At 71.5% G+C, this 55,462-nt stretch carries 52 protein-coding genes (2 of these 52 running past the window's edge); 31 read left to right on the top strand and 21 right to left on the bottom strand.

The genetic code is table 11. The features are described from left to right. From yvcK to ACIGXJ_RS00765, 10 genes are all read left to right on the top strand, one after another. On the top strand, positions 1–989 hold the 3' portion of the coding sequence (gene yvcK / locus ACIGXJ_RS00810) for a uridine diphosphate-N-acetylglucosamine-binding protein YvcK (RefSeq protein WP_399639710.1). The gene continues 79 nt to the left of window position 1, outside the view; the window shows 989 of its 1,068 coding nt (coding positions 80–1,068); its start codon lies off the left edge, out of view; the stop codon is at positions 987–989. Next, positions 980–1,969 carry a DNA-binding protein WhiA gene (whiA, locus tag ACIGXJ_RS00805; RefSeq protein ID WP_388383635.1) on the top strand — a complete coding sequence of 330 codons (990 nt, stop codon included), beginning with the start codon at positions 980–982 and terminating at the stop codon, positions 1,967–1,969. Before yvcK ends, whiA begins: the two co-directional genes overlap by 10 nt. 387 nt (positions 1,970–2,356) lie before the next feature. Next, positions 2,357–3,364: a type I glyceraldehyde-3-phosphate dehydrogenase gene (gene gap, locus ACIGXJ_RS00800; RefSeq protein WP_399639707.1), complete on the top strand. Its 1,008-nt coding sequence runs from the start codon at positions 2,357–2,359 to the stop codon at positions 3,362–3,364. 173 nt (positions 3,365–3,537) lie between these two features. Then, positions 3,538–4,749: a phosphoglycerate kinase gene (locus ACIGXJ_RS00795; RefSeq protein ID WP_399639704.1), complete on the top strand. Its 1,212-nt coding sequence runs from the start codon at positions 3,538–3,540 to the stop codon at positions 4,747–4,749. Positions 4,750–4,754: 5 nt separating this feature from the next. Next, on the top strand, positions 4,755–5,531 hold the full coding sequence (gene tpiA, locus ACIGXJ_RS00790) for a triose-phosphate isomerase (protein WP_399639702.1): 777 nt from the start codon (positions 4,755–4,757) through the stop codon (positions 5,529–5,531). A 108-nt stretch (positions 5,532–5,639) separates the two neighbouring features. Further along, positions 5,640–5,876, top strand: a complete 237-nt coding sequence (gene secG, locus ACIGXJ_RS00785; protein ID WP_094052663.1) for a preprotein translocase subunit SecG — start codon at positions 5,640–5,642, stop codon at positions 5,874–5,876. Between the two features lie 258 nt (positions 5,877–6,134). After that, positions 6,135–6,422 carry an RNA polymerase-binding protein RbpA gene (locus ACIGXJ_RS00780; protein ID WP_019885342.1) on the top strand — a complete coding sequence of 96 codons (288 nt, stop codon included), beginning with the start codon at positions 6,135–6,137 and terminating at the stop codon, positions 6,420–6,422. A 102-nt stretch (positions 6,423–6,524) separates the two neighbouring features. Then, complete coding sequence (locus ACIGXJ_RS00775) at positions 6,525–7,511, top strand: hypothetical protein (protein ID WP_399639697.1); 987 nt, start codon at positions 6,525–6,527, stop codon at positions 7,509–7,511. 73 nt (positions 7,512–7,584) lie between these two features. Beyond that, positions 7,585–9,273: a LuxR C-terminal-related transcriptional regulator gene (locus tag ACIGXJ_RS00770; RefSeq protein WP_399639695.1), complete on the top strand. Its 1,689-nt coding sequence runs from the start codon at positions 7,585–7,587 to the stop codon at positions 9,271–9,273. A 132-nt stretch (positions 9,274–9,405) separates the two neighbouring features. Further along, a complete protein-coding gene (locus tag ACIGXJ_RS00765; protein WP_399639692.1) occupies positions 9,406–10,782 on the top strand; it encodes an FAD-binding oxidoreductase in 1,377 nt (458 codons plus the stop codon). Between the two features lie 419 nt (positions 10,783–11,201). Here the strand turns inward: ACIGXJ_RS00765 and pgl are convergent, their stop codons facing one another. Genes pgl through tkt form a run of 5 tightly spaced genes read right to left on the bottom strand, consistent with a single transcriptional unit; the run spans position 11,202 to position 17,933 of the window. Then, entirely contained in the window at positions 11,202–11,984 is a 783-nt protein-coding gene (gene pgl / locus ACIGXJ_RS00760) for a 6-phosphogluconolactonase (protein ID WP_399639690.1), read from the bottom strand. Then, positions 11,981–13,171 carry a glucose-6-phosphate dehydrogenase assembly protein OpcA gene (opcA, locus tag ACIGXJ_RS00755; RefSeq protein ID WP_399639687.1) on the bottom strand — a complete coding sequence of 397 codons (1,191 nt, stop codon included), beginning with the start codon at positions 13,169–13,171 and terminating at the stop codon, positions 11,981–11,983. The genes pgl and opcA overlap by 4 nt, the downstream gene beginning before the upstream one ends. After that, the gene (gene zwf / locus ACIGXJ_RS00750; protein ID WP_399639685.1) at positions 13,168–14,691 is read right to left on the bottom strand and encodes a glucose-6-phosphate dehydrogenase; all 1,524 of its coding nucleotides are present in this window, start codon (positions 14,689–14,691) and stop codon (positions 13,168–13,170) included. The genes opcA and zwf overlap by 4 nt, the downstream gene beginning before the upstream one ends. Position 14,692: 1 nt before the next feature. Next, positions 14,693–15,811: a transaldolase gene (gene tal, locus ACIGXJ_RS00745; protein WP_399639682.1), complete on the bottom strand. Its 1,119-nt coding sequence runs from the start codon at positions 15,809–15,811 to the stop codon at positions 14,693–14,695. Between the two features lie 34 nt (positions 15,812–15,845). Further along, on the bottom strand, positions 15,846–17,933 hold the full coding sequence (gene tkt, locus ACIGXJ_RS00740) for a transketolase (protein WP_399639680.1): 2,088 nt from the start codon (positions 17,931–17,933) through the stop codon (positions 15,846–15,848). 377 nt (positions 17,934–18,310) lie between these two features. Here tkt and ACIGXJ_RS00735 point away from each other — a divergent pair, with 377 nt between their 5' ends. The 4 genes from ACIGXJ_RS00735 to ACIGXJ_RS00720 all read left to right on the top strand — a co-directional run bounded on the left by ACIGXJ_RS00735 (position 18,311) and on the right by ACIGXJ_RS00720 (position 21,585). Beyond that, entirely contained in the window at positions 18,311–19,264 is a 954-nt protein-coding gene (locus ACIGXJ_RS00735) for a heme o synthase (RefSeq protein WP_399639677.1), read from the top strand. 56 nt (positions 19,265–19,320) lie between these two features. After that, positions 19,321–19,641 (top strand): hypothetical protein, encoded by a 321-nt coding sequence (locus ACIGXJ_RS00730; protein WP_399639674.1) that lies wholly within the window; start codon positions 19,321–19,323, stop codon positions 19,639–19,641. An 84-nt stretch (positions 19,642–19,725) separates the two neighbouring features. After that, on the top strand, positions 19,726–20,832 hold the full coding sequence (locus ACIGXJ_RS00725) for an amidohydrolase family protein (RefSeq protein WP_399639672.1): 1,107 nt from the start codon (positions 19,726–19,728) through the stop codon (positions 20,830–20,832). Positions 20,833–20,850: 18 nt separating this feature from the next. After that, complete coding sequence (locus tag ACIGXJ_RS00720) at positions 20,851–21,585, top strand: nucleotidyltransferase (RefSeq protein ID WP_399639669.1); 735 nt, start codon at positions 20,851–20,853, stop codon at positions 21,583–21,585. Here ACIGXJ_RS00720 and ACIGXJ_RS00715 read toward each other — a convergent pair. The 3 genes from ACIGXJ_RS00715 to ACIGXJ_RS00705 are packed head-to-tail and all read right to left on the bottom strand — an operon-like array spanning position 21,540 to position 24,313. Then, positions 21,540–22,562 carry a heme A synthase gene (locus ACIGXJ_RS00715; RefSeq protein WP_399639666.1) on the bottom strand — a complete coding sequence of 341 codons (1,023 nt, stop codon included), beginning with the start codon at positions 22,560–22,562 and terminating at the stop codon, positions 21,540–21,542. The two genes, ACIGXJ_RS00720 and ACIGXJ_RS00715, sit on opposite strands and share 46 nt — an antisense overlap. A gap of 60 nt (positions 22,563–22,622) precedes the next feature. Further along, on the bottom strand, positions 22,623–23,393 hold the full coding sequence (locus tag ACIGXJ_RS00710; RefSeq protein WP_399639664.1) for an ABC transporter permease: 771 nt from the start codon (positions 23,391–23,393) through the stop codon (positions 22,623–22,625). Then, positions 23,390–24,313 carry an ABC transporter ATP-binding protein gene (locus ACIGXJ_RS00705; RefSeq protein ID WP_399639661.1) on the bottom strand — a complete coding sequence of 308 codons (924 nt, stop codon included), beginning with the start codon at positions 24,311–24,313 and terminating at the stop codon, positions 23,390–23,392. Before ACIGXJ_RS00705 ends, ACIGXJ_RS00710 begins: the two co-directional genes overlap by 4 nt. Before the next feature lie 205 nt (positions 24,314–24,518). On the opposite strand from ACIGXJ_RS00705, the gene ACIGXJ_RS00700 reads away from it, so the two are divergent. The 9 genes from ACIGXJ_RS00700 (at position 24,519) to ACIGXJ_RS00660 (ending at position 33,381) form a co-directional block, all read left to right on the top strand. Further along, positions 24,519–25,262 (top strand): helix-turn-helix transcriptional regulator, encoded by a 744-nt coding sequence (locus tag ACIGXJ_RS00700; protein ID WP_399639659.1) that lies wholly within the window; start codon positions 24,519–24,521, stop codon positions 25,260–25,262. Next, complete coding sequence (gene sufB, locus ACIGXJ_RS00695) at positions 25,259–26,680, top strand: Fe-S cluster assembly protein SufB (protein ID WP_398863393.1); 1,422 nt, start codon at positions 25,259–25,261, stop codon at positions 26,678–26,680. The genes ACIGXJ_RS00700 and sufB overlap by 4 nt, the downstream gene beginning before the upstream one ends. A gap of 60 nt (positions 26,681–26,740) precedes the next feature. Next, positions 26,741–27,925: a Fe-S cluster assembly protein SufD gene (gene sufD / locus ACIGXJ_RS00690; RefSeq protein ID WP_399639655.1), complete on the top strand. Its 1,185-nt coding sequence runs from the start codon at positions 26,741–26,743 to the stop codon at positions 27,923–27,925. Next, on the top strand, positions 27,922–28,239 hold the full coding sequence (locus ACIGXJ_RS00685) for a bifunctional 3-phenylpropionate/cinnamic acid dioxygenase ferredoxin subunit (RefSeq protein WP_399639652.1): 318 nt from the start codon (positions 27,922–27,924) through the stop codon (positions 28,237–28,239). Before sufD ends, ACIGXJ_RS00685 begins: the two co-directional genes overlap by 4 nt. Positions 28,240–28,246: 7 nt before the next feature. Continuing rightward, positions 28,247–29,011 (top strand): Fe-S cluster assembly ATPase SufC, encoded by a 765-nt coding sequence (gene sufC / locus ACIGXJ_RS00680; RefSeq protein WP_399639649.1) that lies wholly within the window; start codon positions 28,247–28,249, stop codon positions 29,009–29,011. Next, the gene (locus tag ACIGXJ_RS00675; protein WP_399639646.1) at positions 29,008–30,279 is read left to right on the top strand and encodes a cysteine desulfurase; all 1,272 of its coding nucleotides are present in this window, start codon (positions 29,008–29,010) and stop codon (positions 30,277–30,279) included. The genes sufC and ACIGXJ_RS00675 overlap by 4 nt, the downstream gene beginning before the upstream one ends. A gap of 19 nt (positions 30,280–30,298) precedes the next feature. Further along, positions 30,299–30,766, top strand: a complete 468-nt coding sequence (gene sufU, locus ACIGXJ_RS00670; protein WP_399642114.1) for a Fe-S cluster assembly sulfur transfer protein SufU — start codon at positions 30,299–30,301, stop codon at positions 30,764–30,766. After that, on the top strand, positions 30,763–31,095 hold the full coding sequence (locus ACIGXJ_RS00665; protein ID WP_399639644.1) for a metal-sulfur cluster assembly factor: 333 nt from the start codon (positions 30,763–30,765) through the stop codon (positions 31,093–31,095). The genes sufU and ACIGXJ_RS00665 overlap by 4 nt, the downstream gene beginning before the upstream one ends. Positions 31,096–31,380: 285 nt before the next feature. After that, positions 31,381–33,381 carry a VWA domain-containing protein gene (locus ACIGXJ_RS00660; protein ID WP_399639642.1) on the top strand — a complete coding sequence of 667 codons (2,001 nt, stop codon included), beginning with the start codon at positions 31,381–31,383 and terminating at the stop codon, positions 33,379–33,381. A gap of 65 nt (positions 33,382–33,446) precedes the next feature. Here the strand turns inward: ACIGXJ_RS00660 and dapD are convergent, their stop codons facing one another. The 5 genes from dapD to ACIGXJ_RS00635 form a co-directional block, all read right to left on the bottom strand. Beyond that, complete coding sequence (dapD, locus tag ACIGXJ_RS00655) at positions 33,447–34,436, bottom strand: 2,3,4,5-tetrahydropyridine-2,6-dicarboxylate N-succinyltransferase (RefSeq protein ID WP_399639639.1); 990 nt, start codon at positions 34,434–34,436, stop codon at positions 33,447–33,449. 71 nt (positions 34,437–34,507) lie between these two features. After that, on the bottom strand, positions 34,508–35,413 hold the full coding sequence (locus tag ACIGXJ_RS00650; protein ID WP_399639636.1) for a CU044_5270 family protein: 906 nt from the start codon (positions 35,411–35,413) through the stop codon (positions 34,508–34,510). Between the two features lies 1 nt (position 35,414). Further along, positions 35,415–35,999, bottom strand: coding sequence for an RNA polymerase sigma factor (locus ACIGXJ_RS00645; RefSeq protein ID WP_399639634.1), 585 nt, complete (start codon positions 35,997–35,999; stop codon positions 35,415–35,417). Positions 36,000–36,124: 125 nt separating this feature from the next. Next, positions 36,125–37,018 (bottom strand): 4-hydroxy-tetrahydrodipicolinate synthase, encoded by an 894-nt coding sequence (dapA, locus tag ACIGXJ_RS00640; protein ID WP_399639630.1) that lies wholly within the window; start codon positions 37,016–37,018, stop codon positions 36,125–36,127. A gap of 103 nt (positions 37,019–37,121) precedes the next feature. Then, complete coding sequence (locus tag ACIGXJ_RS00635; protein WP_399639627.1) at positions 37,122–38,951, bottom strand: endonuclease/exonuclease/phosphatase family protein; 1,830 nt, start codon at positions 38,949–38,951, stop codon at positions 37,122–37,124. Between the two features lie 280 nt (positions 38,952–39,231). On the opposite strand from ACIGXJ_RS00635, the gene ACIGXJ_RS00630 reads away from it, so the two are divergent. Then, entirely contained in the window at positions 39,232–40,665 is a 1,434-nt protein-coding gene (locus ACIGXJ_RS00630; protein ID WP_399639624.1) for a hypothetical protein, read from the top strand. 168 nt (positions 40,666–40,833) lie between these two features. Then, a complete protein-coding gene (locus ACIGXJ_RS00625) occupies positions 40,834–40,962 on the top strand; it encodes a hypothetical protein (RefSeq protein WP_399639622.1) in 129 nt (42 codons plus the stop codon). 129 nt (positions 40,963–41,091) lie between these two features. On the opposite strand, the gene ACIGXJ_RS00620 is transcribed toward ACIGXJ_RS00625, so the two are convergent. From ACIGXJ_RS00620 to ACIGXJ_RS00590, 7 genes are all read right to left on the bottom strand, one after another. Continuing rightward, a complete protein-coding gene (locus tag ACIGXJ_RS00620) occupies positions 41,092–42,303 on the bottom strand; it encodes a TerD family protein (RefSeq protein ID WP_399642113.1) in 1,212 nt (403 codons plus the stop codon). Positions 42,304–42,532: 229 nt separating this feature from the next. After that, entirely contained in the window at positions 42,533–43,522 is a 990-nt protein-coding gene (locus ACIGXJ_RS00615; protein WP_399639620.1) for a zinc-dependent alcohol dehydrogenase family protein, read from the bottom strand. Next, complete coding sequence (locus tag ACIGXJ_RS00610) at positions 43,519–44,343, bottom strand: carbohydrate ABC transporter permease (protein WP_399639618.1); 825 nt, start codon at positions 44,341–44,343, stop codon at positions 43,519–43,521. The genes ACIGXJ_RS00615 and ACIGXJ_RS00610 overlap by 4 nt, the downstream gene beginning before the upstream one ends. After that, positions 44,340–45,278: a carbohydrate ABC transporter permease gene (locus ACIGXJ_RS00605; protein WP_399639615.1), complete on the bottom strand. Its 939-nt coding sequence runs from the start codon at positions 45,276–45,278 to the stop codon at positions 44,340–44,342. Before ACIGXJ_RS00605 ends, ACIGXJ_RS00610 begins: the two co-directional genes overlap by 4 nt. Continuing rightward, positions 45,275–46,648 (bottom strand): ABC transporter substrate-binding protein, encoded by a 1,374-nt coding sequence (locus tag ACIGXJ_RS00600; RefSeq protein ID WP_399639612.1) that lies wholly within the window; start codon positions 46,646–46,648, stop codon positions 45,275–45,277. The genes ACIGXJ_RS00605 and ACIGXJ_RS00600 overlap by 4 nt, the downstream gene beginning before the upstream one ends. Positions 46,649–46,747: 99 nt before the next feature. After that, positions 46,748–47,515: a DeoR/GlpR family DNA-binding transcription regulator gene (locus ACIGXJ_RS00595; RefSeq protein WP_399639608.1), complete on the bottom strand. Its 768-nt coding sequence runs from the start codon at positions 47,513–47,515 to the stop codon at positions 46,748–46,750. A gap of 257 nt (positions 47,516–47,772) precedes the next feature. Next, on the bottom strand, positions 47,773–48,597 hold the full coding sequence (locus tag ACIGXJ_RS00590; protein WP_399639605.1) for an NAD-dependent epimerase/dehydratase family protein: 825 nt from the start codon (positions 48,595–48,597) through the stop codon (positions 47,773–47,775). Between the two features lie 185 nt (positions 48,598–48,782). Between ACIGXJ_RS00590 and ACIGXJ_RS00585 the strand changes: the two genes are divergently transcribed. After that, entirely contained in the window at positions 48,783–49,727 is a 945-nt protein-coding gene (locus ACIGXJ_RS00585; protein WP_399639603.1) for a 5-dehydro-4-deoxyglucarate dehydratase, read from the top strand. Beyond that, the gene (locus ACIGXJ_RS00580; protein ID WP_399639600.1) at positions 49,724–50,887 is read left to right on the top strand and encodes a hypothetical protein; all 1,164 of its coding nucleotides are present in this window, start codon (positions 49,724–49,726) and stop codon (positions 50,885–50,887) included. Before ACIGXJ_RS00585 ends, ACIGXJ_RS00580 begins: the two co-directional genes overlap by 4 nt. On the opposite strand, the gene ACIGXJ_RS00575 is transcribed toward ACIGXJ_RS00580, so the two are convergent. Beyond that, positions 50,824–52,077, bottom strand: coding sequence for an MFS transporter (locus tag ACIGXJ_RS00575; RefSeq protein WP_399639597.1), 1,254 nt, complete (start codon positions 52,075–52,077; stop codon positions 50,824–50,826). The genes ACIGXJ_RS00580 and ACIGXJ_RS00575 overlap by 64 nt on opposite strands. A gap of 154 nt (positions 52,078–52,231) precedes the next feature. On the opposite strand from ACIGXJ_RS00575, the gene ACIGXJ_RS00570 reads away from it, so the two are divergent. The 4 genes from ACIGXJ_RS00570 to araD all read left to right on the top strand — a co-directional run. Continuing rightward, positions 52,232–52,822: a TIGR03086 family metal-binding protein gene (locus ACIGXJ_RS00570; protein WP_399642112.1), complete on the top strand. Its 591-nt coding sequence runs from the start codon at positions 52,232–52,234 to the stop codon at positions 52,820–52,822. Positions 52,823–53,284: 462 nt separating this feature from the next. Continuing rightward, positions 53,285–53,953: a GntR family transcriptional regulator gene (locus ACIGXJ_RS00565; RefSeq protein WP_399639594.1), complete on the top strand. Its 669-nt coding sequence runs from the start codon at positions 53,285–53,287 to the stop codon at positions 53,951–53,953. Further along, complete coding sequence (locus ACIGXJ_RS00560; protein WP_399639592.1) at positions 53,950–54,858, top strand: dihydrodipicolinate synthase family protein; 909 nt, start codon at positions 53,950–53,952, stop codon at positions 54,856–54,858. Before ACIGXJ_RS00565 ends, ACIGXJ_RS00560 begins: the two co-directional genes overlap by 4 nt. Beyond that, positions 54,855–55,462, top strand: partial view of an L-arabinonate dehydratase gene (gene araD / locus ACIGXJ_RS00555; RefSeq protein WP_399639588.1) — the beginning only. 1,114 nt of this gene lie beyond the right edge of the window; only the first 608 of its 1,722 coding nucleotides appear in the window; its start codon is at positions 54,855–54,857; its stop codon lies off the right edge, out of view. Before ACIGXJ_RS00560 ends, araD begins: the two co-directional genes overlap by 4 nt.

Below are 55,462 nucleotides of genomic sequence, written 5' to 3'. Positions count from 1 at the left end.
GCGGTGGCCGAGCGCGCCGCCGCGGCACCCAGCCCAAGGTGGTCGCCCTCGGCGGCGGCAGGGGCCTGTCCGCCTCGCTCGCCGCGCTGCGCCGGATCACCGGCGACCTCACGGCCGTGGTCACCGTCGCCGACGACGGCGGCTCCAGCGGGCGCCTGCGCGACGAGCTGGGCGTGCTGCCGCCCGGCGATCTGCGCAAGGCGCTGGCCGCGCTGTGCGGCGACGACGACTGGGGCCAGACCTGGGCCCGCGTCATCCAGCACCGCTTCCACTCCAAGGGCGACCTGCACGACCACGCGGTCGGCAATCTGCTGATCGTCGCCCTGTGGGAGCAGCTCGGCGACCACGTCCAGGCCCTCGACCTGGTCGGCAAGCTGCTCGGCGCGCACGGGCGTGTGCTGCCGATGTCGGCCGTGCCGCTGGAGCTCCAGGCGCTGGTCAAGGGGCACGACCCGGACCGCCCGGACGACGTGGACACCGTCCGCGGCCAGGCCACCGTCGCCCTCACCCCGGGCGAGGTCCAGTCCGTGCACCTCGTGCCGCACGACCCGCCCGCCGTCCCGGAGGCCGTCGCGGCCGTCCTGGACGCCGACTGGGTCGTCCTCGGCCCGGGCTCCTGGTTCTCCTCGGTCATCCCGCACCTGCTCGTGCCCGAGCTCCTCGACGCCCTCACCGAGACCAAGGCGCGCCGGGTACTCTCGCTGAACCTCGCCCCGCAGCCCGGGGAAACCGACGGCTTCTCCCCGCAGCGTCATTTGGAGGTTTTGGGACGACACGCCCCTAAACTCGCCCTGGACGTGGTGCTGGCCGACGTGGCCGCCGTGCCCGACCGCGACTCGCTGACCGACGCCGCCAAGCGGTTCGGGGCCGCGGTCGAGCTGGCGCCGGTGGCCCGGCCCGACGGGACCCCGCGGCACGACGCGGAGCTCCTGGCCGCCGCGTACGACCGTATTTTTCGGATGCATGGAAGGATCGGCCCATGGCGATGACGGCAGCGGTGAAGGACGAGATCTCCCGGCTCCCCGTCACCCGGACCTGCTGCAGGAAGGCGGAGGTCTCCGCCATTCTGCGGTTCGCCGGCGGCCTCCATCTGGTCAGCGGGCGCATCGTGATCGAGGCGGAGCTGGACACCGCGATGGCGGCCCGCCGGCTCAAGCGGGACATCCTGGAGATCTTCGGGCACAGCTCCGAGCTGATCGTGATGGCGCCGGGCGGTCTGCGCCGCGGTTCACGCTACGTCGTCAGAGTCGTCGCCGGCGGTGACCAACTGGCCCGCCAGACCGGCCTGGTCGACGGGCGCGGCCGTCCGATCCGCGGTCTGCCCCCGCAGGTCGTCTCCGGCGCCACCTGCGACGCCGAGGCCGCCTGGCGCGGTGCCTTCCTCGCGCACGGCTCGCTCACCGAACCCGGCCGCTCCTCCTCCCTGGAGGTGACCTGCCCCGGCCCGGAGGCCGCGCTCGCGCTGGTCGGCGCCGCGCGCCGGCTGTCGATCGCCGCCAAGGCCCGTGAGGTGCGGGGCGTGGACCGGGTCGTCGTCCGCGACGGCGACGCGATCGGAGCGCTGCTCACCCGGCTCGGCGCCCATGAGTCGGTGCTGGCCTGGGAGGAGCGCCGGATGCGCCGCGAGGTGCGGGCCACGGCGAACCGTCTCGCCAACTTCGACGACGCCAACCTGCGCCGCTCCGCCCGCGCGGCGGTCGCCGCCGGTGCCCGGGTGCAGCGCGCGCTGGAGATCCTCGGCGACGAGGTACCCGAGCACCTCGCAGCGGCCGGCCGGCTGCGCATGGAGCACAAGCAGGCCTCCCTGGAGGAGCTGGGCGCGCTCGCCGACCCGCCGCTGACCAAGGACGCCGTCGCCGGCCGCATCCGCCGGCTGCTCGCCATGGCCGACAAGCGCGCCTCCGACCTGGGCATCCCGGGCACGGAGGCCAACCTCTCCGAGGACCTGGCGGACAACCTCGTCGGCTGACCCAGGGCCTGTCGGACAGGCCCTGGCCCGGACGCCAACACGCCGGTGCCAAAGCCCCGTTGGGCCTCGGCACCGGCGTTCGTGTGTCCGGGAGGCGCTCTTGACGCACGCGATCACCGACACGAGCCTGACACTCGCCGCCGCCCCGCCAGGCCGTTCCGAGGAGTGATACGGGCCTTGACTTTCCATAGTCAATTCGAGGGACGAGGAGTTTCCTCTCGGGGCGGTCCGTACCCCTACTGGCGGGTAAGGATGGCAGTGCCGTGTATGGGCCGTCTCGATGTCACCTCCGGCGCTTCAGGGAGGTAGGGTCGTAGGCGGTCGGGGACATCCCAAATAGAGCTCGCCGGCACCGCATCGCCGGCGTACCAACGAGGAGATCGGTTCGTGACGATCCGCGTAGGCATCAACGGCTTCGGCCGCATCGGGCGTAACTACTTCCGCGCGCTCCTGGAGCAGGGTGCTGACATCGAGGTCGTGGCTGTCAACGACCTGGGTGACACCGCGACCACGGCTCACCTGCTGAAGTACGACACCATCCTGGGCCGCCTGAAGCAGGAGGTCACGCACACCGCCGACACCATCACCGTGGGCGGCCACACCATCAAGGTGCTCTCCGAGCGCAACCCGGCCGACATCCCGTGGGGCGAGCTGGGCGTCGACATCGTCATCGAGTCGACCGGCATCTTCACCAAGAAGGAAGACGCCGCCAAGCACATCGCCGGTGGCGCCAAGAAGGTCCTCATCTCGGCTCCGGCCAAGGACGAGGACATCACCATCGTCATGGGCGTCAACCAGGACAAGTACGACCCGGCGAACCACCACGTCATCTCCAACGCCTCCTGCACCACCAACTGTGTGGCGCCGATGGCGAAGGTCCTCGACGAGAACTTCGGCATCGTCAAGGGCCTGATGACGACGGTCCACGCGTACACCAACGACCAGCGCATCCTGGACTTCCCGCACAAGGACCTGCGCCGGGCGCGTGCCGCCGCCGAGAACATCATCCCGACCACCACCGGTGCCGCCAAGGCCACCGCGCTGGTCCTGCCGCAGCTCAAGGGCAAGCTGGACGGCATCGCCATGCGCGTCCCGGTCCCGACCGGCTCGGCCACCGACCTCGTGGTGGAGCTGTCGCGCGAGGTCACCAAGGACGAGGTCAACGCGGCCTTCAAGAAGGCCGCCGAGGGCGAGCTGCAGGGCTACCTGTCCTACACCGAGGACGAGATCGTCTCCTCGGACATCGTCAGCGACCCGTCGTCCTGCACCTTCGACTCCTCCCTGACCATGGTCCAGGAGGGCAGGTCGGTGAAGGTCCTCGGCTGGTACGACAACGAGTGGGGCTACTCCAACCGCCTCGTCGACCTCACGGTCTTCGTCGGCGACCAGCTCTGATCGGCTGAAGCAGGCAGCTTGAAGCGAGAGCAGGGCCCGGGCCAGGCGCAGGGACGCGCGGCCCGGGCCCTGACTCACGTCACGACCGGCCCTCCTCTCTAGGATCGGGCCTGGTCACCGGTCATGAGCCATCCGGTCACGAGCAGAACGAACCTCCTCGGGAGTCCCCTGACATGAAGACGATCGACGAACTCCTCGCCGAAGGGGTCACGGGCAAGCGGGTCTTCGTCCGCGCCGACCTCAACGTGCCGCTGGACGGCACCACCATCACCGACGACGGCCGCATCCGCGCCGTGCTGCCCACCGTGAAGGCCCTCGCCGACGCGGGCGCGCGGGTCGTCGTCGCCTCGCACCTGGGCCGCCCCAAGGGCGCCCCGGACCCGGCCTTCTCGCTCGCCCCCGCGGCCGCGCGCCTCGGTGAACTCCTCGGCGCTGACGTCGCCTTCGCCACCGACACGGTCGGCGAGTCGGCCGAGTCCACGGTGGCGGGCCTCGCCGACGGCCAGGTCGCCGTCATCGAGAACCTGCGCTTCAACGCGGGCGAGACCAGCAAGGACGACACCGAGCGCGCCGCCTTCGCGGACCGGCTCGCCGCCCTCGCCGACGTGTACGTCGGTGACGGCTTCGGCGCGGTCCACCGCAAGCACGCCTCGGTGTACGACCTGCCGAAGAAGCTCCCGCACTACGCGGGCCACCTCATCGCCACCGAGGTCGGCGTCCTGAAGAAGCTCACCGAGGACGTCCAGCGGCCCTACGTCGTCGTCCTCGGCGGCGCCAAGGTGTCCGACAAGCTGGCCGTCATCGACCAGCTCCTCGGCAAGGCCGACCGCCTCCTCATCGGCGGCGGCATGGCCTACACCTTCCTCAAGGCCCAGGGCCACGAGGTCGGTATCTCCCTCCTTCAGGAGGACCAGGTCCCGGTCGTCAAGGAGTACATGGAGCGCGCCGAGAAGAACGGCGTCGAACTCGTGCTGCCGGTGGACGTCCTGGTCTCCACGGAGTTCCCGGACCTCAAGGCCAAGGCGCCCACCCACCCCACCACCGTCGCCGCGGACGCCATCCCGGCCGACCAGGAGGGCCTGGACATCGGTCCGGAGACCCGCAAGCTGTACGCCTCGAAGCTCGCCGACGCGGCCACCGTCTTCTGGAACGGCCCCATGGGCGTCTTCGAGCACCCCGACTACGCCGAGGGCACCAAGGCGGTCGCCCAGGCCCTCGTCGACTCCAAGGGCTTCACCGTGGTGGGCGGCGGCGACTCCGCCGCCGCCGTCCGTACCCTGGGCTTCGACGAGAAGGCGTTCGGCCACATCTCGACCGGCGGCGGCGCCTCCCTCGAGTACCTCGAGGGCAAGACGCTCCCCGGCCTCGCCGCACTGGAGGACTGACCTCAATGAGCACGCGCACGCCGCTGATGGCGGGCAACTGGAAGATGAACCTCAACCACCTCGAGGCCATCGCCCACGTCCAGAAGCTCGCTTTCGCCCTCGCGGACAAGGACTACGACGCCGTTGAGGTCGCGGTCCTGCCGCCGTTCACCGACCTGCGCTCCGTGCAGACGCTGGTCGACGGCGACAAACTGAAGATCAAGTACGGCGCCCAGGACATCTCGGCGCACGACTCCGGCGCCTACACCGGCGAGATCTCCGGCCCGATGCTGGCCAAGCTGAAGTGCACCTACGTGGCGGTCGGCCACTCCGAGCGCCGCCAGTACCACGCCGAGACCGACGAGATCGTCAACGCCAAGGTCAAGGCCGCCTACAAGCACGGCCTGACCCCGATCCTGTGCGTCGGCGAGGAGCTGGAGGTCCGCGAGGCGGGCAACCACGTCTCCCACACCCTCGCCCAGGTCGAGGGCGGTCTGAAGGACCTCCCGGCCGAGCAGGCCGAGACCGTCGTGATCGCCTACGAGCCCGTGTGGGCCATCGGCACCGGCAAGGTCTGCGGCGCCGAGGACGCGCAGGAGGTCTGCGCGGCGATCCGCGGCAAGCTCGCCGAGCTGTACGGCCAGGAGCTGGCCGACAAGGTCCGCATCCAGTACGGCGGCTCGGTCAAGGCCGGCAACGTCGCCGAGATCATGGCGCAGGCCGACATCGACGGCGCCCTCGTCGGCGGCGCGTCCCTGGACGCCGACGAGTTCGTCAAGATCGTCCGCTTCCGCGACCAGTGACGCGACCGGTGAGTATGCCGTAGCGACGATCCGTCGTACCCTTGCGGGGTCCAGCACAGTCGCTGGGCCCCGCGTCGTCCATCCGTATCCGAGGAAGTTGGTCCAGCTGTGGTTCTGGGGTTCTCCATCGCCCTGATCGTCTTCAGCCTGCTGCTGATGCTGCTGGTGCTGATGCACAAGGGGAAGGGCGGCGGCCTCTCCGACATGTTCGGCGGCGGCATGCAGTCCTCCGTCGGCGGCTCCTCGGTCGCCGAGCGCAACCTCGACCGCATCACCGTGGTGATCGGTCTGCTGTGGTTCGCGTGCATTGTCGTGCTCGGCATCCTGATGAAGGTGAACAACTGACCTACGGCTCGCACGCCAGCACAATCCGGTACGTAAGGCCCCATGTTCGGTACGCGCTGAAGAGCGCGGCCTATCATGGGGCTTGCGTCTAGATGTGGGAGCTGTAACTCCAATCACTGGACGCGCGTTGGGCCTTACGTAGACTGAGGCGCTCGCAACGAAGCGACACGCCGACTCGCTTCGCGGCACCATCACGCAGGGAGTTACACCGTGGCAAGTGGCAACGCGATCCGAGGAAGCCGGGTCGGGGCGGGGCCGATGGGCGAGGCCGAGCGCGGCGAGTCCGCGCCGCGTCTGCGCATCTCCTTCTGGTGCTCCAACGGGCACGAGACGCAGCCCAGCTTCGCCAGCGACGCGCAGGTGCCCGACACCTGGGACTGCCCGCGCTGCGGGTTCCCGGCGGGACAGGACCGGGACAACCCACCGGCTCCGCCCCGTACCGAGCCGTACAAGACGCATCTGGCGTACGTGCGGGAGCGGCGCAGTGACGCCGACGGCGAGGCGATCCTGGCCGAGGCCCTCGCCAAGCTCCGCGGCGAGATCTAGCGTCCGGCCCATCTCGGCCCAGCCGCCCGTCAGTTGACCTGCCGACGTCCGGCTAGACTCCTCCGGCGATCATGAACACGATCACTCGGGGGAGTGTGCGACTTGACAACGCCTCAGCGGACCTGGACCGGCGGCGAACTCACCGCCAAGTCCTTCCTCAAACCGCACAAAGTGGCCTGGGTGATGTTCCACCCGGCCTGGATCCCCGACTCGGTGGATCCGTCGGTGGAACTGCTCAAGCGCCTGAGGGTCATCGCCGGAGCCGTCGCCGCCCTCGGCGTGTACACCTATGTGGAGGGCGGCTTCGCCTTCACCGAGGTGCTCGACAACGCGGCGACCGCGTCCCTGGTGCTGCTGCTCCTCACCCCGCTGACCGTCGGCGTCATGCTCTGGGTGTGGCGGCGCTCCGGCGGCGGCACGGTCGGGCAGCTCAAGGTGCCGCTGATGAACGCCCTCAAGCTGCTCCTGCTGTTCGTCGGCTCCGTGATCGGCACGGTCGCGCTGTTCTACTCGACGAACTCGTTCTCGCCGTTCGTCCGGCTGCCGTTCATGCTCGCGGCGCTGTGGGGAACCGTGTTCGCGATCGCCGGCGCCATCCGGATCACCGGCAACTTCTTCGGCACGGCCGTCGTGCACCGCTGTCTGCCGCCGCTGCTCGCCTCGGTCACGTCCTGGCTGATGGCCCTGTTCGACCTCGTCGGCGGCGACCTGCACGGCCTCGGCCTCGCGATGGGCATCGTGTTCATCCTCGGCGCGCCGGTGACCGTCACGGCCATCGCCTGGCTGGAGATGCGCCGGCTGAGGAGCCGCTACGGCATCCGCCTGGGCGCCCACCCGGCGACCCTCCCGCACATCCCGGGCCCGCCCCCGCCGATGCCGCCGACGGCCCCGCCGTACGCCCCGCAGCAGGGCAACCCCTACGGACACCCGCACGGGAACCCGTACGGCCCCCCGCAGGGGAACCCGTACATCCCGCCCCAGGGCAACCCCTACGCACACCCGCAGGGCACCCCGTACGGGCACCCGTACGCGCCGCCCCCGGGCGCCCCGTACGGGAACCCCTACGCACCGGGGCCCCACGGTTCCTGAGGCGGTCCCCCCCGGCCCCCTGCCGCCTATCCTGAAGAAGGGGCCGCTCGCGGGTGCGAGAAGGGAGCCGCGGGTGACTGACCGGATCGCGGACTCCGACGCCGCTGCCGCGCACACCCTCAGCCGGGCCCGGGACGCCGTGGCCAGGCAGGCGTGGGGCGAGGCCTACCGGCTGCTGAGCGGCACGCCCGCCCCGCTCACCCCGGACGACTTCGCCGCCTACGCGGACGCGGCCTGGTGGACCAGCCGCATCGACGAGTCGATCGTCGCGCGGATGAAGGCGTACGCCGGATATGCCGCGGCCGGTGACGAGCGACGGGCCGGGTACTGCGCGTGGATGCTGTTCTACGAGCATCAGCTCGCGGGGCGTACGGCGGTGGCGGCCGGCTGGCTGCGGCGGGCGCGGCGGCACCTGAGCGGGGAGCCGGAGTGCGCCGAGCAGTGCTACCTCGCCTGGATGGAGGCCGAGGCGGCCGCGGCCCGCGGGGCGTTCGACGAGGCCATGGCCGTCGCCCGGCGCATGACGGGGATCGCCCGGCGCTGCGGCAGCCCCGACCTGTACGCGATGGGCGTCCAGGCGCAGGCGGGCGTGCTGCTGGCCGAGGGGCGGGTCGGCGAGGGGCTCGACCTGCTCGACGACGCGATGTGCGCGGCCATGGCGGGCGAGCTCAGCCCCTTCTTCACCGGCTGGATCTACTGCCTGGGCCTCCAGCGCTGCATGGCCTGCGTCGATCTGGAGCGCGCCGCCGAATGGACCGAGGCGGCCATGCGGTGGTGCGCGGCGATGCCCGCGGAGAACAACTTCCGGGGGCTGTGCCGGGTGCACCGCGTGGAGGTGCTGGAGCTGCGCGGGCTGTGGCCGAGGGCGCTGGAGGAGGCCCGCCGGACCTGCGGGGAACTGCTGCCGTACGAGCGCTGGACGGCCGGCGGCGCGTACGTCCTGGTCGGGGACATCCAGCGCAGGCGCGGCGAGCCGGCCGCGGCCGAGGAGGCGTACGAGCGGGCGCACGAGCTGGGCCGGGACCCGCAGCCCGGGCTCGCCCTGCTGCGGCTGGCGCAGGGCCGGGCGGAGGCGTCGGCGACCGGACTGCGGCTCGCCCTCGCCGGTCAGCCCCCGGGCGAGGAGCGGCTCCGCCGCAGCCGGCTGCTCGCCGCCCAGGTCGAGGTCTCCCTCGCCCTCGACCGGCTCGACGCGGCCCGCACGGCGGCGGACGAGCTGGGCGGCCTGGCCCGGGAATGGCAGCGCCGCTGCGGCTCGCGGACGACCCTGCTGCATGCCGCCGCGGCGTCGGCGGGCGGCGCGGTGGCCTACGCCGCCCACGACGCGGAGCGCGCGCTGCCCCTGCTGCGGCACGCGCTGGCACTGTGGCTGGCCCTGCGCGTCCCCTACGAGGAGGCGCAGACCCGGATGACGCTCGCCGCGGCCTGCCGGAGCGCCGGGGACGACGAGGGCGCCCGTATGGAGCTGCGGACCGCGCGCGGCCTCTTCGAACGGCTCGGCGCCGCCCCGGACGCCCGGCGGGCGGCCGCGCTCCTCGGCGCGTTCGGCGGCCCGGGCGACCGAGGACCCGGTGGGCTCACCGAGCGGGAGCTGCAGGTGCTGCGGCTGATCGCCGCGGGCCGCACGAACCGGTCGGTCGCCGCCGAACTGGTGATCAGCGAGCACACCGTCGCCCGGCACCTGAACAACATCTTCGCCAAGCTCGACGTGTCCTCGCGGGCCGCGGCGACGGCGTACGCCTACCGGCACGGCCTGGCCTGACGGGTGTGTGGGCTGTTCTGCCCATGCCCCCGCGCGCGGGATGGGCGGTTTCGGCGATGTGGTGCCCCGCGGCCCGGACGTACACCGGAGGCGGACATCCTTCCCCGGCCCTTCGGAAAGCAGGTGGCGGTCATGACCACCTTCACGGACGCCCCGGACGTCCAGCGGCTGCGCGAGTCCCTGCGCGGTGACGTCGTCCTGCCCGGCGACCTCGGATACGACGAGGCACGCAGGGTCTACAACGCGATGGTCGACAGGCGGCCGGCGCTCGTCGTCCGGGCCGCCGACGCGGGCGACGTCATCGCGACCGTGAACCACGCCCGTGAACACGCCCTGCCGCTCGCCGTGCGCGGCGGCAGCCACAGCGTCGCCGGACACGGCACCTGCGACGACGGGGTCGTCCTCGACCTCGGGCGGATGCGCGGCGTCCGGGTCGATCCCGAGTCCCGTACGGCCCGGGCGGAGGGCGGCTGCACCTGGGCCGACTTCAACCACGCCACCCACGCCTTCGGCCTCGCCACCACCGGCGGGGTGGTCTCCTCGACCGGCATCGGCGGCCTCACCACCGGCGGCGGCATGGGCTACCTCGCCCGGCGCTGCGGACTCGCCTGCGACAACGTCGTCGCGGTCGATCTGGTGACGGCCGACGGGTCCTTCCTGACCTGCACCGAGAAGCAGAACGCCGACCTGCTGTGGGCGGTGCGCGGCGGAGGCGGCAACTTCGGCGTCGTCACCTCGTTCGCCTACCGGCTGCACCCCATCGCCGGCATCCTCGGCGGGCCGACCTTCTACCCCCTCGACGGCGAGGTGATCCGCCGCTACCGGGAGCTGATCGCCGACTCCGACGAACGGCTCGGCGCGCTGCTGGTCGTCGGGCTCGGCCCGCCCGTGCCGTTCCTGCCCGAACGCTGGCACGGCCGGCCGGTCTGCGGTGTGGCCGTCTGCTGGACCGGGCCCGAGGACGAGGACGACGGGATCCGCGCCCGCCTGGCCGGACTCGGCCCCGTCCTCGGACGGATGGTCGAGCGCATGCCCTACCCCGTGATCAACACCCTGTTCGACGAGCTGCTGCCCCCGGGCCTGTTCCACTACTGGAAGGCCGCCTTCAGCCGCGGCATGCCCGACGGTGCCGTCGACGCCTACGTCGAGTACGGCGCCTCCACGCCCTCCATCCAGAGCGCCACGGTCGTCTTCCCGCTCGACGGCGCGGTCCGGCGGGTCGGCCCCCGGGACACCGCCTTCGCCCACCGCGACATCGACTTCGCCACCGCCCTCGCCCCCACCCTCACCACCCGGGAGGACTGCGAGGCCAACAAGGACTGGGTCCGCGCCTTCCACGGGGCGCTGAAGCCGTACTCGGCCGAGGGCGCGTACGTCAACTTCATGGACCACGACGACCAGCACCTGGTCAGGGACAACTACCGGGCCAACTACGACCGTCTGACGCGGATCAAGCGGCAGTACGACCCGGGCAACCTGTTCCGGCTGAACCACAACATCGCGCCCTGAGCACCGGCCGTGCGCTCTCCCCGGACGCCGGACCGGCGCCGACCGAACGGGAGAAGGCCCCTGCGGCCTGCGGCAGTCTGGGTCGACGGTCCGCGCGGGCCCGCTTTGGACGAGGCTGTGAAGACGATGAAGTACCGCTCCTTCGTCACCGCCTCCGAGAGGGCCTACGAAGCGGCCGACGGGGGAGGCGACGCGATCGGGCCGGGCACGCCCACCGCCGTCGTCGACGGAGTCCGCGTCCCGACCAGTACAACCAGGTGCTGTACGACGCCGAGCTGTTCACCCGGCTCCCCGACGACGTCCGTGACCGGCCCTGGGCCTGGAACGGCCAGCTGTTCCAGTGAGTGCACACGACGACGCCGGGTCCCCTCCCGAAGAGGAAGGAACCCGGCGTCCGAGTGCCGTGCGGCCGACGCAGGTTACGGCGACGCCGGCGGGTACAGCGAGCGCGGCAGCTGGGAGGCCGCAGCCGAGTCCAGCAGCCACAGGGTGCGCCGGCGGCCGCGGGCACCCGCCGCCGGGGCCTGGATCTCGCCCGCGCCGGACAGGGCGATGGCCGCGGCCTGGGCCTTGTCCTCGCCGGCCGCGAGCAGCCACACCTCGCGGGCCGACCGGATCGCCGGGAGGGTGAGGGAGACCCGGGTGGGCGGCGGCTTGGGCGCGCCGTGGACGCCGACCACCGTGCGCTCGGTCTCCCGCACCGCGGGCAGCTCCGGGAACAGCGACGCCACATGCGTGTCCGGGCCGACGCCCAGCATCAGGACGTCGAAGGTGGGCACCGAGCCATGGTTCTCCGGGCCGGCCGCGCGGGCCAGCTCCTCGGCGTAGCCGGCCGCTGCCGCGTCCGCGTCGGCGCCGTACGGGCCGTCCGACGCGGGCATGGCGTGCACGCGCTTCGGGTCCAGCGGCACCGAGTCCAGCAGCGCCTCGCGGGCCTGGGTGACATTGCGCTCGGGGTCGCCCTCGGGCAGGAAGCGCTCGTCACCCCACCACAGGTCCAGGCGCGCCCAGTCGATCGCGTCCCGGGCCGGAGCCGCGGCCAGCGCCGCGAGGAGGCCGTTGCCGTTGCGGCCGCCGGTGAGCACGACCGAGGCGAAGCCGCGCGAGGTCTGCGCGTCCACGATCTTGGTGATCAGCCGGGCCGCGGCGGCCTGGGCCATCAGGTCCTTGTCGTGGTGGACGACGAGCTGAGGAGTGGTCACTTCGAGGCCGCCTTCCTCGTGGTCTTCGCCGGGGCCTTCTTGGCGGCCTTCTTCGCCGGGGCCTTCGCCGCGGACTCCTCCGGAGCGGGGACCGCGACGGGCTCGTCGGCGGCGACGGGCTCGTCGGCGGCGACGGGCTCGTCGGCGGCGACGGGCTCGTCGGCGGCGACGGGCTCCTCGGAGCCGGCCGGCCTCTCGGGCGCGACCGGGTCCTCCGTGGCGACCGGGTCGGCCGTCTCGGCGGTGGCCTGGGCCCCGACGCCCGTCGAGAGCCGCTCCACCCCGAACCGCAGCGCGGACGCGTACGTGTCGTCCGGGTCCAGCCGCCGCAGCTCCTCAGCGATCAGCTCGGCCGTCTCGCGGCGCTTGAGCGCCACCGCACGGTCGGGCTGCCCCTCGATGGACAGGGTCGCGAGGGTGCCGTCGGCGCGGTCCAGGACGATCGGGCCGCAGTCGGTGTCCATGCGGACCCCGGTCAGACCGGGGCCGGGGGACACCGAGCGCCGGACCGGGACACCCAGCCGGTCCGCGAGCCACATGGCGAGCAGCTCGCAGCTCGGGTTGAACTCCTCGCCCTCGACCTCCACGGCCTGCACCTGGCAGACGACCTGGTCCAGGGCCGCGGCCAGCATCGAACGCCAGGGCGTGATGCGGGTCCACGACAGGTCCGTGTCGCCGGGGGTGTAGGCGGAGGCGCGGGCGGTGAGCTCCTTGATCGGGTCCTCGGCGGCGTAGCTGTCGGTGACCCGGCGCTGGGCGAGCGCGCCCAGGGGGTCCTTCGCCGGGTCCAGCGGCGCGTTGACCGGCCACCACACGACCACGGGCGCGTCGGGCAGCAGCAGCGGCAGCACGACCGAGTCGGCGTTGTCGACCGCCTCGCCGTACAGCCGCAGCACGACCGTCTCACCGGTGCCCGCGTCGGCGCCGACCCGGACCTCGGCGTCGAGCCGGGACTGGGTGCGGTCGCGCGGGGTGCGCGAGACGCGCTTGACGACGACCAGGGTGCGCGAGGGGTGCTCGCGCGAGGCGTCGTTGGCGGCGCGCAGGGCGTCGTAGGCGTTCTCCTCGTCGGTGACGATGACGAGGGTGAGGACCATGCCGACCGCCGGGGTGCCGATCGCGCGCCGGCCCTGCACCAAAGCCTTGTTGATCTTGCTGGCGGTGGTGTCGGTGAGGTCTATCTTCATGGCCGGCGCCAGCTCCGTCCGTCTCGCTGAAGCATCTCGTCCGCCTCGACGGGCCCCCAGGTGCCGGCCGGGTACTGCGCGGGCTTGCCGTGCGTGTCCCAGTACACCTCGATCGGGTCGAGGATCTTCCAGGACAGCTCGACCTCCTCCGTGCGCGGGAAGAGGTTGGAGTCGCCGAGCAGCACGTCGAGGATGAGGCGCTCGTAGGCCTCCGGGCTCGACTCGGTGAAGGACTCGCCGTACGCGAAGTCCATCGACACGTCCCGGATCTCCATCGAGGTGCCCGGCACCTTGGAGCCGAAGCGGACGGTCACGCCCTCGTCGGGCTGGACGCGGATGACGATCGCGTTCTGGCCCAGCTCCTCCGTCGCCGTCGTGTCGAAGGGGGAGTGGGGTGCGCGCTGGAAGACGACCGCGATCTCCGTCACCCGGCGGCCGAGCCGCTTGCCGGTGCGCAGATAGAACGGCACACCCGCCCAGCGGCGGTTGTCGATGCCCAGCTTGATGGCGGCGTAGGTGTCGGTCTTGGAGCCGGGGTCGATGCCCTCCTCCTCCAGGTAGCCGACGGCCTTCGCGCCGCCCTGCCAGCCGGCCGAGTACTGGCCGCGCACGGTGTCGCGGCCCAGGTCCTTGGGCAGCCGGACCGCGCCGAGCACCTTGGTCTTCTCGGCGGCGAGCGCGTCCGCGTCGAAGGAGGCCGGCTCCTCCATCGCGGTCAGCGCGAGCAGCTGGAGCAGGTGGTTCTGGATGACGTCACGGGCGGCGCCGATGCCGTCGTAGTAGCCGGCGCGGCCGCCGATGCCGATGTCCTCGGCCATGGTGATCTGGACGTGGTCGACGTACGACCGGTTCCAGATCGGCTCGAACATGGTGTTGGCGAAGCGGAGCGCCAGGATGTTCTGGACGGTCTCCTTGCCCAGGTAGTGGTCGATACGGAAGACCTGGTCCGGGGCGAAGACCTCGTGCACGACCTTGTTGAGCTCCTCGGCCGACTTCAGGTCGTGGCCGAAGGGCTTCTCGATGACCGCGCGGCGCCAGGAGCCGCCGGTCTGGTCGGCCAGGCCGTGCTTCTTCAGCTGCTGGATGACCACCGGGAAGGAGCGCGGCGGCACCGACAGGTAGAAGGCGAAGTTGCCGCCCGTGCCCTGCGCCTTGTCCAGCTCCTCGATGGTGGCGCGCAGCCGCTCGAAGGCGTCGTCGTCGTCGAAGGTGCCCTGCACGAAGCGCATGCCCTGGATGAGCTGCTGCCAGACCTCCTCGCGGAAGGGCGTGCGGGCGTGTTCCTTGACCGCGTCGTGGACCTCCTGCGCGAAGTCCTCGTGCTGCCACTCGCGACGGGCGAAGCCCACCAGGGAGAAGCCCGGCGGCAGCAGACCCCGGTTGGCGAGGTCGTACACGGCGGGCATCAGCTTTTTGCGTGACAAATCGCCCGTGACGCCGAAGATCACCAGACCCGACGGCCCCGCGATACGCGGGAGCCGTCGGTCGGCGGGGTCACGCAGCGGGTTGCTGCTTGACAATTCAGCCCTCCGAGGGAGCGAGACGCTTCAGCTCGGCCTCGGTCGAGGTCAGCAGGTCGTTCCAGGACGCCTCGAACTTCTCGACGCCCTCGTCCTCCAGGAGCTGGACCACGTCGTCGTAGGAGATCCCGAGCTTCTCGACGGCGTCGAGGTCGGCGCGGGCCTGCTCGTACGTGCCGGCGACGGTGTCACCGGTGATCCGGCCGTGGTCCTCGGTGGCCAGCAGCGTGGCCTCCGGCATGGTGTTCACCGTGTTCGGCGCCACCAGGTCGTCGACGTACAGGGTGTCCTTGTACGCCGGGTCCTTCACACCGGTCGACGCCCACAGCGGACGCTGCTTGTTGGCGCCGGCGTTCTCCAGCTTGCTCCAGCGGTCGGAGGAGAAGACCTCCTCGTACGCCTGGTAGGCGAGCCGCGCGTTGGCGACGGCGGCCTTGCCGCGCAGCGCCTTGGCCTCGTCGGTGCCCAGCCCGTCGAGGCGCTTGTCGATCTCGGTGTCCACGCGGGACACGAAGAAGGACGCGACGGAGTGGATCAGGGAGAGGTCCAGGCCCTTCTCCTTCGCCTTCTCCAGGCCCGCCAGGTAGGCGTCCATCACCTCGCGGTAGCGCTCCAGCGAGAAGATCAGCGTGACGTTGACGCTGATGCCGTTGCCGATCACCTCGGTGATCGCCGGCAGACCCGCCTTGGTGGCCGGGATCTTGATCAGGGTGTTGGGCCGGTCCACCAGCCAGGCCAGCTGCTTCGCCTCGGCGACGGTCGCGGCCGTGTTGTGGGCCAGGCGCGGGTCGACCTCGATGGAGACCCGGCCGTCCTGGCCGTTCGTGCGGTCGTAGACCGGGCGCAGGATGTCGGCCGCGTCCCGGACGTCCGCCGTGGTGATCATGCGGACGGCCTCGTCGACGGTCACCTTGCGGGCGGCCAGATCGGTCAGCTGCTGCTCGTAGCCGTCACCCGACGAGATCGCCTTCTGGAAGATCGTCGGGTTGGTGGTGACGCCCACGACGTGGCTCTGGTCGATCAGCTCGGCCAGGTTGCCGGACGTGATCCGCTTGCGGGACAGGTCGTCCAGCCAGATCGCGACGCCCTCCTCGGAGAGGCGCTTCAGTGCGTCTGTCATGGAAAATGCATCTCCTACGTGTCGTATGTCAGCGTCAGCGCTGGGCTGCGGCGATCGATTCCCGTGCCTTGTCGGCCACGTTCTCCGCGGTGAAGCCGTACTCGCGGAAGAGGACCTTGCCGTCGGCGGACGCACCGAAGTGCTCCAGGGAGACGATCCGGCCGGCGTCACCCACGTACTTGTGCCAGGTCAGACCGATACCGGCCTCGACCGCGACACGCGCCTTCACGGAGGGCGGCAGAACGCTGTCCCGGTACCCCTGGTCCTGCTCCTCGAACCACTCCACGGACGGCATGGACACCACGCGCGTGGGAACCCCGGCCGCCTCCAGCTGCTCGCGCGCCTCGACGGCCACGTGCACCTCGGAACCGGTGCCGATGAGGATGACCTCCGGCGAGCCGTTCGACGCCTCGAACAGGACGTAGCCGCCGCGGGCCGCGTCCTCGTTCGGCTCGTACGTCGGCACGCCCTGGCGGGTCAGGATCAGACCGTGCGGCGCGCCCTTGCCGAAGACCTTCGTGTAGCGCTTGAGGATCTCGCGCCAGGCGATCGCGGTCTCGTTGGCGTCCGCCGGGCGTACGACGTTCAGGCCCGGGATGGCGCGCAGCGAGGCCAGGTGCTCGACCGGCTGGTGGGTCGGGCCGTCCTCGCCGAGGCCGATGGAGTCGTGCGTCCACACGTACGTCACCGGCAGGTGCATCAGGGCCGACAGCCGCACGGCGTTGCGCATGTAGTCGGAGAACACCAGGAAGGTGCCGCCGTAGATCCGGGTGTTGCCGTGCAGCGCGATGCCGTTCATCTCCGCGGCCATGGAGTGCTCGCGGATACCGAAGTGCACGGTGCGGCCGTAGGGGTCCGCCTCGGGCAGCGGGTTGCCGGCGGGCAGGAACGACGACGTCTTGTCGATCGTGGTGTTGTTGGAGCCGGCCAGGTCGGCCGAGCCGCCCCACAGCTCCGGGATGACCGCGCCGAGCGCCTGGAGCACCTTGCCGGACGCGGCACGGGTGGCGACACCCTTGCCGGGCTCGAAGACCGGGAGCTTGTCCTCCCAGCCCTTGGGCAGCTCACCGGCGGCGATGCGGTCGAACTCGGCCGCACGCTCCGGGTTGTTGTCGCGCCACTGCTGGAACGACTTCTCCCACACGGCACGCGCCGCCTGGCCCCGGTCCAGCGCCTTGCGGGTGTGGCCGATGACCTCGTCGGAGACCTCGAAGCTCTGCTCCGGGTCGAAGCCCAGCACGCGCTTGGTCGCCGCGACCTCGTCGTCGCCCAGCGCCGAGCCGTGCGCGGCCTCGGTGTTCTGGGCGTTCGGGGCGGGCCAGGCGATGATCGAGCGCATCGCGATGAAGGACGGCCGGTCGGTGACGGCCTTGGCCTTCTGGACCGCCTCGAAGATCGCCTTCGGGTCGAGGTCGCCATTGGCCTGCGGCTCCACACGCTGGACGTGCCAGCCGTAGGCCTCGTAGCGCTTGACGGTGTCCTCGGACACGGCCGTCTCGGTGTCGCCCTCGATCGAGATGTGGTTGTCGTCCCACAGCAGGATCAGGTTGCCGAGCTGCTGGTGGCCGGCCAGCGAGGACGCCTCGGCGGAGATGCCCTCCTGGAGGCAGCCGTCACCGGCGATGCAGAAGACGTAGTGGTCGAAGGGGGACTCCCCGGCGGGGGCCTCCGGGTCGAACAGACCGCGCTCGTAGCGGGCCGCCATCGCCATGCCCACGGCGTTGGCGACACCCTGGCCCAGCGGGCCGGTCGTCGTCTCCACACCCACGGTGTGGCCGTACTCGGGGTGGCCGGGGGTCTTGGAGCCCCAGGTCCGGAACGACTTCAGATCGTCCAGCTCCAGGCCGAAGCCGGCCAGGTAGAGCTGGGTGTAGAGGGTCAGGGACGAGTGGCCGGCGGACAGCACGAAGCGGTCGCGGCCGACCCAGTCGGCATCGGCGGGGTCGTGCCGCATCACCTTCTGGAAGAGGGTGTAGGCGGCAGGCGCCAGGCTCATCGCCGTACCCGGATGGCCGTTGCCGACCTTCTGTACGGCATCGGCGGCCAGGACGCGGGCGGTGTCGACGGCCCGCTGGTCCAACTCGGTCCACTCGAGGTCTGTGGTGGTCGGCTTGGTGCTCACCCTGAGTCAGGGCTCCTCTCCACATGTCGGGTAGCCGGTCTTCCGGGCGCGCGCCCACCGGCCGCCGATGCGCTCGACGCACACCGGCCGTGTTGAGCCTACCCCCGTAAGGACGTGCGTTTTTTCGGCTCTTTCCAGACTGCCGGGACTCTCGGACATCCGCCTGCCGACTGGGATGCAACGCTTTTCGGCAACTGAATACGGAGCCGCTCGAACGAGTGCTCAAGTGACACCGTGCGGGCTCTTCCGACGGCCTCGCCCAACACGAGTCGACCCCCGCGAATGTCCGGGTCTGGGCAACGTCTACAGTGGCGTGGTACGCGCGAGCCTTTACCCCGACTTCACACGGGCGGGCTTGCTGGGAGTCTCTGTCAGGGGTGTGCGTGACGGCCGTTGAATCCCGTCCTGCGGGGGTTATCGGGACGAGCGAGAGCCCGGCTCGGCGGCCGTTCGGGGCCCGGGTCAAGGGGTTCGTGGCGCTGACCAAGCCGCGGATCATCGAGCTGCTGCTCATCACCACCGTTCCGGTGATGTTCCTCGCCGAGCAGGGCGTGCCGGACCTCGGTCTGGTGCTGCTCACCTGCGTCGGCGGCTATCTGTCGGCCGGCGGCGCGAACGCGCTGAACATGTACATCGACCGCGACATCGACGCGCTCATGGACCGCACCTCGCAGCGGCCGCTGGTGACCGGCGTGGTCAGCCCGCGCGAGTGCCTCGCCTTCGGCATCACCCTCGCGGTGGTCTCCACCCTGCTGTTCGGCCTCACCGTCAACTGGCTGAGCGCCTGGCTCTCCCTCGGCGCGCTGCTCTTCTACGTCGTTGTCTACACGATGATCCTCAAGCGCCGCACCGCGCAGAACATCGTCTGGGGCGGCATCGCCGGCTGCATGCCGGTGCTGATCGGCTGGACCGCGGTGAAGGACTCCCTGTCCTGGGCGCCCGTCATCCTCTTCCTGGTCATCTTCTTCTGGACGCCGCCGCACTACTGGCCGCTGTCCATGAAGGTCAAGGAGGACTACGCGCGCGTGGGCGTGCCCATGCTGCCGGTGATCGCCTCCAACAAGACCGTCGCCAGGCAGATCGTGATCTACAGCTGGGTCATGGTCGCCGTCTCCCTGCTGCTCACCCCCCTCGGCCACACCGGCTGGTTCTACACCGCGGTCGCCCTCGCCGCGGGCGGCTGGTGGCTGTGGGAGGCGCACGCCCTGCAGAACCGGGCCAAGGCCGAGGTGACGGGCGCGAAGCTCAAGGAGATGCGGCTGTTCCACTGGTCCATCACCTACGTCTCGCTGCTGTTCGTCGCGGTCGCGGTGGACCCGTTCCTCCGGTAAGGGCTGAGGCAAGCGTCACGTCGCCGAACGATCTACCGCTCGGTAGCATCCTGTCCATGGCAGACACGCAGCAGGTTGACGCGAACGCCGAGCGCAAGGCCGCCCGGCTCGCCAAGCAGATCAGCACCTTCGCCAAGGCCCACGGCGGTGCCGAGGGCCAGGTCGCGTACATCGGCGAGCGCGGCGCCCGCATCGCCCTCGTCGGCGAGGACGGCGAGTGGGGCAACCTGGTCGCGCCCACCTACGACATCGCCCGGCAGGCCGTCGCCAAGTCCGGCATCACCGTCCACGAGGACTTCGACGGGGAGTTCGCGGCGAAGGTCAAGACCGGCCGGTACGAGTGGAAGCGGATGGCCGGCATCCAGATCGGCGGCTGACCATATGCCGCCAGGGGCGCACCCGAAACCCCCCGTCACCCGTTAGGACGTGTAACAGCGACACGCCCACACGGGAAGCCCGGGATGATCGAGACGCCGTCCCTCGTGGACCAGTACTGCCACGGCGTACTGAGAACAGAGCTGGGCCTCGGCACCTTCGAGGCCCAGCTGTCGCGTACCGAGGGCCCGCCCGCCCCCGGCACCACCCTCTTCGACACCCAGACCGGCTTCGCCGTGCGCCGCTGGTGTCCCCCTCTCCTCGGCCTCGAACCCCACTGCCCCCCGGCCCGCTATCTGGCGCGCCGGCGTGAACTGGGCGTCCTGGAGGCCGGCCGCAGGCTGCTGCGCGGCAGCGGCATCACGACGTACCTCATGGACACCGGCCTGCCGGGCGACCTGACCGGTCCGGACGAGATGGCCACGGCCGCCGCCGCCGAGGCCCGCGAGGTCGTCCGTCTGGAGCTCCTCGCGGAGCAGGTCGCCGACACCTCGGGCACCGTCGAGTCCTTCCTCGCCAACCTCGCCGAGTCGGTGCACGGCGCGGCCGCGCACGCGGTGGCCTTCACCTCCGTCGCCGGCGTACGGCACGGTCTCGCGCTGGCGCCCGAACCGCCCGGCCCGGGCGAGGTGCGGGGCGCGGCGGGCCGCTGGCTGGCCCGCCGCAGGGTCGGCGGCGAGCTGAGCGACCCGGTCCTGCTGCGGCACCTGCTGTGGATCGCCGTCGCCTCGGGACGGCCCCTCCAGCTGCACGCGGGGCTCGGCGAGCCCGGCCTGCGCATCGACCGCACCGACCCGGTGCTGCTCACCGACTTCGTCCGGGCGACCGCGGGCCTGGGCACCGACCTGGTCCTGCTGCACGGCTACCCGTACCACCGGCACGCCGCCCACCTCGCCGGGGTCTTCCCGCACGTGTACGCCGACTCGGGCGCGGCCCTGGCCCGTACGGGGGCCCGCGCGGCGACGGTCCTCGCCGAGATCCTGGAGCTGGCGCCCTTCGGCAAGGTCCTCTTCTCCAGCGGCGCCCACGGGCTGCCCGAGCTGCATGTGGTGGGCGCCCGGCTGTTCCGGGAAGGGCTGGGCCGGGTGCTGGGCGCGTGGGTCGCGGAGGGCGCCTGGTCGCTGGGGGACGCCCAGCGGGTCGCGGGGATGCTCGCGTCGGGCAACGCCCGCAGGGTGTACGGGCTGGACTGAGCTGTACAGACTGGAGTGATGCAGACCGACGCCTTGCTCGACCGGTTTCTCGCCCACCTGGCCCCGCTGCACCCGCTCGCCGTCTGGGCCCACGGCTCCCTGGCCGGCGGCGACTACCAGGAGGGGCGCAGCGACCTGGACCTGATCGCCGTACTCGGCCACATCGGTCCCCGCACGGTGTGGCGGCTGGCGCTGCTGCACGCCCGGCTGCGCGGGGAGCCCCTGGCCTCGGGCCTGCACTGCACGTATCTGACGCCGGCGACCGCAGACGACCCCGCGCGGCCCCATCCGACCTGGGCGCACCAGCAGCTGTTCCGGCGGCCTGTCACCCCGGTGACCCGCGCCGAGCTGCACTCCTTCGGCCGGGTGCTGCACGGCGGGCCGCCCGCCGGACTGCTGCCGCAGGTACCGGACGGACAGCTCGCGGAGTTCGTCGTACGCGAGCAGCGGGACTACTGGCGGCCGGCCGTGCGGAAGGCGCGGCTGTGGACCCAGGACGTCTGGGTGGACCTCGGCCTGCTCACCTTCGCCCGGGCGAGCGCGACCCTGCGCGACGGGCGGCTGATCTCCAAGCGGGAGGCACTGGACCTGCTGCCCGCCCTCGGGGCGCCCGGCGAGCTCGTCGAGGACATCCGCACCCGCCGCTACGGCACACCCGTGCCGCCCGCCGAGGAGTGGACGGCCCGCAGGGCGGAGCTGACCCGGGCCTACCTGGGCCCGGCGGTCGACGCGCTGGTCGCCTCGTACGGCTGAGCCGGCAGGTCGGCCACCTCGGTGCCGGGGCGCTCGCGCAGCGCCAGCAGCACACGCAGGACCGCGATCCACACCAGGCAGGAGCCGAGCATGTGGGCGCCGACCAGGACCTCGGGCAGCTCGGTGAAGTACTGGACGTAGCCGATGACACCCTGGGCGAGCAGCACCACGAACAGATCCCGCGTGCGGTGCAGCGGGCCCTTCGGGGCGTCGACCGCCTTGAGGACGAACCACAGGGCGAAGGTCAGCGAGACCGTGATCCAGGCCAGGACGGCATGCAGCTTGCTGACGTCCTCCCAGTTCAGCGGCATGCGCTCGACCTCGCTCGAGTCGCCCGCATGCGGGCCCGCGCCGGTGACGACCGTGCCGACGGCGATCAGCAGGACGGTGACGGCGACCAGCACCCACACCAGCTGCTGCACGGACCCGCCGACCAGCGGCCGGGGCTCCACATCGCCCTCACGGGTGCGCTGCCACATCACCGTGGCCACCGCGATCAGCGCGGAGGAGAGCAGGAAGTGCGCCGCGACCGTGTACGGGTTCAGGCCGACCAGCACCACGATGCCGCCGAGGATCGCGTTGCTCATCACGATCCAGAACTGCGCCCAGCCCAGCCGCGTCAGGCTGCGCCGGTACGGCTTCTCGGAGCGCGCGGCGACGATCGCCCAGCCCACGGCGGCGCACAGGACGTACGTCAGCATGCGGTTGCCGAACTCGATGACGCCGTGCAGGCCCATCTCGCCGGTGGTGGTGAGCGAGTCCTCGGTGCACTTCGGCCAGGTCGGGCAGCCGAGGCCCGAGCCGGTGAGGCGGACCGCGCCGCCGGTGACGACGATGACGACGGCCATCACGAGCGCGGCGAAGGCCGCCCGCTGCACCGTCCGGGGGTCCGGGGTCCAGCGTGCGGCGATGAAGGCGAGCGGGTTGCGCACGGCCGCGGTGGCGGCGGCGCGGGTCAGCTTTGGCACGCGCACCATCGTAGGCGCCCGCTTGTGCACGCTTTCACGAGGGTCGGTCACTGCGGTGCTCCCGGCGGGCTACTCCCAGCGGAAGAAGCGCCCGGCCGCGGCCAGCCCCACGACCGCCCACACAGCCAGAATCCCCAGGTCGCCCCACGGCATCCCGGTTCCGTGCTGCAGCACGTCCCGCAGGCCGTCGGACAGCGCCGAGACGGGCAGCAGGGCCAGCACGTCCTGGACCCCGGCCGGGAACCTGTCCAGCGGCACGATGACCCCGCCGCCGACGAGCAGCAGCAGGAACACCAGGTTGGCGGCCGCGAGGGTCGCCTCCGCCTTCAGCGTGCCCGCCATCAGCAGGCCGAGCCCGGAGAACGCGGCGGTGCCGAGGACCAGCAGGAGGACCACCGGGAGGGGGTTTCCCCGCGGGTCCCAGCCCAGCGCGAGGGCGATCACCGTCACCAGGAGTACCTGGAGGACCTCCGTGACCAGCACGGACGCCGTCTTCGCCGTCATCAGGGCCCAGCGCGGCAGCGGTGAGGCGGCCAGCCGCTTGAGGACGCCGTAGCGGCGCTCGAAGCCGGTCGCGATGGCCTGGCCGGTGAACGCGGTGGACATCACCGCGAGCGCGAGGATGCCGGGCGTGAGGAAGTCCACGGCCTCGCCCGCACCGGTGTCGACGATGTCCACCGAGCTGAACAGCACCAGCAGCAGCGTCGGGATGACGACCGTCAGCAGCAGCTGCTCGCCGTTGCGCAGCAGCATCTTCGTCTCCAGCGCCGCCTGGGCCGCGATCATGCGCCCGAGGGGCGCCGCGCCCGGCTTCGGGGTGTACGTGCCAGTGGCGCTCATGAGCGCAGCTCCTTGCCGGTCAGCTCCAGGAAGACGTCCTCCAGCGTGTGCCGCTCCACCGAGATGCGGTCCGGCATCACGCCGTGCTGGGCGCACCAGGAGGTGACGGTCGCCAGCAGCTGGGGGTCGACCTTGCCGGTGACCCGGTAGGAGCCGGGGGTCAGCTCGGCGGCGGCACTGTCGGCGGGGAGTGCCTTGAGCAGCGAGCCGACGTCGAGGCCGGGGCGGCCGGTGAAGCGCAGGGTGTTCTCGGCGCCGCCGCGGCACAGCTCCTCGGGGGAGCCGTGGGCGATGACCTTGCCGGCGTCGATGATGGCCACGTCGTCGGCGAGCTGCTCGGCCTCGTCCATGTAGTGCGTGGTGAGGATCACCGAGACGCCGTCGGCGCGCAGGTCGCGGACCAGGTCCCAGGTGGCGCGGCGGGCCTGCGGGTCGAGGCCGGCGGTCGGCTCGTCGAGGAACACCAGCTCGGGGCGGCCCACGACGGCCATGGCCAGGGCGAGCCGCTGCTGCTGCCCGCCGGACAGCCGGCGGTAGGCGGTCCGGCCGCAGGAGCCCAGCCCGAGGCGCTCGATCAGCGCGTCCACGTCCAGCGGGTGGGCGTGCAGCCTGGCCACATGGCGCAGCATCTCCTCCGCGCGGGCGCCCGAGTAGACGCCGCCGGACTGGAGCATCACGCCGATCCGCGGGCGCAGCTCGCCCGTCTGGCGCACCGGGTCGAGGCCCAGGACGCGCACCGTGCCGGAGTCCGGTCTGCGGTATCCCTCGCAGGTCTCGACCGTGGTCGTCTTGCCGGCGCCGTTGGGTCCGAGGACGGCGGTGACTCCGGGCCGGGCCACCAGATCGAGGCCGTCCACCGCGGTCGTGTCGCCGTACCGCTTCACCAGGGCCTGGACCTGGAGGACGGGATCGGTTCGCATGGGTGAAGAGTCTAGGTTCGCGAGCGGGCGGCCGGTGGCGGGGGTGGGAAGCCGCCGGCGGAGCGACCCTCGCGTGACCTGCGCTTCTGATCGATCAAAGATCGTTTTCGCAGGTCAGATTAGGTAGACCTAAGTGACGTAGGGCACCGCCGGGCGGCCCGGACGTCGCTTGCCCCGGTCTGACGAATTACGCAACAATGGCGTTGTGAAAAACGTCGGCGAGGCTCGGGAGACCCCCACGGGGGCCCCTCAGGAGGAGCTCGCGACCGGGGAGCGGTCCACCCGCAACCGGGTCGCGCGGTCCATCCTGGACCACGGGCCGTCGACCGTCGCCGAGCTGGCCTCGCGGCTGGGCCTGACCCAGGCCGCCGTCCGCCGCCACCTCGACGCCCTGGTCGCCGACGACGTCGTGGAGGCCCGCGAGCAGCGCGTGTACGGCACGCGGACCCGGGGCCGGCCCGCGAAGGTCTTCGCGCTCACCGACTGCGGCCGCGACGCCTTCGACCAGTCCTACGACAAACTCGCCGCGGACGCGCTGCGCTGGATCGCCGAGCAGGAGGGCGGCCAGGAGGCGGTCGCCGCCTTCGCCCGCGCCCGGATCGCCGCCCAGGCCGACAGCTATCGCAAGGCCGTCGAGGGCGTCGCCCCCGAACGGCGTGCCGAAGCCCTGGCCAAGGCCCTGTCGGCCGACGGGTACGCTGCTACGGCGCGCAGCGCCCCAGGCCGGCAGCTCGGCGAGCAGCTCTGCCAGCACCACTGCCCGGTGGCCCATGTCGCGGAGCAGTTCCCCCAGCTGTGCGAGGCGGAGACCGAGTTCTTCGCCGAGCTGCTCGGGACCCACGTCCAGCGGCTCGCGACCATCGCCCACGGCGACGGCGTGTGCACGACGTTCATCCCCAAGATTTCCACTGACGCACCTGCAAGCACGGCCGGGAGGAACCCCGCATGACTCTCCCCACGGAGACTGCCCACCCTGAGCTCGAGGGCCTGGGCAAGTACGAATACGGCTGGGCCGACTCCGACGAGGCCGGTGCCGCAGCGAAGCGCGGCCTGAGCGAGGCGGTCGTCCGCGACATCTCGGGCAAGAAGTCCGAGCCGGAGTGGATGACCAAGCTGCGCCTCAAGGGTCTGAAGCTCTTCGAGAAGAAGCCCATGCCGAACTGGGGCTCGGACCTCTCGGGCATCGACTTCGACAACATCAAGTACTTCGTGCGTTCCACGGAGAAGCAGGCGGAGTCCTGGGAGGACCTGCCCGAGGACATCAAGAACACGTACGACAAGCTCGGCATCCCCGAGGCGGAGAAGCAGCGCCTCGTCGCCGGTGTCGCCGCCCAGTACGAGTCCGAGGTCGTCTACCACCAGATCCGCGAGGACCTGGAGGAGCAGGGCGTCATCTTCCTGGACACCGACACCGCGCTGAAGGAGCACCCGGAGCTCTTCAAGGAGTACTTCGGCACCGTCATCCCGGCCGGTGACAACAAGTTCGCCGCGCTGAACACCGCCGTGTGGTCCGGCGGCTCCTTCATCTACGTGCCGAAGGGCGTGCACGTCGAGATCCCGCTCCAGGCCTACTTCCGCATCAACACGGAGAACATGGGCCAGTTCGAGCGGACCCTGATCATCGTCGACGAGGGTGCCTACGTGCACTACGTCGAGGGTTGTACGGCCCCGATCTACAAGTCGGACTCGCTGCACTCCGCCGTCGTCGAGATCATCGTCAAGAAGAACGCCCGCTGCCGCTACACGACCATCCAGAACTGGTCGAACAACGTCTACAACCTGGTCACCAAGCGCGCCGTCGCCTACGAGGGCGCGACCATGGAGTGGATCGACGGCAACATCGGCTCCAAGGTGACGATGAAGTACCCGGCCGTCTACCTGATGGGCGAGCACGCCAAGGGCGAGACCCTGTCCATCGCCTTCGCCGGCGAGGGCCAGCACCAGGACGCCGGCGCCAAGATGGTCCACATGGCGCCCAACACGTCGTCCAACATCGTCTCCAAGTCGGTGGCGCGCGGCGGCGGCCGCACCTCCTACCGCGGTCTGATCGAGATCGGCGAGGGCGCCCCGGGCTCGAAGTCGAACGTGCTCTGCGACGCGCTGCTCGTCGACACCATCTCCCGGTCCGACACCTACCCCTACGTCGACGTCCGTGAGGACGACGTGTCCATGGGCCACGAGGCGACCGTCTCCAAGGTCTCCGAGGACCAGCTCTTCTACCTGATGAGCCGCGGCCTGTCCGAGGACGAGGCGATGGCGATGATCGTGCGCGGCTTCGTCGAGCCGATCGCCAAGGAGCTGCCCATGGAGTACGCGCTCGAGCTCAACCGGCTGATCGAGCTCCAGATGGAGGGCGCGGTCGGCTAACCGCCGCTCCGCGAACCCCATCAGTCCCTTACGCAACGGAAAGCGAGCATTACGACAGCCATGGCTGAGGCTCAGAACATCCCGGTGGGCTCCACCACCGCCGGCTCGATCGCGGTCGCCGCGGAGTCGACCGTCGTCTCGCGCATGAGCGCGCCGCCGTCCTTCGACGTGGCGGACTTCCCGGTCCCGCACGGCCGTGAGGAGGAGTGGCGCTTCACCCCGCTGGAGCGGCTGCGCGGGCTGCACGACGGCACCGCCACCGCGACCGGCGACGGCGTGAAGGTCGACGTGCAGGCCCCCGAGGGCGTCACCGTCGAGACCGTCGGCCGCGACGACGCCCGGCTCGGCAAGGCCGGCACCCCGGTGGACCGCGTCGCCGCGCAGGCGTACTCCGCCTTCGAGAAGGCCTCGGTCGTGACCGTGCCGAAGGAGACCGTCCTCACCGAGCCGATCCGCATCGCGGTGCACGGCGAGGGCGGCACCCGCTTCGGCCACCAGGTCGTCGAGCTGGGCGCGTTCGCCGAGGCCGTCGTCGTCATCGACCACACCGGTGACGCCGTGCTCGCCGCCAACGTCGACTACATCCTCGGCGACGGCGCCAAGCTGACCGTCGTCTCCGTCCAGGACTGGGACGACAAGTCCGTCCACGTGGCCCAGCACAACGCGCTGATCGGCCGCGACGCCTCCTTCAAGTCGGTCGTCGTCACCTTCGGCGGTGACGTCGTGCGGCTGCACCCGCGCGTGACCTACGCCGGCACCGGCGGCGAGGCCGAGCTGTTCGGCCTGTACTTCACCGACGCCGGCCAGCACCAGGAGCACCGCCTGCTGGTCACGCACAACGTGCCGCACTGCAAGTCCAACGTCGTCTACAAGGGCGCGCTGCAGGGCGAGCAGGCGCACGCGGTGTGGATCGGTGACGTGCTCATCGAGGCCGCGGCCGAGGGCACCGACACCTACGAGATGAACCGCAACCTGGTGCTCACCGACGGCGCCCGCGTCGACTCGGTGCCGAACCTGGAGATCGAGACCGGCGAGATCGCCGGCGCCGGCCACGCCTCCGCCACCGGCCGCTTCGACGACGAGCAGCTCTTCTACCTGATGGCCCGCGGCATCCCGGAGTACGAGGCCCGCCGCCTCGTCGTCCGCGGCTTCTTCGCCGAGCTGGTCCAGCAGATCGGTGTCGCCGACATCGAGGAGCGACTGCTCGCCAAGATCGCGGAGGAGCTGGAGGCGTCGGTCGCATGACCTTCGTACGCGCCTGTGCGCTGAGCGAGCTGGAGGAGGACACCCCGAAGCGGGTGGAACTCGACGGCACGCCGGTGTCCCTCGTGCACACCGAGGGCGAGGTCTTCGCGATCCACGACATCTGCAGCCACGCGAACGTCTCCCTCTCCGAGGGCGAGGTGGAGGACTGCCAGATCGAGTGCTGGCTGCACGGCTCCGCGTTCGACCTCCGCACCGGCAAGCCGTCCGGCCTTCCCGCGACGCGCCCCGTCCCCGTATACCCCGTAAAGATCGAAGGGGACGACGTGCTCGTCTCCCTCAACCAGGAGTCCTGAGGCACCCATGGCAACGCTTGAAATCCGAGACCTGCGCGTCACCGTCGAGGCCGACAACGCCACGAAGGAGATCCTCAAGGGCGTCGACCTGACCGTGAAGCAGGGCGAGACGCACGCCATCATGGGCCCCAACGGCTCCGGCAAGTCGACCCTCGCCTACTCCCTCGCGGGTCACCCGAAGTACACCGTCACCGGCGGCAGCGTCACGCTCGACGGCGAGGACGTCCTGGAGATGTCCGTCGACGAGCGCGCCCGCGCGGGTGTCTTCCTGGCCATGCAGTACCCGGTCGAGGTCCCCGGCGTCTCGGTCTCCAACTTCCTGCGCACCTCCGCCACCGCGATCCGCGGCGAGGCCCCCAAGCTGCGCACCTGGGTGAAGGAGGTCAAGGAGGCCATGCAGCGCCTCAACATGGACCCCTCCTTCGCCGAGCGCAACGTCAACGAGGGCTTCTCCGGCGGTGAGAAGAAGCGCCACGAGATCCTTCAGCTGGAGCTGCTCAAGCCGAAGATCGCGATCCTCGACGAGACCGACTCCGGCCTCGACGTCGACGCGCTGCGCATCGTCTCCGAGGGCGTCAACCGCGTCCGTGAGAGCGGTGAGGTCGGCACCCTGCTGATCACGCACTACACGCGCATCCTGCGCTACATCAAGCCCGACCACGTCCACGTCTTCGCGGGCGGCAAGATCGTCGAGTCCGGTGGCCCGGAGCTCGCCGACAAGCTCGAGGCCGAGGGCTACGAGGCATACACGAAGGGTGGCGCATCCGAGTGACACAGCTGCCGGGCCTCCTCACTGAGTCCAGTCTTCTTGGCGAGGCGATCCGCAAGGACTTCCCCATCCTGGACCGTCAGGTCCACGACGGGCGGAAGCTCGTGTACCTGGACAACGCGGCGACCTCGCAGAAGCCGCGCCAGGTGCTGGACGCCCTGAGCGAGTACTACGAGCGCTACAACGCCAACGTCCACCGCGGTGTGCATGTGCTCGCCGAGGAGGCCACGGCGCTGTACGAAGGCGCGCGCGACAAGGTCGCCGAGTTCATCAACGCGCCGTCGCGCGACGAGGTGATCTTCACCAAGAACGCCTCGGAGTCGCTCAACCTCGTCGCCAACATGCTCGGCTGGGCCGACGAGCCCTACCGGGTGGACTCGGACACCGAGATCGTCATCACGGAGATGGAGCACCACTCCAACATCGTGCCGTGGCAGCTGCTCGCGCAGCGCACGGGCGCGAAGCTGAAGTGGTTCGGCCTCACCGACGACGGCCGTCTCGACCTGTCCAACATCGACGAGATCATCACCGAGAAGACGAAGATCGTGTCTTTCGTGCTGGTCTCCAACATCCTGGGCACGTTCAACCCGGTCGAGGCGATCGTGCGCCGCGCCCAGGAGGTCGGCGCGCTGGTCTGCGTCGACGCCTCCCAGGCCGCGCCGCACATGCCGCTGGACGTACAGGCCCTCCAGGCCGACTTCGTGGCCTTCACCGGCCACAAGATGTGCGCGCCCACGGGTATCGGCGTGCTGTGGGGCCGCCAGGAGCTGCTGGAGGACCTGCCTCCGTTCCTGGGCGGCGGCGAGATGATCGAGACCGTGTCGATGCACTCGTCGACGTACGCCCCCGCACCGCACAAGTTCGAGGCGGGCACCCCGCCGATCGCCCAGGCGGTCGGTCTCGGCGCGGCGATCGACTACCTCAACTCGATCGGCATGGACAAGATCCTCGCCCATGAGCACGCCCTCACCGAGTACGCGGTGAAGCGTCTGGCCGAGGTCCCCGACCTGCGGATCATCGGCCCGTCCACGGCCGAGGACCGGGGCGCCGCGATCTCCTTCACGCTCGGCGACATCCACCCGCACGACGTGGGCCAGGTCCTCGACGAGCAGGGCATCGCGGTCCGCGTCGGCCACCACTGCGCGCGTCCCGTGTGCCTGCGCTACGGAATTCCTGCGACCACGCGGGCGTCGTTCTATCTGTACTCCACGCCGGCCGAGATCGACGCACTGGTCGAGGGGCTGGAGCACGTACGGAACTTCTTCGGCTGAGGGGTTGGCGAGCGATCGCATGAAGCTGGACTCGATGTACCAGGACGTCATCCTGGACCACTACAAGAACCCGCACGGGCGTGGTCTGAGGGACGGCGACGCCGAGGTGCACCATGTGAACCCGACGTGCGGTGACGAGATCACGCTCCGCGTGAAGTACGCCGGCACCACGGTCGAGGACGTCTCGTACGAGGGCCAGGGCTGCTCGATCAGCCAGGCCTCGGCCTCCGTGCTGAACGAACTGCTGGTCGGCAAGGACCTCTCCGACGCGCAGAAGATCCAGGAGACCTTCCTGGAGCTGATGCAGTCCAAGGGGAAGATCGAGCCCGACGACGCGATGGAGGAGGTGCTGGAGGACGCGGTCGCGTTCGCCGGTGTCTCCAAGTACCCGGCCCGGGTCAAGTGCGCCCTCCTCAGCTGGATGGCATGGAAGGACGCGACGGCCCAGGCCCTGGGCGGAGCCGACGCGGAAAGGAAGACGGCATGAGCGAGACCGTTGAGATGAAGCCGGCCTCCGAGGACGAGATCCGCGAGGCGCTGTACGACGTCGTCGACCCCGAGCTGGGCATCGACGTCGTCAACCTCGGCCTGATCTACGGCATCCACATCGACGACGCGAACATCGCGACGATCGACATGACCCTGACCTCGGCGGCCTGCCCGCTGACCGACGTCATCGAGGACCAGGCCAAGTCCGCCACGGACGGGCTGGTCAGCGAGCTGCGCATCAACTGGGTCTGGATGCCGCCGTGGGGTCCGGACAAGATCACGGACGACGGTCGCGAGCAGCTTCGGGCGCTCGGGTTCAACGTCTGACAGCCCTGCGAAAGCCCCGCCGGACGCGCGAGCACCGGCGGGGCTTTCGTATGCGCACACACGGGGCGTGCACGGGGTGCACAAAAGGCGTGCACGAGGGGCACACAGCGGGCGCACATCACGCACACAGGTGTTCGGTCCGCTGAAGACCTTGACGCGGTGCTGTCGGGTCGGGACGCTCCGTGCGGACAAGGCGGAGTGCCGGGCACGACGGTGTGCCCCACCCGCCGGGGGATTCCTAGGGGGGAATCAATGCACGCGTTGACGACGCGTACGCGCATGCCCATGCCCGGATCCGTACGGGCGCTGCTGGCCGGGCTCGTGATCCTGGCGCTGGCCCTGGCCGGTCTGGTGGCCCTCGCGCCCCGGGCCTCGGCCGCACCCGTACCCGACGCCTCGGCGAACCCGACGACGGTGAACCGGTACGGCGTCTCGACCGTGAAGCTCAGACTCGACGGTGAGTCCAGCACCCAGTCGACCCCGACCGACCTGGTGCTCGTCCTCGACGAGTCCGGCAGCATCGACAACACCGAGTGGGGTCAGCTGAAGGACTTCGCCAAGAGCGTGGTCAACGGAGTCGCCGCGCACGGGCTGTTCACCAACGGCGGCCGGGTCGGCGTCGTCGGCTTCGCCGACGGCGTGCTGCCGCCCGTCAGCGCGCTCAGCGGCGACAAGGACGCCGTCCTGAACGCCATCGACACCAACCCCAAGCAGAACACCGGCACCTGCATCGCCTGCGGACTGAACGAGGCGAACAACGTCATGGGGCCCGACGACCCCGGCCGCAACCAGCTGGTCATCGTCATCACCGACGGCGAGGCGACCAGCGGCAACACCGCCGCAGCGGCGAGCGCCCTGCAGGCCAAGGCCACCGTCTTCGCCGTGGGCGTCGGCGGCGGCATCCAGCAGGCCACCCTGGAGGTCATCGCCAGCGGCCCCGGCTCCGACAACACCTTCTCGGCCGGTGACTTCGGCAGCCTCGACACCCTGCTCAAGCAGATCGTCGAGGCGGTCGTGGTGCCCGGCGCCACCCACCCCTCCATCGCCGTCACGCTCGACGCGCCCTGGGAGCTGGTGCCCGGAAGCGTCACCGCGAACCTCGCCGGGTCGGCCGTGGGCGGCGTCACCGCCGACGGGTTCACCTGGTCCCGGGCCGAACTCGGCGACGAGGACCTGGAGATCGCCTACCAGGTCAAGCACCGCGGCGCGCCCTGCGGACCGCTGGACGTGAACAAGTCCGTCGTCTACCACGACGACCAGAACGCGGCGGTGACCTTCCCGAAGGTCGTCGTCACGGTCACCTGCCTGCCGCCGGTCGCCGACGCCGGGCCGGACAAGACCGTCGACGAAGGCTCCTCGGTCACGCTCGACGGCTCCGGCAGCCACGACCCCGACGGCACCGTCGTCTCGTACGCCTGGAGCGGCGCGGACGCCGGCATCGGCACGCTGACGAACCCGGGCGCGGCCGTGGCCACGTACAACGGCCTCGACGACGGCGCCGACGCCGTGACGCTCACCGTCACCGACGACAACGGCCTCACGGACGGCGACTCCACGACCGTGACGGTCAAGAACGTCGCCCCCGACCTCACCCTGACCAGCTGCCCGGTCGACCCGCACGCGGTCGGCACGGACGTCTCCTTCGCCGGCACGTTCACCGACCCCGGCACCCTCGACACCCACACCCTGTCGGTGGCCTGGGGCGACGGCACCACCACCGAGGTGCCGGGCGTGAGCTCCCCGGCCGGCAGCACCCACCAGTACACGGGCGCCGGCATCTACGACATCGCCGTCACGGTCACGGACGACGACGGCGGCACCGACACCCAGCACTGCGGGTTCGTCGTCGTGTACGACCCCAACGGCGGGTTCGTCACCGGCGGCGGCTGGATCAACTCACCGGCCGGCGCCTACCCCGCCGACCCGAGCGCCACCGGCCGCGCCAACTTCGGCTTCGTGTCGAAGTACAAGAACGGCGCGAGCGTTCCCACCGGCAGCACGGAGTTCCAGTTCAAGGCCGGTAGCCTCAACTTCCACTCCGCCGACTACCAGTGGCTGGTCGTCGCCGGTGCCAAGGCCATCTACAAGGGCACCGGCACGGTGAACGGCGCCTCCGGCTACTCGTTCATGCTCAGCGCCGCCGACAGCACGCCCGACACGTTCCGGATCAGGATCTGGCGGACCGCCGACGACACCCTCGTCTACGACAACCAGACCGGCGCCGCGCCCGACGCCGACCCGACGACCGCCCTCGCCGGCGGCTCGATCGTGATCCACAAGAACTGACGGAACACGTCAGGACCCCTTGAGCGGGCGGCCGCGCACGATGCGGCCGCCCGTTCGTCGCACGGTCAGTTGTGGCTGTGCAGGATCTCGTTCAGGCCGCCCCACTCCGCGTTGTTCGGGACCGCCTGGACGGCGCCGGTGACGGAGTTGCGGCGGAAGAGGATGTTGTCGGCGCCGGAGAGCTCACGGGCCTTGACGATCTGGCCGTCGGGGAGGGTGACCTTGGTGCCGGCGGTGAGGTAGAGGCCCGCCTCGACCACGCAGTCGTTGCCGAGGGCGATGCCGACACCGGCCTCGGCCCCGACCAGGGAGCGCTCGCCGATCGCCACGCGCTCCTTGCCGCCGCCGGACAGCGTGCCCATCGTGGAGGCGCCGCCGCCGATGTCCGAGCCGTCGCCGACGACGACGCCCTGGGAGATACGGCCCTCGACCATGGAGGTGCCGAGGGTGCCGGCGTTGAAGTTGACGAAGCCCTCGTGCATGACCGTGGTGCCGGAGGCCAGGTGCGCGCCGAGCCGCACCCGGTCGGCGTCGGCGATGCGGACGCCCGCCGGGGCGACGTAGTCGGTCATCCGCGGGAACTTGTCCACGCCGAAGACCCCGAGGTGCAGACCGCGGGCCCGGGCGGCCAGGCGGACCGTCTCCAGCGTGTCCACGGCGACCGGGCCGAGCGAGGTCCAGGCGACATTGGCCAGCAGACCGAAGATGCCGTCCAGGTTCTGCCCGTTCGGCTTCACCAGGCGGTGCGAGAGCAGGTGCAGCCGCAGGTAGGCGTCGTGCGTGTCCAGCGGCTTGTCGTCCAGCGAGGAGATGACCGTACGCACCGCGACGACCTCGACACCGCGCACCGCGTCCGCGCCGAGGGCGGCCACACCGTGCTCGCCGAGCAGCTCGGCGGTGCGCTCGGCGTCCAGCCGCTCGGTGCCCGCCGGGCCGGGCTCGGCGGCCAGCTCGGGCGCGGGGAACCAGGTGTCGAGGACGGTGCCGTCGGCGGCGATCGTGGCGAGGCCGGCGGCAACGGCGCCGGTGGTGCGAGGAGCAGTCGTGTCGGTCATGAGGGCAACCTAACGTGACGCACCCCGCCCGGGCGAACCGGCCATCGCCCGTCTCACCTGCCGGGCAGCCCTCAGGGCCGCTGTCCCTCGCGGTCCACGACGGCCACCTCCTCCCGCACCCCGCTGAGGATCACGTCCCCCTTCCCGAAGCCCTCCTCGCCGCTGCCGGCCACGTACCTGAAGCCGCGGTAGAGGTACGTCACCGGGTCCAGCAGGATCTCCTGGCGGCCCGCGGAGGGGTCCTTGGCCTTCAGGTAGAGGGCGATCGCGTCACGGCCCAGGGCGTCCGTGACCTCGGCGGCCCGGACCCCGGGGACGGTGGCCAGCGCCCGGTAGACCTTGGCCAGGCCCTCGGGGTCGTACGGGTAGGAGCGGCTGAGGACGACACCGAGCGCGCGGTACTCGTGCTGGACGCGGCTCTCGGTCGGGTCGGTGGCGTCGTAGAACGCCCGGGCCTTCGCCCTGACCTGCCGCGGGTCGTCCGGCAGGCCGGTCAGGAAGGCGTACTGCTCCCTGGGGGAGTGGTCGTCGCCCGCCTTGCCGCGCTCGAGGGCCGGGTCGGCGTACTTCTTCCAGCCCTCCTCGGTCTGCGGGCCGGTCACGTCGTCCGTCGCGTTCGACTCGACCGTCTTCTCGTAGATCCACTGACCGTCGCGCGCGGTGACCGCGGGGCCGGCGGCGATCGTGTCCGCGGCCCGGTTCAGCAGGGTTCTCGCGCTGCCGATCTCGACCGTGTACGACGACCCCGGCCGGGTCTCCCCGGAGCCGTCGCGGACGACCTGGGTGCCGACCAGCGCGGCCGCCGTGATCGCGGCCGCCGCCCCGAGGGCCGCGAGCCGCCAGTCCGTGCGCAGCCTGCGCCCGCGCGAGCCCCGGGCCGCCTCCCGCAGCAGCCGCTCGCGTCCGGCGACCAGGTCGGGGCGCCGGGCCTCGGGCGCGTCGGAGCGCAGGCCGCGGACCGCCGTCATCTCGTCCATGTCAGACCACCTCCGTGGGGTCGAGCGTGAATGCGGGGTCGGCGCCCAGGGCGGCGCGCACCTTGCGGCGGGCCCGGTTGAGCCGGGAGCGGACCGTTCCGACGGGGATGCCGAGCGCCTCGGCGACCTCCGGATAGGTCAGGTCGGCCCAGGCGACCAGGAGCAGCACATGCCGGTCACCGGCCGACAGCGCGGCCAGGGCACCGGCCAGCGGGGCCTGCGCGGTGCCGGCGGCGAGCCGCTCGTCGGCCCGCTCCGACCAGGACTCGGCGACCGGGTCGTGGCCGGTGCGGGCGAGGGCCCTGAGGGCCCGCACCTCGGAGCGGCGCTGCTTGCCGATGAGGTGGGCGGCGATGCCGTACAGCCAGGGCCGGGCGTTGCCGCGGCCGGTGTCGTAGCGGGTGCGGCTGCGGAAGGCGACGAGGAACGTCTCGGCGGTGATGTCGTCGGCCGCGCCGGCGCCCAGGCGGCGTGCCGCGTAGCGGTGGATGTCCGGCGCGTACCGGTCGTAGAGCCGGGCGAACAGCTCCGGCTCCTCCAGGGACTGGGCGACGAGGTCGCCGTCCGCGAAGGGCGGTCCGGTCACGGGGCCTCCAGGGAACAGGGTCTTGGTGAGCATGTCACCCCGCTGTTCCCCGAAGCCGGCCCAAGGGTTCACGCGGCCCGCGCGGGCAGGCGCCGGCACGCCGGCGGGGGCCTGGCGCCGGGCGGTCAGGAGGCCGTGAGGCGCTCGTACGCCGTGAGCAGCTCGGCGGCCGCCGTGGCGCCGGCCGGGCGCAGCGGGGCGCGTACCGGGCCGGCGGGCAGGCCGAGGCCGTTCAGGAGGGACTTGGCGGTGACGGTGCCGGGCAGGCCCGCCGCCATCATCAGCTCGATGAGCTCGGTGGCCTGTTGCTGGAGCCGGGCCGCCCGCGCGGTGTCACCCGCCTCGAACGCGTCGATCACCGACCGCAGATGACGGGGGACCACATTGGCGACCGTGCTGATGTATCCCGCGCCGCCCACCGCGTACAGGGCGAGGTTGTGCTCCTCGCAGCCCGCGTAGTACGCCAGGCCGGTCCGGGAGAACACCTTCTGCGCCGCCAGGAAGTCGTAGGAGCAGTCCTTCACGCCGACGATGCGCGGGTGTCCGGCCAGTCGGATCAGGGTGTCCGGCTCGATGCGGGTGCCCGTGCGGCCGGGGATGTCGTAGAGGAGGACCGGCAGACCGGAGGCGTCCGCGATCTCGCGGAAGTGGGCCTCCAGGGCGTCCTGCGGCGGCTTGCTGTAGTACGGCGAGACCACCAGCAGGCCGTCGGCGCCCGACTTCTCGGCCTGCAGGGCGAGTTCGACCGTGTGCCGGGTGTCGAAGGTGCCCACGCCCGCGACCAGGGACGCCCGGTCGCCCACCGCTTCCCGCACCGCACGGATCAGCGCGGCCTTCTCGGCGTCCGACGTGGTCGGCGACTCGCCGGTCGTCCCGGACAGCACGAGCCCGTCGCAGCCCTCCGCGGCCAGCCGGTCGGCTAGCCGCTGCGCGCCGTCGAGGTCCAGCGCGCCGGACGCGGTGAAGGGCGTGATCATCGCGCACAGGGCGCGGCCGAAGGGAGGGTTCGCGTGCGTCATGAGGGAAGTGTCGGCGCCCGGTCGATGAAGCTCCACTTAAATCTCCTACGAGATAGGGCTAAGTGGAGCTTCATCGGTCACCTCGGGCGGTGACCCGCGCGGCTTACGGGTGGAAACGCAGGACCTGCGGGTCGTGGTCGCTGATCTGGTCGTTGAACTCCGAGTTGACGTGCACGCTGTCGTACTCGAAGTCACAGCCGCGGCGGATGCCGGGGCTGATCAGGATCTGGTCGAGGACCTGGCTGTTGCCCTGGTAGACGTACGAGTAACGCTCGCTGCGCGGCAGCGACTTGATCGCCGACCACAGCTCGCCGTCGCCCTCGAGGATCTTCGCGGTGCCGGAGAACTCGAAGTCGTTGATGTCACCGAGGACGACGACGTTCGCGTTCTTCTGCACGGCGAGGACGTCCTTGACGAAGGCGTTCACGGCCGTCGCCTGGGCGTGGCGCTGGGTCTCCGAGCTGCGGGCCGGCGGCTGGTACTGCGAGGTGAAGCCCTGGTCGCCGCCCTTGGAGTTGAAGTGGTTGGCGACCACGACGACCGTGCGGCCACGGAAGACGAACTCGCCGGCCAGCGGCTTGCGGCTGTTGTTCCAGGCCGCGTTCGCCGGGTCGATCCGGCCGGGGGAGACGGTCAGCGCCGCCTTCCCGCGCTCCTCGGTGACGCCTACGGCGGTCGTGGCGTCGCCGCCCGCGCGGTCGGTGAAGGACACCCGCTCGGGGTTGAACAGGAACACCTGGCGGATGTTGCCGCCCGGCTCGCCGCCGTCGGCGAGGTCGACCGGGTCGATCGAGCGCCAGTCGTACACCGGGCCGCCCGCCGCCGCGATCGCGTCGATCAGCTTCCTCACCGTCCGGTCGGCGGCGACCGTGCCGTCCTTCACCGCGCCGTTGTTGTCCTGGATCTCCTCCAGGGACACGATGTCGGGCGACTGCAGGTTGTTCACGATCGCGGACGCGTGCGCGGCGAAGGTGTCGTCGGACGGGTCGAGGTTCTCGACGTTGTACGTCGCCACCGCCAGCTCGCCCCGGCGCTGCTTCCGCGTGGTCTCCCGCTCCAGACCGGCGCTCTCCAGCGTGCCGAGCTGGTTGGCCACGAGGGTGTAGCCGCCGAACTGGTTGTAGTCCAGCGGGCCCGCGGTGGTGCCGGCCAGGGTGTCGCCGACGTTCGCGACGGGGAAGTCGGCGGTCCTGCCGAGCGACTGGACCATGATCCGGCCGCCGTTCTGGGAGGCGTAGGAGCCGTAGACCGTGCCGCCGCGGCGGTTGTCGTTCTCCTCCGGCTTCACCGTCACCCACAGCTCGGTGTAGGGGTCGGTGGCGCCGACCACCCGGGTGTCGGCGACCTGGACGTTCATGCCCTCCAGGGACTCGTACAGGTCCAGCGCGTACGCCGACGGCCTGAGCGGCAGCGCGTTGACCGAGCCGTTCGCGGCCGGGTCGCCCTCCGGGGCGTAGGCGTCCGGCACGGCGTCGGCGTCCAGCGCCACGGCGGCCGGGACGGGGTTGCCGCTGGAGAGCACCGTGAAGGTCGCGCGGGTGATCTCGGTCAGCGACTGGTTGCCGGAGGAGGTGCCGCCCGGCACGAACTCGGAGACCGTGCCGGAGACCTTGACCGCGTCACCGACGGCCACGCCCTTCGGCGTGGAGCTGGTGAAGACGAACACGCCCTCGCTGGTGGCCGGGTCGGCGTCGGCCTGCGGGTCCTGGATCCAGAAGCCCTTCGAGGAGCCGTAGGTCCGCACACCGGTGACGATTCCGGTCACGTCCGTGACCTGCTTGCCCGCGTACGGGGATATACGGGTGGTGCCCTGGACGTCGTGGACGCGGACGGCGTCGGCGTGAGCGGGCGAGGTCAGCACGACCGTGGACGCCGCGGAGCACACGGCGGCGACGGTGAGCGCGGCGAGGCGCGCGGAAGACTTGCTCGGCAAGGGATCCCTCCGGGGACGTTTTTGTGAAGCGCCGGGACGAGGGTGGGTCGATGGCTGGACCGTGACGCGCGTAGCGTCCCGGTGTACAGGTGTTCCCCCCATTTCTACGCGCGTCAATTTCCTGCCTGTAGCGGCCACTTGTCAAGGTTTCGGCCATGTACGGAATACGACCGTGAGATGAACCGGGCGGCATGGGTGGAAATCCGTCTAGGCTGATCCCCGTTCCCAGCCGTTGTTACGTGCGATACGGCCGTCCAGGCGCCCTAGGAGAAACAGGCCCATGTCAGACAGCTCCCCCCTGCCGCCGGTGCGGCTTGCGTCCGAAGCGGAGCTGGCGCGCGCCGCGCTGTCCACGCCGGTGCTGTCCCGGGCGGCCCGGCTCGCCCGCTGGGCCGGCCCCGGCACCCGCGTCGACGCGGGCGGCGGCCTCGTCGACGAACAACTCCCCGCGGCCGCCGAGGCACTCGCACTGACCGGCGACGACGCCGCTGCGCTGGCGAGCGAGGCCTGGCGGGTCGCCGTCGACACCGGGCTCGTCGAGGTCGTCGACGAGGAGGCCGGCACCGTCACCGCCGGCGCGGACCTCGCCCTGCTCACCTCCGGCTCCCCGCTCGACGTCCTCGGCGTGTGGCAGGACGCCCTGGAGACGCTGCTCGCCGACGCGAGCGTGCCCGACCTGGACGAGCTGGTCGACGCCCTCGACGAGGGCGGCACCGTCGACTTCTCCCGGCTCGACTGGGACCCGCAGGCCGAGGCCGACTTCCTCGACGGAGTCCTCGCCAACCTGTATCTGCTCACCGTCAGCGAGGACGGCCCAGGCGAGGCGCCCGTGCCGCTGCCCGCGCTGGCCGCCTCCGCGATCGTCCCCGGCGACATGGGCGAGCCGACGAACGACGTCCTGGAACAGGTCTCCGAGGCGATGATGCGCCTCGACGACCAGTTCCGGATCCTGGAGCCGGCCGGGCTCGTGGAGTACCGGCCGGTCGACGAGGCGCTGATGGCCGACGCCGACGACCCGGCAGCGCCCGTGGAACCCGTCGACGACACCGACGTCTCCCGCTACGGCATGGTCCGGCTGACCCCGCTCGGCCTGTACGGGATGCGCGCCCGGCTGCTGGAGGCCGGATACGCCGCTCCGGCCGTCGGCGAGCTCGCCGACAAGGGCGCGGACGCCCTGCTGGACGGCACCGCCGCCTTCGGGCCGCGCGCGGCCCAGGCCGAGACCGAGCAGTGGCTGGCCCGGCGCGCGGCCCTGGACGCGGCCCGGGAACTGCTCGCCGCCGCCCGGGGCACCGACGCCGGCGGGCCGCTGCGCCGGCTGCGCTGCCAGCAGGCGCTGTCCCTCGTCGGCCCCGAGGCGGAGCCCGCGCTGCGCGAGGTGCTGGACGACCCCGAGCTGGGCGGGCTCGCCCGGGTGTGGCTGACCGAGCACGGGGCGGCGGACGTGCCGCCGCCGTCCGAGGCGATGGTGTTCTGGCTGACCGTCGACACGGTCGCCGCGCAGCTCGCCGCCGAGGGGAACTCCGAGGAACTCCAGGCGCTCGTGGAGGGTCTCGCCGAGCAGCACAGCGGGTTCTTCGCGGCCGCCTGGCGGGTCGACCATCCGGCGACCGCCGACGTGCTGGAGGCGATGGGGCGGCTGCACCCCGACAAGAAGGTCGCCAAGGAGGCGCGGAAGGCCGCCTTCAAGGCGCGTTCCGCACACGGGAACTGACCGTCGTTTATTGACTCGCTCGTGCCGTGGCCGCCCTCCTAGAGTGAGAACTCGGGAGGCGCCGCCGAAATCCGGCCCTTTTTGATCCCGGCCCGGCATATATGCAGCCGATGCCGCCGCCGCTGCGTCTCCCTCGGTGAACGACACAAGAATTCGGGGGAATTCGACATGGCGTACTTCGTGAAGACGTACTTCGTGAAGACGGTGGACGACACCAGGTGGCCGAGCGTGGACAATTCCCACCAGTGGGAGCGGAAACGGCTTCCGCAGTGGCGGGGCGGGGCCGTGACACCGTGACGCCGTGACGCCGTGACGCTGGACGTACTCGCCGCGGCCGGCCGATATGTGTGCCTGTCGACGGAGAGGGCCGCGGCCCCGGAAACGCGCGAGCGCGGCGGGCGCCCCCTGGGGGGGCGCCCTGCGCGATCAGAGTGCCTGGGCCGCCGGCTTGACCATGTTGCGGACCGTGCGGGCCTTCACGAAATCGCCCATCGCGGTCATCTCCCATTCGCCGGAGAACTGGCGAATCAATTTGGCCATCAGCACGCCCGTCTGCGGTTCTGCGCTGGTGAGGTCGAAGCGGACGAGTTCCTCGCCGGACGCCGCGTCCATGAGACGGCAGTAGGCCTTGGCGACCTCGGTGAACTTCTGGCCGGAGAAGGAGTTCACCGTGAAGACCAGGCCGGTGACCTCCTGGGGGAGACGGCCGAGGTCGACGGTGATGACCTCGTCGTCGCCGCCGCCCTCGCCGGTGAGGTTGTCGCCGGAGTGGCGGATCGCGCCGCCCACGATGGTCAGCTTGCCGAAGTAGCAGCTGTCGATGTGGTTGCGCTGCGGGCCGTACGCGATGACGGACGCGTCCAGGTCGATGTCCTTGCCGCGGTACGCCGGTTCCCAGCCGAGGCCCATCTTGACCTGGGAGAGCAGCGGGCGGCCGCCCTTGACCAGGGACACGGTCTGGTTCTTCTGGAGGCTCACCCGGCCCTTGTCGAGGTTGATCTTGCCGGTGGCGGGCGGGGCCGCGGGCGGGGCGGGAGGGGCCGGCGGGGCAGCGGGGGGTGTGCTCAGCGACGGGGCCGGCGGGGCGGGAGGGGCCGGCGGGGTGACGGGCTGGGCGGGGGCCGGGGCCGCGGGCTGGGCGGCGGGTTCCTCCACCGTCACGCCGAAGTCGGTGGCGATGCCCGCCAGGCCGTCGGCGTAGCCCTGGCCGACCGCGCGGGCCTTCCAGACGCCGCCGCGCAGATAGATCTCCACGATCACCAGCGCGGTCTCGGCGCCGAGCTGCGGGGGCGTGAAGGTGGCCAGGACGCTGTTGTCGTCGGCGTTGCGGATCGTCGCCGTCGGCTCGATGCCCTGGAAGGTCTGGCCGGCCGCGTCCGGGCTCGCGGTGACGACGATCTTCTCGATGCCGGGGGGTACGGCGGTCGTGTCGACCGTGATCGCGTCGGGCGCGGTGCCACCGCCGGAGCGGTAGGTCACCCCGGGGCCGGTGGGCTGGTTGTAGAAGATGAAGTCGTCGTCGGAGCGCACCTTGCCGTCGGCGGTGAGCAGCAGGCCCGAGACGTCCAGCCGCACGGGGGCGCTGACGTCCACCGCCACACGGGTGGCGGTGAGCGGGATGTTCGAGCCGGGGGTCATAGCTGTCATGCCTCATGAACGAGCGAGAGGGTTTTGCCGTTCCCTTACCTTCCGCCGTTCGGCGTCCACGCGGCGTCCACCCGGATCTCCGCCCCGCCGGAACCGCCACCCCCCAGCCCCCGTCCCGGCCCGGGACGCCGGGCGGTGAGCCGGCCCCTCCGGCGTTCCAGGAGTGGGGGGAGGGGGGCGGAGCCCCGGGATGGGAAGGAGGAACGCGGGCGCGGCTTCGTTACGGCACTACCACGATCTTTCGGCCCAGGCCCGCCGCGAACTGGTCCAGGGCCTGTGGGTAGTGGTCCAGGGGGATGCGGTCGCTGATGAAGACGTCGGGGTCGAGGACCCCGCCCGCGAAGAGTTCCGCCGCACGTTCGAAGCTGTGCAGGACGGCCATCGAGCCGGTGATGGTGATCTCCTGGTTGTAGACGCGGTACGGGTCGATCGTCACGCGGGTCGCGTAGTCGGCGACGCCGAACTGGAGGAAGGTGCCGGCCTTGGCGACGCGGTCCAGGCCGTCCTGGATGGCGGCCGGGTTGCCGGTCGCGTCGATCACCAGGTCCCAGCCCTGGGGCCGGTCCAGCTCGTCGGCGTGCGCGGCGGACGCCGAGACGCCCAGCCGGCGGGCCGTGTCCAGGCGGGCCGGGTTGACATCCACCACGTCCACGCTCGCCGCGCCCGTCCGCTTGGCCAGCTCCAGCATCATCAGGCCCATCGTCCCGGAGCCGTAGATCAGCACGTGCGCGCCGAGACGGGAGCGCAGCACGTCGTAGCCGCGTACCGCGCACGACAGGGGCTCCACCAGTGCCGCGTCCTCGGTGCGGACGTGGTCGGGCAGCTTCACGCAGTTGGCCACCGGGGCCGACGCGTACCGGGCCGCGCCGCCCGCCGTGGTCACGCCGATCGCGGCCCAGCGCTCACAGAGGTTGTTGCGGCCCGTACGGCAGTAGCGGCACTCGTGGCAGTACAGCGACGGGTCGACCGCCACCCGGTCACCGGGCGACAGCTCCGTGACCTGTGTGCCGACGGCGACGACCTCGCCCGCGAACTCGTGCCCCGGAACGATCGGCAGCCTGGGCGCGAACTCTCCCTTGAGGATGTGCAGATCCGTGCCGCACAGCCCGCACGCGGCGACCTCGACGACGACCTCGCGCGCCCCCGGTGCCGGGTCCGGGATCTCCTGGACGACGGCCCGGCCCACGGACTCGATGACGGCGGCCTTCATTTCACGGCTCCCAACGACAGGCCCTGGACCAGCTTGTCCTGGGCGGCGAACCCCGCGGCGAGCACCGGCAGGGAGACGACGAGCGACGCGGCGCACACCTTCGCCAGGAACAGGCCCTGGCTGGTGATGAAGCCGGTCAGGAACACGGGGGCCGTCCCGGCCACGACCCCCGTGAGCACCCGCGCGAACAGCAGCTCGTTCCAGCTGAAGATGAAGCAGATCAGCGCCGTCGCGGCGATGCCGGGCAGGGCGATCGGGGCGACCACGCGCGCGAGGATCGTCGGCAGGGGCGCGCCGTCCACCCGCGCCGCCTCGATCACGGCGACCGGCACCTCGGAGAGGAAGGACTGCATCATCCACACCGCGATCGGCAGGTTCATCGAGGTGTACAGGACGACGAGCAGCCAGATGTTGTCGAGCGTGTGCGTGTTCTTCGCGAACAGGTAGACCGGCAGCAGGCCCGCCACCACCGGCAGCATCTTCGTCGACAGGAAGAAGAACAGGACGTCCGTCCACTTCTTCACCGGGCGGATCGACAGCGCGTACGCCGCGGGGAGCGCCAGCAGCAGCACGAGCAGCGTCGACGTCACCGACGCCACCGTCGAGTTGATCAGCGCCGGCCAGGGGCTCGCGCCGCCGTCCGCGCCGAAGAACTCCCGGTAGCCGTCCAGGGTCAGCGCCGCGGTGAAGGACGGCGGGTTGGCCGCCGCGTCCTGCTCCGAGTGCAGGGACGTCAGCGCCATCCAGGCGATGGGCAGGAAGAACACGACACCGGCCAGCCAGGCCACCAGGCCCAGCCCGTTTCTGCGCAGGACGCTCATGCCCGGGACACCTCCTCACGGAACAGGGACGACACCACGCGCAGCGCGAGGGTCGCGATGACGAGCGAGCCGATGACCACCAGGACGCCCGCGGCCGAGGCGAGGCCGTTCTCGTGGGCCTGGTAGAAGCTCTGGTAGACGGTGTAGGGCAGGTTCGCCGTGCCGAGGCCGCCGGATGTGATGGTGAAGACCGCGTCGAAGTTCTGGACGATGTGGATCGAGCCGAGCAGGGCGCCCAGTTCGAGGTAGCGGCGCAGATGCGGAAGCGTGAGGTGGCGGAAGATCTGCCAGTCGCTCGCGCCGTCCACCCGGGCGGCCTCGATCTGCTGCTGGTCGCGGCTCTGCAGGCCCGCCAGCAGGATCAGCATCATGAACGGCGTCCACTGCCACACCAGAGCGGCCTCCACCGCGAGCAGCGGGGTGTTCGACACCCAGTCCGGCTGCGGACCGCCGACGTACTGCAACAGGCCGTTGAGCAGGCCGTATTCGGGGTTGTAGAGGACGTGCTTCCACAGCAGCGCCGCCGCCACGGGCACCACCAGGAACGGCGCGATCAGCAGGGTGCGGACCACGCCCCGGCCCCGGAAGCGGCGGTCGAGGAGCAGCGCCAGGACCAGGCCGAGGACCAGGCTCGCCACCACCACGGCCGCGGTGAGCAGCACCGTCGTCCACACCGAGCGGCGCAGGTCCGGGTCGCTGAGGACTTCCGTGTAGTTGGCGAGGCCGGTGAAGCGGCGGGCGTCGGGGTAGAGGGCGTTCCAGTCGAAGAACGAGATCACCAGCGTGGCCACGAAGGGCAGTTGGGTGACCACGATCATGAAGACCAGGGCGGGCAGCAGCGGGGCACGGGTCGCCCAGGCGTGGAGGCGGGCCTTCCGGGTGCCCGTCGTGCGTACGGCGGTGGGGGCCGCGGGGGCCGTCGTGGTCGCGGTCATCGTCCCTCGTACTCCTCGGAGATCTTCTCGGCGAGCGCCTGCGCTCTGCGCAGGGCCGCGTCCACGGACTGGCGTCCGGCGATGGCCGCGCTGATCTCCTGGGAGACCTTGGTGCCGAGGTCGGTGAACTCGGGGATGCCGACGAACTGGATGCCGGGCGCGGGGCGCGGCTGCACGCCCGGGTCGTCGGGGCGGGCGCCCTCGATGGCCCGCCGGGTCATCTCCTGGAAGGCGGCGGCCCGCGCGCGGTAGGCGGGGTTCTCGTACGTCGAGGCGCGCTTGCCCGCGGGGACGTTCGACCAGCCGATCTCGTCGCCGACCAGCTGCTCGTACTCCTTGCTCGACGCCCAGGACACGAACCGCCACGCCTTGTCGGGGTTGCGGGAGGCGCCCTGGATGCCCCAGGCCCAGGTGTAGAGCCAGCCGGAGGACCGCGTGCGCTCGACGGGGGCGGGGGCGTAGCCGACCTTGCCGCTGACGGGGGAGCCGGCCGCCTCCAGCAGACCGGCCGCGGACGTGGCGTCGTACCACATGGCGACCTTGCCCTGGGTCATGTTGTTCAGGCACTCCGCGAACCCGGACTGGGCGGCGCCGGACTCGCCGTGCTCGCGGACGAGGCCGACGTAGAAGCGTGTGGCCTCCTTCCACTCCGGGGAGTCGAGGCGGGCCTTCCAGTCCTTGTCGAACCAGGTGCCGCCGAAGGTGTTCACGACCGTGGTGAGCGGTGCCATGACCTCGCCCCAGCCGGGCAGTCCGCGCAGGCAGATGCCCTTCATGCCGGGCTCGGCGCCGTCGACGCGCGCGGCGAGGTCGGCCACCTGCCGCCAGGTGGGACGCTCGGGCATGGTCAGGCCCCGCTCCGCGAACACGTCCTTGCGGTACATCAGGAACGACGACTCGCCGTAGAAGGGCTGGCCGTACAGCTTGCCGTCGTCGCCGGTGAGGGACTGGCGCATCGGCTTCAGGACGTCCTGCTCGTCGTACGCCGTGTCCTTCGCGACGTAGGGATCCATCTCCTTGAGCCAGCCGTTGCGGGCGTAGATCGGGATCTCGTAGTTGGAGAGCGTCGCCACGTCGTACTGGCCGGCCTGGTTGGCGAAGTCCTGGCTGATCTTGTCGCGGACGTCGTTCTCGGGCAGCACGGTGAAGTTCACCTTGATGCCGGTCTCCTTGGTGAAGTGGGCCGCGGTGAGCTTCTGCAGCTCCACCATCTGCGGGTTGTTCACCATCAGCACGCTGATGGCGTCACCGCCGGAACCCGACCCGCCCGCTCCGGCCCAGCAGCCGGAGAGCAGCGGGGCGAGCAGCGTCCCTGCGGCGGCCGTGGCGAACATGGCTCGCGGGGGCCGTCGTCGGCTCGGGGTTCGCATCAATCGCTCCTGGACTTATGGGGAGATAAGGGGCGTCGGTGGGCATGGGGGTGCCCTGGAGGGGGAAGTTCGTTCCTCAGACGGTGGCGGGTTCGCCTCTCACACGCGGATGACCTGCGGGCCGAGCAGCGAGTAGCCATGCGCCTCGGCGGGCGGCAGCAGCGTGCTCGTCACGATCGCCTCCAGCGCGCCGATCTCCGCGAACCGGCAGAAGCTGACCGCGCCGAACTTGGTGTGGGCCCCGACGAACACGGTGCGCCGCGCGGCCCGTACCGCCTGCGCCTTGACCTCGCCGACCGCCGGGTCGGGGGTGGTGAGACCGTGTTCACGGGAGATGCCGTTGGCGCCGATGTAGGCGAGGTCGAGGACGAAACCGGCCAGCATCTTCGTCGTCCAGTGGTCGACGGTGGCGAGCGTGCCGGAGCGCACCCGCCCGCCGAGCAGCAGCACGGAGACGTTCCCGGCCGCGGCGAGCGCGCCCGCGACCGGCAGGGACGCCGTGACCACCGTCAGCGGCCGGTCCTTCGGCAGGGCCTCGGCGATGAGCTGCGGGGTGAAGCCCTCGTCGACGAAGACGGTCTCCGCGTCGCCGAGCAGCTCGGCCGCGGCGGCCGCGACACGGCGCTTCTCGGGGACGTGGCTGGTGGCGCGGAAGGCGAGCGTGGTCTCGAAGCCCGCGCTCTCCACCGGGTAGGCGCCGCCGTGGGTGCGGCGGAGGAGGCCGTGGGCCTCCAGGGTGCGCAGGTCGCGGCGGACCGTCTCCTTGGCGACGCCCAGCGTGCCCGCGAGGGTGTTGACGTCGACGGAGCCGGTGGTGCGGGCCGCGCGCAGGATCTCGCGCTGGCGCTCCCCGGCGGTTCTGGTCATGTCGTCACCTCGCCTGCCTTGCCCGTTCGGGCCCGTGTGTGGGCCATGGGGGAAGTTCTACAGCGGGTGGGTGGGGGTGACCAGGTCTGTTGCGGGTTTGATTCTGCCCGGGTGTGACCGTTCGGGCCCCCGGGCGGTGGTGCTGTCCGGTACCGTCCGCAGGTCGTCCGTGGCTGGTCGCGCAGCTCCCCGCGCCCCTTCGAGCGCCTTGCCGGCGGGCCCGTTCGGAGGCGAGGACGATCCGTTCTGTGCCCGTTCTAGTACGGCCAGATCGGCGGGGCGCTCACGAAGTGGCCGCCCAGGTACGCGTGGGCCTCGTTCGCCGGGTCCAGGTCGCCCTGTTCGGCGATGAGCTTCTCCGCGAAGGGCTCGGAGTCGTCCTGGGGCTCGTAGCCGAGGGCCCGGGCGCTGGTGAGGTCCCACCACAGGCGGGTGTTGGCGGAGGAGCCGTGGACGACGGTGTGGCCGACGTTCTCGGCGGTGAGGGCCGCGTGGAAGAGGCGGGCGCCGTCGGCGGGGCTCATCCACACCGAGAGCATCCGCACGCTGGTCGGCTCGGGGAAGCAGGAGCCGATGCGGACCGAGACCGTCTCCAGCCCGTGCTTGTCCCAGTAGAACTGTGCCAGGTCCTCGCCGAACGCCTTGGACAGCCCGTAGAAGGTGTCCGGGCGGTGCGGGGTCTCGACCGGGATCAGCGCGCCCGGATCGAGGGGTGCCTCGCCCTGGGGGCGGGGGGTGAATCCGACGGCGTGGTTGGAGGAGGCGAAGACGATCCGGCCGACGCCCTCCTCGCGGGCGGCCTCGTACAGGTGGTAGGTGCCCTCGATGTTCGCCTTGAGGATCTTCTCGAAGGGGGCTTCCAGCGAGATCCCCGCGAGGTGGATGATCGCATCGACACCCCGTACGGCCTCCCGCACGGCGTCCTGGTCGGCGAGGTCCGCGACGATCGCGTCCGGCTCGCCCTCGACGGGGCGCAGGTCCAGCAGGCGCAGGTCGTAGCCGTACTCGGGAAGCAGGCCCCGCATCAGGGTGCCGAGTCCGCCGGCGGCGCCGGTGAGCAGGACGGTGCGGGGAGCGGGCATCCGCGGATCTCCCTGAGTCGACGGTCGTATGGACGTACGGCATTCACATGCGTGGACAACGTAGGGATCATCGCCGCTTCTCGTCAAGGGTGGCGGAGGTGTCGTTCATAAACATAAACTTCGATCAGAAACCTGCACGCACGAGCGTGCGCGCCCTCATCACCGCCCCGTTCTAGGGAGAGCCCGTGACGCCTGACGACCTCGCCGCTCGACTCGGCATCCCCAGCGGGCCGCTGTTCTTCCCCGTCACCGCCTACGGCCCCGACGGCGCCGTCGCCCTCGACGTCTACCGCGCGCACGTGCGGCGCGGCATCGAGGCCGGGGCCGCGGCCGTCTTCGCCTGCTGCGGCACCGGGGAGTTCCACGCGCTCACGCCCGAGGAGTACCAGGCGTGCGTCCGCGCCGCCGTGGAGGAGACGGCCGGACGGGTGCCCGTCGTCGCCGGCGCCGGGTACGGCACCGCGCTCGCCGTGCGCTACGCCCGCCTCGCCGCCGACGCCGGCGCCGACGGGCTGCTCGCCATGCCGCCCTACCTCGTCGTCGCCGGGCAGGAAGGGCTGCTGCGGCACTACCGGGACCTCGCGGGCGCCACGCCGCTGCCGGTGATCGTCTACCAGCGGGACAACGCCGTGTTCACACCGGAGACCGTCGTCGAACTCGCCCGTACCGAAGGGGTCGTCGGGCTCAAGGACGGGCTCGGGGACCTCGACCTGATGCAGCGGATCGTCAGCGCCGTGCGCACCGAGGTGCCGGGGGACTTCCTGTACTTCAACGGGCTGCCGACCGCCGAGCAGACCCAGCTCGCCTACCGGGCCATCGGGGTCCCGCTGTACTCCTCCGCCGTCTTCTGCTTCGCGCCCGAGATCGCCCAGGCATTCCACCGCGGCCTGGAGGCCGGCGACGAGGCCGTCGTACGGCGGCTGCTGGACGGGTTCTTCCGGCCGTTCGTCGAACTCCGCGCGCAGGGACGCGGATACGCCGTCTCGCTCGTCAAGGCGGGGGTACGGCTGCGGGGACTGGACGTGGGTGAGGTGCGGCCGCCGCTGCACGAACCGGCCGAGGAGCATGTGGAGCGGCTCGCCGAACTGATCGAGCGCGGCTACGAGCTGGTGAAGGAGGAGGGCGCGTGAAGGCGTCGGCGTTCGTCTACCCCTGGGACGTCAACGGGGACCCGGCGGCGGGCGAGTGGATCGCCGGACTCGGGGTGCCGCAGGTGACACTCGCCTCCGCCTATCACTCGACCCGGGCGCTGACCCCCCGCCATCCGCGGCACCGCGTGGTGACCGCCGAGCACGCCGCCGTGCTGTACCCGGCCGACGAGCGGTGGACGGGGCGCGAACTGCGGCCGTACCCCGCCGGGGCGTGGGCTCCCGGTGACGCCTTCGGCGAGGCGTGCGCCGCACTCGCCGACGCGGGCCTCGAGGTGCACAGCTGGGTGGTGCTGGCGCACAACTCCCGCCTGGGGGCCGAGCATCCGGGGACGTCCGTGGTGAACGCCTACGGCGACCGCTACCCGTGGGCCCCCTGCATCGCGCAGCCCGCCACCCGCGCGTACCTCGTCGACCTGGCCGCCGAGGCCGCGGTACGGCCGGGGGCCGCCGGCACGGAGCTGGAGTCGCTCGGCTGGTACGGGCTCGCGCATCTGCACGCCCACGACAAGACCGGCGGGGTCGGACTCGGCGACGCCGGGCAGTACCTCATGTCGCTGTGCTTCTGCGCCGACTGCCGCGAGGGGTACGCCGGTCACGGGCTCGACCCGGACGCCCTCGCGGCGCGGGTGCGGGAGGCCCTGGATCCGGTGTGGCGGGGCGCCCCCTCCGACGGGGGCTGGCCCGGGATCGAGAAGCTGCTCGGCGAGGCTGAGGCCGCCGGGACGCGCGCGTGGCGCGACTCGGTCGCCCGGCGGCTTCAGGAGGACGCCGTCGCCGCGGTGCGGGAGGCCGCGCCCGAGGGGTTCCAGGTGCTGCTGCACGCCGATCCCGTGTCCTACCGGTGCGGGGCGAACGCCGGCGTGGACCCGGCGCATGTGCTGGCGTGCGCGGACGGTGTCGTCGTGCCCTGCACCGGCGGGGCCGGGCTGCTCAGGCCGTTCGCCGCGCAGGGGGTGGAGGGCGCCGTCGTCGCGGCCAACTTCACCGTCGTGTCCGGGATGGGCGGACGGCCCGGCACCCTCGCGGACGACATCGCGCACGCGCGGGCCCTCGGGGCGGGCGAAGTGCGCCTGTATCACGTCGGATTGGCGTCCGACGGGGACCTCGACGCCGTGCGGCGCGCGATCAGGGGGCTGTGAGCGAGGGCCGCCAGGAGGGTCACTCCCAGGGCGATCAGGAGCGGGCCGAGGGGGAGCAGCTCGACCAGGGCCGCTCCCGCGGCGAGGCCCACCACGTTGGGGGCGAACATGAGCGTGCTCGCGGTGGCCGAGACGCGGCCGAGGAGCGCGTCCGGGGTCTCGCGCTGGACCGTGGTGAAGGCGGCGACGAGAGGGCAGGGCAGGCCCACCCCCGTCGCTGCGGCGCACGCCAGCGCGGCCGGGTCCGACGGGATCGCGCGCAGGGCGATCGCCGCCGCGGTGAGGGCGACGCCGGCTGCGGCGAAGCGGCGGGCGCCCAGGCGGCGCAGGGCCCGGCCGGAGAACAGGCCGAGCGCGACCGTGCCGGCGCCCTGGGCTGCCGCGAGGGTGCCCGCGTAGGCGGGGGCGTGGTGGAGGTTCTCCACGACCGCGTAGGTCAGGGCGCCGTTGACGCCCGCGATCAGCATGGTCAGGCCCGCGGTGCGGACGAGGACGTGGAGTAGCGCGTGGCGGCGCAGGTGGCGGGTGCCCTCCGCGATCTGGGCCCGCCAGGGGGTGCGCGGGGCCGGGGTCGAGGTCGGGGTCGGGGTTGGCGGCGGGGTCGCGGTCGGGTCGGCCGTGCGGGGGTTCAGGCGGGTGTGGAGCGCGGCCGCCGCGAGGCATGTCGCCGAGTCCAGTACGGCGACCGCGGGGCCGCCGTGCGTGCTGTACAGCGCCGCTCCCGCCAGGGGCGCCAGGAGTTTCATGCCCTCGTTCGCCGTCATGCGCAGGCCGTTGAAGTCGCCCAGGAGGGCCGGCGGGAGGGAGCCGGCCACCAGGGCCGACTCCGCCGCGTCGGTGACCACGCCGGCGGTGCCGTAGAGGACGAGCAGTGTGAGGAGGAGCCACAGGTCGGCGGGGCTGTCGATGCCGGTCAGGGTCGTCAGGAGCGCGCCCAGGAGCAGGTTCGTGGCGATCAGCAGCGGCTTGCGGGGGACGCGGTCGGCGAGCGTGCCGAGGGCCGGGCCGGCGAGGCCGGGGGCCCACATCGCGAGCAGGCAGAGCGCGGCGAGGCCGTTCGAGCCGGTGAGGTCCTTGACCCAGATGCCGGATGCCAGCCAGAGGGCCGACGTACCGAAGCCGGAGATCAGGGTCGCGGTGAGGAGGAGTCGCGCCTGGGGGTGGCGCAGGACGTGGACGGTGCTGGTCATGTCCGCTGATCCTGCGGGTGAGGTGGGGGTGGGGGGATCGGGCAGGCGCCTTATTCGTGGGGCGATGAGTTCCGGGGGTTCTGAGGGTCCTCTTCGTATGGACGCTTATTCGGAGCAGCGAGAGCAGTGGGATCAGCGGGACCGGCGAGAGCGGATGGAGGAGCCCGGGGGAGGGGCGACGGGCCCCGGCCTCGACCTCGGAGCGCAGGCGCGGGTCGTCGCGCGGCTGGTGGACGGGGTGCGGGACGAGCAGTGGTCCGACGCGACGCCGTGTCCCGAGTACGCCGTGCGGAACCTGCTCGGGCATCTGCACGGGCTGTCCGTCGCCTTTCGCGATGCCGCGCGCAAGGAGCTGGGGGCCACGACCGACACGCCTCCGGCGTCCGTCGTGCCGGACATCGGGGACGGGTGGCGGGAGGAGCTGCCCCGGGCGCTGGACGAGCTGGCCGCGGCGTGGCGGGAACCTGCGGCGTGGGACGGCATGACCCGGGCGGGGGGTGTGGACCTGCCGGGGCCGGTGGCGGTGGTCGTCGCCGTGGACGAGCTGGTGATCCACGGCTGGGATCTCGCGCGGGCCACCGGGCAGGCGTACGAGCCGGATGCGGCTGCCTTGGCGGCGGCGTACGAGTTCCTGCGGGGGAGCCCGGGGTTCTTCGGGCCGGTCGTCCCCGTGGGAGAGGACGCGCCGCTCCTCGACCGCGCCGTGGGACTGAGCGGGCGGGACCCGGGCTGGCGGCGGTCGTAGGCGACCGGATGCCTGCGGCGGCCTGCGCGGGTCGGGTGGTCGGTTGCGGTAGCGCGCCGGGTTCGGTGGGTGGGCCGGGGCCGGGCCGGGGGGTTGTCCGTCCTCGGTCCGGCGATCTGGTTCCTCCGATTGGTTCAACCGGGTTTCCGCCGGCCGCTGCGGGCGGACAACCCCCCGTCCCGTCCCCTTCCCGCCGTACGCGGCTTGCGGCTTCCTCGCCCACCCGTGCCGTCCCTCTCCCGCCGTAGGCGGCCGGCTACCCGGCTGGGTCGCTCCCGCTTTTGGGCGTCGCGGGGAACTGCGCGACCGGCCACGGGCGGGCCCGCGGTCGCCCACGGCGGTGCCCCCGTCGAACTTCTTTCGTCGGAAGCATTGACGAAACCTCGGTGCGCTTCTAGCTTCATCGCGTCGTACTTCGTACGTCATATATGAGACGCGATACGTCAGATCCGAGAGGCGCGCATGACCTCTGTGCCCACGCCGATCCCCTCGCGCACGCAGTTCGTGCTGGAGGAGATCAAACGCCGTATTCTCACTGGTCAGTTGACGCCTGGACAGGCACTGGTCGAGACCGAGCTCGCCGCGCAGTTCGGGGTGTCGAAGACCCCCGTGCGGGAGGCGCTGAAGACGCTGGCCGGGACCGGGCTGGTCGTGATGAGCCAGTACAAGGGCGTCACGGTGCGCATGGTCGACGCGGACATGGCGCGCGAGGTCTACGACGTGAGACTGCTGCTCGAGCCCGAGGCGCTGCGGCGCGCGGTGCGGCGAGGGGCCTCGCTGGATGCCGCGCGGGAGGCGCTGTCGCGTGCGGGCGCCGCCGATGACACGGCCGAACGTTCCCTGGCCAACCGGGAGTTCCACCGGGCGCTGTATCTGCCCTGCGGCAACCCGCTGCTCGGCCGGATGCTCGACGAGGTGCGTGACCAGGCCGCGCTGGTGTCCACGGTCGCCTGGGCCGCGTCCCCCTCGTGGGAGCGGGAGGCCGGTGAGCACCGGGAGATCCTGCGTCTCGCGCTGGAGGGCGACGCCGACGGCGCCGCTCGTGCGCTGCACGATCACATCGCGTCGTTCGTGCTACGGGCCTTCCCGGAATCGGCCGGCGAGGCCCAGGGAGAGGACGGTCAGGCATGACAACGACGTTCGAGGCCCAGCGGGCGGCCCTGGCGGACGTGGTGGCCATTCCGGTCACCCCGTTCGCCGAGGACGGGGCGGTGGAGCAGGACGCCTACCGGGCTCTGTTGCGTCGGCTGCTGGACGGTGGCATCCGGACCCTGACCCCCAACGGCAACACCGGTGAGTTCTACGCCCTCACGCCCGAGGAGCGGCGGCTCGTCACCGAGCTGACCGTGCAGGAGGTGGGCGACCGGGCCGTGGTGCTCGTGGGTGTGGGGCACGACGTGCCCACCGCGGTCGCCTCCGCCCGGCACGCCCGCGAGGCCGGCGCGGCGATGGTCATGGTGCACCAGCCCGTCCATCCGTACGTGTCGCAGAACGGCTGGGTCGACTACCACCGCTCCATCGCCGAGGCCGTGCCCGAGCTGGGTGTCGTGCCGTACATCCGCAACGCGCAGCTGGAGGGCGCGAGGCTCGCCGAGCTCGCCGATGTCTGTCCCAACGTCATCGGTGTGAAGTACGCCGTGCCGGACGCCGCTCGGTTCGCCGGGTTCGCGCGGGACGCCGGGCTGGACCGGTTCGTGTGGGTGGCAGGGCTCGCCGAGCCGTACGCGCCCTGCTATTTCTCCGCCGGTGCCACCGGGTTCACCTCCGGACTGGTGAACGTCGCGCCCGCCGTCTCGCTGAACATGCTCGACGCGCTGCGGGCCGGGGACTACACGGCCGCGATGAAGGTGTGGGAGCAGATCCGCCGGTTCGAGGAGCTGCGGGCCGCCAACGGCTCAGCCAACAACGTCACCGTGGTGAAGGAGGCGCTCGCCTCGCTCGGCCTGTGCCGCCGTGAGGTGCGCGCGCCCAGCCGGCTGCTGTCCGAGGGCGAGCGGGCCGAGGTGGCCGCCATCGTCGCGGGGTGGTCCATATGAGGCGGCCGGAGGAGCTGCGCAGCCATCAGTGGTACGGGACCGACGGGCTGAGGTCCTTCTCGCACCGGGCGCGGACCCGGCAGCTCGGGTATCTGCCCGAGGAGCATCTCGGCAAGCCGGTCATCGCGATCCTCAACACCTGGTCCGACATCAATCCCTGCCACGTACATCTGCGCGATCGCGCGCAGGCCGTGAAGCGGGGGGTGTGGCAGGCCGGCGGGTTCCCGCTGGAGTTCCCCGTCTCGACGCTGAGCGAGACGTTCCAGAAGCCCACGCCCATGCTGTACCGGAACATGCTCGCCATGGAGACCGAGGAACTGCTGCGGTCCTATCCGGTGGACGGCGCCGTGCTGATGGGCGGTTGTGACAAGTCCACGCCCGCTCTGCTCATGGGGGCCGCTTCCGCGGACCTTCCGGCCGTGTTCGTGCCGGCCGGGCCCATGCTTCCGGGGCACTGGCGCAACGAGGTGCTCGGGTCCGGCACGGACATGTGGAAATACTGGGACGACAAGCGCGCCGGGCTCATCGGCGACTGCGAGATGGGGGAGCTGGAGAACGGGCTCGCCCGGTCCCCGGGGCACTGCATGACCATGGGGACCGCCTC

The organism is Streptomyces sp. NPDC053367 (assembly GCF_044545925.1).
In the GTDB taxonomy this organism is placed as follows: Bacteria; Actinomycetota; Actinomycetes; order Streptomycetales; family Streptomycetaceae; genus Streptomyces.
This window is presented reverse-complemented; position numbering and strand designations above follow the sequence as displayed.

What these genes read in the sequence shown, in the direction of transcription:
- ACIGXJ_RS00595 (WP_399639608.1), bottom strand. Translation starts at nt 47,515, where the DNA reads ATGACCAGAACCGCCGGGGAGCGCCAGCGCGAGATCCTGCGCGCGGCC.
- ACIGXJ_RS00660 (WP_399639642.1), top strand. Translation starts at nt 31,381, where the DNA reads ATGCCCGGATCCGTACGGGCGCTGCTGGCCGGGCTCGTGATCCTGGCG.
- ACIGXJ_RS00795 (WP_399639704.1), top strand. Translation starts at nt 3,538, where the DNA reads ATGAAGACGATCGACGAACTCCTCGCCGAAGGGGTCACGGGCAAGCGG.
- ACIGXJ_RS00600 (WP_399639612.1), bottom strand. Translation starts at nt 46,648, where the DNA reads ATGCGAACCCCGAGCCGACGACGGCCCCCGCGAGCCATGTTCGCCACG.
- whiA (WP_388383635.1), top strand. Translation starts at nt 980, where the DNA reads ATGGCGATGACGGCAGCGGTGAAGGACGAGATCTCCCGGCTCCCCGTC.
- ACIGXJ_RS00725 (WP_399639672.1), top strand. Translation starts at nt 19,726, where the DNA reads ATGATCGAGACGCCGTCCCTCGTGGACCAGTACTGCCACGGCGTACTG.
- sufC (WP_399639649.1), top strand. Translation starts at nt 28,247, where the DNA reads ATGGCAACGCTTGAAATCCGAGACCTGCGCGTCACCGTCGAGGCCGAC.
- ACIGXJ_RS00615 (WP_399639620.1), bottom strand. Translation starts at nt 43,522, where the DNA reads ATGAAGGCCGCCGTCATCGAGTCCGTGGGCCGGGCCGTCGTCCAGGAG.
- ACIGXJ_RS00575 (WP_399639597.1), bottom strand. Translation starts at nt 52,077, where the DNA reads ATGACCAGCACCGTCCACGTCCTGCGCCACCCCCAGGCGCGACTCCTC.
- ACIGXJ_RS00665 (WP_399639644.1), top strand. Translation starts at nt 30,763, where the DNA reads ATGAGCGAGACCGTTGAGATGAAGCCGGCCTCCGAGGACGAGATCCGC.
- ACIGXJ_RS00560 (WP_399639592.1), top strand. Translation starts at nt 53,950, where the DNA reads ATGACAACGACGTTCGAGGCCCAGCGGGCGGCCCTGGCGGACGTGGTG.
- dapA (WP_399639630.1), bottom strand. Translation starts at nt 37,018, where the DNA reads ATGACGCACGCGAACCCTCCCTTCGGCCGCGCCCTGTGCGCGATGATC.
- ACIGXJ_RS00565 (WP_399639594.1), top strand. Translation starts at nt 53,285, where the DNA reads ATGACCTCTGTGCCCACGCCGATCCCCTCGCGCACGCAGTTCGTGCTG.
- ACIGXJ_RS00705 (WP_399639661.1), bottom strand. Translation starts at nt 24,313, where the DNA reads ATGCGAACCGATCCCGTCCTCCAGGTCCAGGCCCTGGTGAAGCGGTAC.
- tal (WP_399639682.1), bottom strand. Translation starts at nt 15,811, where the DNA reads ATGACAGACGCACTGAAGCGCCTCTCCGAGGAGGGCGTCGCGATCTGG.
- sufD (WP_399639655.1), top strand. Translation starts at nt 26,741, where the DNA reads ATGGCTGAGGCTCAGAACATCCCGGTGGGCTCCACCACCGCCGGCTCG.
- ACIGXJ_RS00650 (WP_399639636.1), bottom strand. Translation starts at nt 35,413, where the DNA reads ATGGACGAGATGACGGCGGTCCGCGGCCTGCGCTCCGACGCGCCCGAG.
- ACIGXJ_RS00610 (WP_399639618.1), bottom strand. Translation starts at nt 44,343, where the DNA reads ATGAGCGTCCTGCGCAGAAACGGGCTGGGCCTGGTGGCCTGGCTGGCC.
- ACIGXJ_RS00620 (WP_399642113.1), bottom strand. Translation starts at nt 42,303, where the DNA reads ATGACCCCCGGCTCGAACATCCCGCTCACCGCCACCCGTGTGGCGGTG.
- ACIGXJ_RS00630 (WP_399639624.1), top strand. Translation starts at nt 39,232, where the DNA reads ATGTCAGACAGCTCCCCCCTGCCGCCGGTGCGGCTTGCGTCCGAAGCG.
- ACIGXJ_RS00685 (WP_399639652.1), top strand. Translation starts at nt 27,922, where the DNA reads ATGACCTTCGTACGCGCCTGTGCGCTGAGCGAGCTGGAGGAGGACACC.
- sufU (WP_399642114.1), top strand. Translation starts at nt 30,299, where the DNA reads ATGAAGCTGGACTCGATGTACCAGGACGTCATCCTGGACCACTACAAG.
- sufB (WP_398863393.1), top strand. Translation starts at nt 25,259, where the DNA reads ATGACTCTCCCCACGGAGACTGCCCACCCTGAGCTCGAGGGCCTGGGC.
- ACIGXJ_RS00625 (WP_399639622.1), top strand. Translation starts at nt 40,834, where the DNA reads ATGGCGTACTTCGTGAAGACGTACTTCGTGAAGACGGTGGACGACACC.
- ACIGXJ_RS00570 (WP_399642112.1), top strand. Translation starts at nt 52,232, where the DNA reads ATGGAGGAGCCCGGGGGAGGGGCGACGGGCCCCGGCCTCGACCTCGGA.
- ACIGXJ_RS00605 (WP_399639615.1), bottom strand. Translation starts at nt 45,278, where the DNA reads ATGACCGCGACCACGACGGCCCCCGCGGCCCCCACCGCCGTACGCACG.
- ACIGXJ_RS00720 (WP_399639669.1), top strand. Translation starts at nt 20,851, where the DNA reads ATGCAGACCGACGCCTTGCTCGACCGGTTTCTCGCCCACCTGGCCCCG.
- ACIGXJ_RS00590 (WP_399639605.1), bottom strand. Translation starts at nt 48,597, where the DNA reads ATGCCCGCTCCCCGCACCGTCCTGCTCACCGGCGCCGCCGGCGGACTC.
- ACIGXJ_RS00710 (WP_399639664.1), bottom strand. Translation starts at nt 23,393, where the DNA reads ATGAGCGCCACTGGCACGTACACCCCGAAGCCGGGCGCGGCGCCCCTC.
- ACIGXJ_RS00730 (WP_399639674.1), top strand. Translation starts at nt 19,321, where the DNA reads ATGGCAGACACGCAGCAGGTTGACGCGAACGCCGAGCGCAAGGCCGCC.
- ACIGXJ_RS00715 (WP_399639666.1), bottom strand. Translation starts at nt 22,562, where the DNA reads ATGGTGCGCGTGCCAAAGCTGACCCGCGCCGCCGCCACCGCGGCCGTG.
- ACIGXJ_RS00780 (WP_019885342.1), top strand. Translation starts at nt 6,135, where the DNA reads ATGGGCGAGGCCGAGCGCGGCGAGTCCGCGCCGCGTCTGCGCATCTCC.
- dapD (WP_399639639.1), bottom strand. Translation starts at nt 34,436, where the DNA reads ATGACCGACACGACTGCTCCTCGCACCACCGGCGCCGTTGCCGCCGGC.
- ACIGXJ_RS00765 (WP_399639692.1), top strand. Translation starts at nt 9,406, where the DNA reads ATGACCACCTTCACGGACGCCCCGGACGTCCAGCGGCTGCGCGAGTCC.
- tpiA (WP_399639702.1), top strand. Translation starts at nt 4,755, where the DNA reads ATGAGCACGCGCACGCCGCTGATGGCGGGCAACTGGAAGATGAACCTC.
- opcA (WP_399639687.1), bottom strand. Translation starts at nt 13,171, where the DNA reads ATGAAGATAGACCTCACCGACACCACCGCCAGCAAGATCAACAAGGCT.